The 57,671-nt window shown below is 46.0% G+C and carries 51 protein-coding genes and 1 riboswitch (2 of these 52 running past the window's edge); of the genes, 19 read left to right on the forward strand and 32 right to left on the reverse strand.

Annotated features, from left to right (window positions below):
* From AWH61_RS16225 to AWH61_RS16245, 5 genes are all read right to left on the reverse strand, one after another.
* A protein-coding gene (locus AWH61_RS16225; RefSeq protein WP_014947829.1) for a bifunctional acetyl-CoA hydrolase/transferase family protein/GNAT family N-acetyltransferase crosses the window boundary here: on the reverse strand, positions 1 to 632 show its 5' end (the start). 1,210 nt of this gene lie to the left of the window's left edge; the window shows 632 of its 1,842 coding nt (coding positions 1-632); it begins with the start codon at positions 630 to 632; its stop codon lies beyond the left edge, outside the window.
* Between the two features lie 113 nt (positions 633 to 745).
* Positions 746 to 1,243: an alpha/beta hydrolase gene (locus AWH61_RS16230; protein WP_014947828.1), complete on the reverse strand. Its 498-nt coding sequence runs from the start codon at positions 1,241 to 1,243 to the stop codon at positions 746 to 748.
* A 56-nt stretch (positions 1,244 to 1,299) separates the two neighbouring features.
* A complete protein-coding gene (locus AWH61_RS16235) occupies positions 1,300 to 4,398 on the reverse strand; it encodes an efflux RND transporter permease subunit (protein ID WP_014947827.1) in 3,099 nt (1,032 codons plus the stop codon).
* 21 nt (positions 4,399 to 4,419) lie between these two features.
* A complete protein-coding gene (locus AWH61_RS16240; RefSeq protein WP_014947826.1) occupies positions 4,420 to 5,565 on the reverse strand; it encodes an efflux RND transporter periplasmic adaptor subunit in 1,146 nt (381 codons plus the stop codon).
* A 316-nt stretch (positions 5,566 to 5,881) separates the two neighbouring features.
* Positions 5,882 to 6,574 (reverse strand): DNA-J related domain-containing protein, encoded by a 693-nt coding sequence (locus AWH61_RS16245; protein WP_075177641.1) that lies wholly within the window; start codon positions 6,572 to 6,574, stop codon positions 5,882 to 5,884.
* A 196-nt stretch (positions 6,575 to 6,770) separates the two neighbouring features.
* Here AWH61_RS16245 and AWH61_RS16250 point away from each other — a divergent pair, with 196 nt between their 5' ends.
* On the forward strand, positions 6,771 to 7,487 hold the full coding sequence (locus AWH61_RS16250) for a DUF1499 domain-containing protein (protein ID WP_014977950.1): 717 nt from the start codon (positions 6,771 to 6,773) through the stop codon (positions 7,485 to 7,487).
* Between the two features lie 74 nt (positions 7,488 to 7,561).
* On the opposite strand, the gene AWH61_RS16255 is transcribed toward AWH61_RS16250, so the two are convergent.
* Together AWH61_RS16255 and AWH61_RS16260 are read right to left on the reverse strand one after the other, a co-directional pair.
* Complete coding sequence (locus AWH61_RS16255) at positions 7,562 to 7,879, reverse strand: DMT family transporter (protein ID WP_014947823.1); 318 nt, start codon at positions 7,877 to 7,879, stop codon at positions 7,562 to 7,564.
* Between the two features lie 115 nt (positions 7,880 to 7,994).
* Positions 7,995 to 8,597: a LysE/ArgO family amino acid transporter gene (locus AWH61_RS16260; protein ID WP_014975330.1), complete on the reverse strand. Its 603-nt coding sequence runs from the start codon at positions 8,595 to 8,597 to the stop codon at positions 7,995 to 7,997.
* Between the two features lie 177 nt (positions 8,598 to 8,774).
* On the opposite strand from AWH61_RS16260, the gene AWH61_RS16265 reads away from it, so the two are divergent.
* Positions 8,775 to 9,659 carry an ArgP/LysG family DNA-binding transcriptional regulator gene (locus AWH61_RS16265; protein WP_039226907.1) on the forward strand — a complete coding sequence of 295 codons (885 nt, stop codon included), beginning with the start codon at positions 8,775 to 8,777 and terminating at the stop codon, positions 9,657 to 9,659.
* 41 nt (positions 9,660 to 9,700) lie between these two features.
* Here AWH61_RS16265 and AWH61_RS16270 read toward each other — a convergent pair whose 3' ends face one another.
* The 3 genes from AWH61_RS16270 to AWH61_RS16280 form a co-directional block, all read right to left on the reverse strand.
* Positions 9,701 to 11,248 carry a GGDEF domain-containing protein gene (locus AWH61_RS16270; protein WP_249922672.1) on the reverse strand — a complete coding sequence of 516 codons (1,548 nt, stop codon included), beginning with the start codon at positions 11,246 to 11,248 and terminating at the stop codon, positions 9,701 to 9,703.
* A 208-nt stretch (positions 11,249 to 11,456) separates the two neighbouring features.
* Positions 11,457 to 12,644: a diguanylate phosphodiesterase gene (locus AWH61_RS16275; protein WP_075177688.1), complete on the reverse strand. Its 1,188-nt coding sequence runs from the start codon at positions 12,642 to 12,644 to the stop codon at positions 11,457 to 11,459.
* Positions 12,645 to 12,794: 150 nt separating this feature from the next.
* Positions 12,795 to 13,103 carry a hypothetical protein gene (locus AWH61_RS16280; protein WP_014975326.1) on the reverse strand — a complete coding sequence of 103 codons (309 nt, stop codon included), beginning with the start codon at positions 13,101 to 13,103 and terminating at the stop codon, positions 12,795 to 12,797.
* Between the two features lie 224 nt (positions 13,104 to 13,327).
* Between AWH61_RS16280 and AWH61_RS16285 the strand changes: the two genes are divergently transcribed.
* The gene (locus AWH61_RS16285; RefSeq protein WP_014947817.1) at positions 13,328 to 13,795 is read left to right on the forward strand and encodes a hypothetical protein; all 468 of its coding nucleotides are present in this window, start codon (positions 13,328 to 13,330) and stop codon (positions 13,793 to 13,795) included.
* Positions 13,796 to 13,932: 137 nt separating this feature from the next.
* The gene (locus tag AWH61_RS16290; RefSeq protein ID WP_075177643.1) at positions 13,933 to 14,604 is read left to right on the forward strand and encodes an OmpW/AlkL family protein; all 672 of its coding nucleotides are present in this window, start codon (positions 13,933 to 13,935) and stop codon (positions 14,602 to 14,604) included.
* Between the two features lie 59 nt (positions 14,605 to 14,663).
* Here the strand turns inward: AWH61_RS16290 and AWH61_RS16295 are convergent, their stop codons facing one another.
* The 13 genes from AWH61_RS16295 to gmk all read right to left on the reverse strand — a co-directional run bounded on the left by AWH61_RS16295 (position 14,664) and on the right by gmk (position 28,660).
* Positions 14,664 to 15,845 carry a BaiN/RdsA family NAD(P)/FAD-dependent oxidoreductase gene (locus tag AWH61_RS16295; protein ID WP_075177644.1) on the reverse strand — a complete coding sequence of 394 codons (1,182 nt, stop codon included), beginning with the start codon at positions 15,843 to 15,845 and terminating at the stop codon, positions 14,664 to 14,666.
* A 2-nt stretch (positions 15,846 to 15,847) separates the two neighbouring features.
* Positions 15,848 to 16,879 carry an ABC transporter ATP-binding protein gene (locus AWH61_RS16300; protein WP_039226913.1) on the reverse strand — a complete coding sequence of 344 codons (1,032 nt, stop codon included), beginning with the start codon at positions 16,877 to 16,879 and terminating at the stop codon, positions 15,848 to 15,850.
* Positions 16,879 to 18,399, reverse strand: a complete 1,521-nt coding sequence (locus tag AWH61_RS16305; protein ID WP_014975321.1) for an ABC transporter permease — start codon at positions 18,397 to 18,399, stop codon at positions 16,879 to 16,881. Before AWH61_RS16305 ends, AWH61_RS16300 begins: the two co-directional genes overlap by 1 nt.
* Complete coding sequence (locus AWH61_RS16310) at positions 18,396 to 19,430, reverse strand: extracellular solute-binding protein (RefSeq protein WP_075177645.1); 1,035 nt, start codon at positions 19,428 to 19,430, stop codon at positions 18,396 to 18,398. The genes AWH61_RS16305 and AWH61_RS16310 overlap by 4 nt, the downstream gene beginning before the upstream one ends.
* A gap of 9 nt (positions 19,431 to 19,439) precedes the next feature.
* Entirely contained in the window at positions 19,440 to 20,249 is an 810-nt protein-coding gene (locus AWH61_RS16315; protein WP_014947811.1) for a hypothetical protein, read from the reverse strand.
* Between the two features lie 431 nt (positions 20,250 to 20,680).
* Positions 20,681 to 21,154, reverse strand: a complete 474-nt coding sequence (locus tag AWH61_RS16320) for a peroxiredoxin (RefSeq protein ID WP_014947810.1) — start codon at positions 21,152 to 21,154, stop codon at positions 20,681 to 20,683.
* 1 nt (position 21,155) lies between these two features.
* Positions 21,156 to 21,941, reverse strand: a complete 786-nt coding sequence (locus tag AWH61_RS16325; RefSeq protein WP_075177646.1) for a class I SAM-dependent methyltransferase — start codon at positions 21,939 to 21,941, stop codon at positions 21,156 to 21,158.
* A complete protein-coding gene (recG, locus tag AWH61_RS16330; RefSeq protein WP_075177647.1) occupies positions 21,934 to 24,006 on the reverse strand; it encodes an ATP-dependent DNA helicase RecG in 2,073 nt (690 codons plus the stop codon). Before recG ends, AWH61_RS16325 begins: the two co-directional genes overlap by 8 nt.
* Before the next feature lie 194 nt (positions 24,007 to 24,200).
* A complete protein-coding gene (trmH, locus tag AWH61_RS16335; protein WP_075177648.1) occupies positions 24,201 to 24,908 on the reverse strand; it encodes a tRNA (guanosine(18)-2'-O)-methyltransferase TrmH in 708 nt (235 codons plus the stop codon).
* Positions 24,909 to 24,911: 3 nt separating this feature from the next.
* Positions 24,912 to 25,298 carry a deaminase RidA gene (ridA, locus tag AWH61_RS16340; RefSeq protein ID WP_014975316.1) on the reverse strand — a complete coding sequence of 129 codons (387 nt, stop codon included), beginning with the start codon at positions 25,296 to 25,298 and terminating at the stop codon, positions 24,912 to 24,914.
* A 24-nt stretch (positions 25,299 to 25,322) separates the two neighbouring features.
* Entirely contained in the window at positions 25,323 to 27,434 is a 2,112-nt protein-coding gene (gene spoT / locus AWH61_RS16345; RefSeq protein WP_039226917.1) for a bifunctional GTP diphosphokinase/guanosine-3',5'-bis pyrophosphate 3'-pyrophosphohydrolase, read from the reverse strand.
* Between the two features lie 142 nt (positions 27,435 to 27,576).
* The gene (gene rpoZ / locus AWH61_RS16350; RefSeq protein ID WP_014947805.1) at positions 27,577 to 27,849 is read right to left on the reverse strand and encodes a DNA-directed RNA polymerase subunit omega; all 273 of its coding nucleotides are present in this window, start codon (positions 27,847 to 27,849) and stop codon (positions 27,577 to 27,579) included.
* A 169-nt stretch (positions 27,850 to 28,018) separates the two neighbouring features.
* A complete protein-coding gene (gmk, locus tag AWH61_RS16355; protein ID WP_014947804.1) occupies positions 28,019 to 28,660 on the reverse strand; it encodes a guanylate kinase in 642 nt (213 codons plus the stop codon).
* A 207-nt stretch (positions 28,661 to 28,867) separates the two neighbouring features.
* Between gmk and AWH61_RS16360 the strand changes: the two genes are divergently transcribed.
* Positions 28,868 to 29,539 carry an alpha/beta hydrolase gene (locus tag AWH61_RS16360; RefSeq protein ID WP_075177649.1) on the forward strand — a complete coding sequence of 224 codons (672 nt, stop codon included), beginning with the start codon at positions 28,868 to 28,870 and terminating at the stop codon, positions 29,537 to 29,539.
* A gap of 194 nt (positions 29,540 to 29,733) precedes the next feature.
* On the opposite strand, the gene AWH61_RS16365 is transcribed toward AWH61_RS16360, so the two are convergent.
* Entirely contained in the window at positions 29,734 to 30,795 is a 1,062-nt protein-coding gene (locus tag AWH61_RS16365) for a GGDEF domain-containing protein (RefSeq protein WP_049587575.1), read from the reverse strand.
* A 196-nt stretch (positions 30,796 to 30,991) separates the two neighbouring features.
* Here AWH61_RS16365 and hemC point away from each other — a divergent pair, with 196 nt between their 5' ends.
* From hemC to AWH61_RS16420, 11 genes are all read left to right on the forward strand, one after another.
* Positions 30,992 to 31,930, forward strand: a complete 939-nt coding sequence (hemC, locus tag AWH61_RS16370; RefSeq protein ID WP_014947801.1) for a hydroxymethylbilane synthase — start codon at positions 30,992 to 30,994, stop codon at positions 31,928 to 31,930.
* Between the two features lie 63 nt (positions 31,931 to 31,993).
* Positions 31,994 to 32,725, forward strand: a complete 732-nt coding sequence (locus AWH61_RS16375; protein WP_014947800.1) for a uroporphyrinogen-III synthase — start codon at positions 31,994 to 31,996, stop codon at positions 32,723 to 32,725.
* Positions 32,726 to 33,898: a uroporphyrinogen-III C-methyltransferase gene (locus AWH61_RS16380; RefSeq protein ID WP_039226926.1), complete on the forward strand. Its 1,173-nt coding sequence runs from the start codon at positions 32,726 to 32,728 to the stop codon at positions 33,896 to 33,898.
* Positions 33,895 to 35,070 (forward strand): heme biosynthesis HemY N-terminal domain-containing protein, encoded by a 1,176-nt coding sequence (locus AWH61_RS16385; RefSeq protein WP_075177650.1) that lies wholly within the window; start codon positions 33,895 to 33,897, stop codon positions 35,068 to 35,070. The genes AWH61_RS16380 and AWH61_RS16385 overlap by 4 nt, the downstream gene beginning before the upstream one ends.
* A gap of 111 nt (positions 35,071 to 35,181) precedes the next feature.
* Positions 35,182 to 35,293, forward strand: a riboswitch (TPP riboswitch).
* A 274-nt stretch (positions 35,294 to 35,567) separates the two neighbouring features.
* Positions 35,568 to 37,478, forward strand: coding sequence for a phosphomethylpyrimidine synthase ThiC (thiC, locus tag AWH61_RS16390; protein ID WP_075177651.1), 1,911 nt, complete (start codon positions 35,568 to 35,570; stop codon positions 37,476 to 37,478).
* Positions 37,475 to 39,076: a thiamine phosphate synthase gene (thiE, locus tag AWH61_RS16395; RefSeq protein WP_075177652.1), complete on the forward strand. Its 1,602-nt coding sequence runs from the start codon at positions 37,475 to 37,477 to the stop codon at positions 39,074 to 39,076. Before thiC ends, thiE begins: the two co-directional genes overlap by 4 nt.
* On the forward strand, positions 39,069 to 39,863 hold the full coding sequence (locus tag AWH61_RS16400; protein WP_075177653.1) for a HesA/MoeB/ThiF family protein: 795 nt from the start codon (positions 39,069 to 39,071) through the stop codon (positions 39,861 to 39,863). The genes thiE and AWH61_RS16400 overlap by 8 nt, the downstream gene beginning before the upstream one ends.
* The gene (thiS, locus tag AWH61_RS16405) at positions 39,860 to 40,069 is read left to right on the forward strand and encodes a sulfur carrier protein ThiS (RefSeq protein WP_014947794.1); all 210 of its coding nucleotides are present in this window, start codon (positions 39,860 to 39,862) and stop codon (positions 40,067 to 40,069) included. Before AWH61_RS16400 ends, thiS begins: the two co-directional genes overlap by 4 nt.
* A 1-nt stretch (position 40,070) precedes the next feature.
* Complete coding sequence (locus AWH61_RS16410; protein ID WP_075177654.1) at positions 40,071 to 40,841, forward strand: thiazole synthase; 771 nt, start codon at positions 40,071 to 40,073, stop codon at positions 40,839 to 40,841.
* Positions 40,838 to 41,971 (forward strand): 2-iminoacetate synthase ThiH, encoded by a 1,134-nt coding sequence (gene thiH, locus AWH61_RS16415; protein WP_075177655.1) that lies wholly within the window; start codon positions 40,838 to 40,840, stop codon positions 41,969 to 41,971. Before AWH61_RS16410 ends, thiH begins: the two co-directional genes overlap by 4 nt.
* A 229-nt stretch (positions 41,972 to 42,200) precedes the next feature.
* A complete protein-coding gene (locus AWH61_RS16420; protein WP_014947791.1) occupies positions 42,201 to 43,427 on the forward strand; it encodes a threonine/serine exporter family protein in 1,227 nt (408 codons plus the stop codon).
* Positions 43,428 to 43,526: 99 nt separating this feature from the next.
* On the opposite strand, the gene AWH61_RS16425 is transcribed toward AWH61_RS16420, so the two are convergent.
* The 4 genes from AWH61_RS16425 to AWH61_RS16440 all read right to left on the reverse strand — a co-directional run bounded on the left by AWH61_RS16425 (position 43,527) and on the right by AWH61_RS16440 (position 48,044).
* The gene (locus tag AWH61_RS16425) at positions 43,527 to 44,621 is read right to left on the reverse strand and encodes a YcjF family protein (RefSeq protein WP_075177656.1); all 1,095 of its coding nucleotides are present in this window, start codon (positions 44,619 to 44,621) and stop codon (positions 43,527 to 43,529) included.
* A gap of 2 nt (positions 44,622 to 44,623) precedes the next feature.
* Positions 44,624 to 46,009 (reverse strand): YcjX family protein, encoded by a 1,386-nt coding sequence (locus AWH61_RS16430; protein WP_075177657.1) that lies wholly within the window; start codon positions 46,007 to 46,009, stop codon positions 44,624 to 44,626.
* A gap of 212 nt (positions 46,010 to 46,221) precedes the next feature.
* Positions 46,222 to 46,983 carry an MBL fold metallo-hydrolase gene (locus tag AWH61_RS16435; protein WP_075177689.1) on the reverse strand — a complete coding sequence of 254 codons (762 nt, stop codon included), beginning with the start codon at positions 46,981 to 46,983 and terminating at the stop codon, positions 46,222 to 46,224.
* Positions 46,984 to 47,120: 137 nt separating this feature from the next.
* Positions 47,121 to 48,044 (reverse strand): LysR family transcriptional regulator, encoded by a 924-nt coding sequence (locus AWH61_RS16440; RefSeq protein ID WP_075177690.1) that lies wholly within the window; start codon positions 48,042 to 48,044, stop codon positions 47,121 to 47,123.
* A 213-nt stretch (positions 48,045 to 48,257) separates the two neighbouring features.
* Between AWH61_RS16440 and AWH61_RS16445 the strand changes: the two genes are divergently transcribed.
* The gene (locus AWH61_RS16445) at positions 48,258 to 49,478 is read left to right on the forward strand and encodes an acyl-CoA dehydrogenase family protein (protein WP_075177658.1); all 1,221 of its coding nucleotides are present in this window, start codon (positions 48,258 to 48,260) and stop codon (positions 49,476 to 49,478) included.
* Between the two features lie 146 nt (positions 49,479 to 49,624).
* Here AWH61_RS16445 and AWH61_RS16450 read toward each other — a convergent pair whose 3' ends face one another.
* Positions 49,625 to 50,149, reverse strand: coding sequence for a hypothetical protein (locus AWH61_RS16450; protein ID WP_075177659.1), 525 nt, complete (start codon positions 50,147 to 50,149; stop codon positions 49,625 to 49,627).
* A gap of 174 nt (positions 50,150 to 50,323) precedes the next feature.
* Positions 50,324 to 52,417 carry a TonB-dependent siderophore receptor gene (locus AWH61_RS16455; RefSeq protein ID WP_014947783.1) on the reverse strand — a complete coding sequence of 698 codons (2,094 nt, stop codon included), beginning with the start codon at positions 52,415 to 52,417 and terminating at the stop codon, positions 50,324 to 50,326.
* A gap of 520 nt (positions 52,418 to 52,937) precedes the next feature.
* Here AWH61_RS16455 and AWH61_RS16465 point away from each other — a divergent pair.
* Positions 52,938 to 54,776, forward strand: coding sequence for an NACHT domain-containing protein (locus tag AWH61_RS16465; protein WP_075177661.1), 1,839 nt, complete (start codon positions 52,938 to 52,940; stop codon positions 54,774 to 54,776).
* A gap of 416 nt (positions 54,777 to 55,192) precedes the next feature.
* Positions 55,193 to 55,441, forward strand: a complete 249-nt coding sequence (locus AWH61_RS16470) for a DUF2960 family protein (RefSeq protein ID WP_014947779.1) — start codon at positions 55,193 to 55,195, stop codon at positions 55,439 to 55,441.
* A 135-nt stretch (positions 55,442 to 55,576) separates the two neighbouring features.
* Here the strand turns inward: AWH61_RS16470 and AWH61_RS16475 are convergent, their stop codons facing one another.
* On the reverse strand, positions 55,577 to 56,206 hold the full coding sequence (locus tag AWH61_RS16475) for a hypothetical protein (protein WP_075177662.1): 630 nt from the start codon (positions 56,204 to 56,206) through the stop codon (positions 55,577 to 55,579).
* A gap of 139 nt (positions 56,207 to 56,345) precedes the next feature.
* Positions 56,346 to 57,671: the 3' portion of a BCCT family transporter gene (locus tag AWH61_RS16480; protein ID WP_075177663.1), read on the reverse strand. It continues 444 nt past the right edge of the window; 1,326 of the gene's 1,770 nt are visible here — the last part of the coding sequence; its start codon lies off the right edge, out of view; the stop codon is at positions 56,346 to 56,348.

A 57,671-nucleotide genomic window follows, 5' to 3' on the forward strand; every position in this document is an offset into this window, starting at 1 on the left:
ATACCAAATTGCAGCGTTGCACCATCATCCACCAGCATTGAAACATACTGACCAATTCGCTCTGCCACCGAATCGATAGGCGGCGGCGTTACTTCCACAAGCGGCTCTTCGGCTTCAATGCAGGCCGTTATTTCGCTGATATGAATATAAGAGTGCCCGGCGGTTCTTGGCACCTGAGGATTAATTTGAGCAATGACCTTTTTGCTTTGTCTAATTGCCGACATAGCAATATCCACAGCAGGACCTAGTGAGCAATAACCGAATTCATCGGGTGGGCTTACGTTAACCAGCGCAGCATCCAGTGCTAGTGTACCGTCGCTAAATAAGCTTGATATTTCAGACAGGAAAACGGGGGTATAGTCAGCGCGGCCCTCATCGACCGCCTTACGCATGGCTTCGCCACCAATGAAGAATGTATTCGCTTTAAAGAGGTTTTTATACTCTTCTTTCACCCAACGGGTGTCGCCTAAGGCCAGCATATGAACCAGCTCGATGTCGCTAAACCCTTCGCTGTTATCAATGAGATGCTGCACTAGTGCATGCGGCACCGAGGCATTTCCACCAACAAAGACACGGCAACCAGACTTTATCAGCGACGACCATTGTGGCGCTTGAGGTAAACTAAATGTCATTTCCATCTGCCCTGTTTTAAGCAATAACTCATCATGCCATAAAAACAGGCGCTTTCCCGCATTTGCGTAAGCGTGAACTATAAGCGATTGGTCGTAGGCTTACCGGTTCATCATTAGTATCGAAATTTTTCCAACCAATTTCTGAAAAACGGAGAAATAACAGATTTGCTGTTCGCGAGGCGATGGCCGTCATTAAGTAACAAGAGCTGAGCTTTTTGATGGCGCGCGTACTTTAAGCTATTTTCGATAGGCACGATATCGTCATTCCAGCCGTGCACTAGGCTCACGTAGCCGTCGTAGGGGAACCGTTGAATTTCGTAGTTTGGCAAATACAGTGCAGGAGCCATAAGAAATACGCCTCGTGCCGAGATTTGGCTTGCTGCGGCAAGTGACACATAGCCGCCCATGCTTGAGCCAACCAGAACAACATCATTGCACTTTTCAGCAATAAACTCTTTAAGTCGCGCTAGGCGAGCTTCCGGGCAGTCGAGATCTTGATAATCAATACTCTCGACGCCAAAACCCATATCGCTCGCTACATTTGAAAGCGTTGTTATTTTACTGCCCCATGGACCGCTTTCTTTGCCGTGAGAAAAAACAACGGTGGTCATTACCGATATCCCTATTCAAAAATGAAAAGTTTTTCCCACTCTAGCGCACTTGCTTGTTACTTGTCTTCCCTGTGAAAGAGTTTTTCTACTAGCACATAGAACATGGGCACGAAGAAAATCGCCAAGAAGGTAGCGGCGAACATACCACCCATAACCGCAATACCTATTGCATTTTGGCTGGCTGCGCCTGCTCCGCTAGCTAGTGCTAACGGTGTTACTCCCAAAATAAACGCCATTGACGTCATTAGAATTGGGCGGAAACGCTGAGAGGCTGCATTTGAAACCGCAGTCATTAAATCTTCGCCGTTTTCGTACTGTTCTTTTGCAAATTCGACAATAAGAATAGCGTTTTTCGCCGCCAAACCTACGGTAGTCAAAAACGCTACTTGCAGGTACACGTCGTTCGGCAAGTTGAAAATAAACGCAGCGGTTACCGAGCCAAGAATACCCAAAGGCACCACTAACATAACGGCGAATGGTACAGACCAGCTTTCGTACAGGGCCGCTAAGCACAAGAAAACAATCAAGATTGATAGTGCGTAAAGCATAGGCGCTTGCGAGCCTGCTTCCTGCTCTTCATAAGATAGGCCTGACCATTCGATTGCGAAGCCTGGCGGTAACTGCTCAACCAATTTCTGCATTTCAGCCATTGCTTCACCCGAAGAGATACCTTCAGCAGCACTACCTTGAATATTGACAGACGACACGCCGTTAAAACGCTCTAACTTCGGTGAGCCATAAACCCATTCAGTGGTCGAGAACGTGTTAAACGCCACCATCTCGCCGTCGCTGTTGCGAACAAACCACTTATCCAAGTCTTCAGGGGTCATGCGATGAGGCAAATCTGCCTGCATGTAAACACGCTTGATTCGACCTTTATCAATGAAGTCATTTACGTAGCTGGACCCCCACGCTATTTGAAGCGCGTTATTGATCTCACTTAAATTCAATCCAAGTGCCGACGCTTTCTCGCTATCAATATTGATTTTAAATTGAGGTACGTCACTTAAACCATTGGGGCGAACGCCAGCCAGCTTTGGATTCTGCGCTGCCATGCCCAACAGCTGATTACGCGCATTCATCAGCGCTTCGTGACCATTTCCACCACGGTCGACCAGCTGCATATCAAAGCCCGTTGCATTACCTAGTTCCATGATAGGCGGAGGCACTATGGGAAAGGCTGAAGCATCTTGAATTTGGCTAAACGCGCCAAAAGCTCGGTTCATCACTGCAAACGCAGAATTGTTTTCGTCTCTTACACTCCAGTCGTTGAAGTTTAAGAAAGCCATACCCGCGTTTTGCGCCTGACCCGCAAAGCTAAAGCCCACAACCGCGAACATGCCGTTAACCGCGTCTTGTTCTTGCTCAAGAATATAGTCTTCCACTTGCTTGATAGACTCGAGCGTACGGCCAGCTGTTGCACCAGGCGGTGTGCTTACCAACACCATCATACGCCCTTGGTCTTCATCTGGAAGAAACGCGCCAGGAAGCTGGCTGAAAATAAATGCCATACCACCTACCAGCAAACCATAAACAACGAAATAGCGCTTAAAGCGTTGCGCCATATGAGTTGTAGTCTTTTGATAGCGATCGCGGCCTTTGTTAAACGTGCGGTTAAACCAGCCAAAGAAGCCTTTGTTCTTGTCATGGTTTTCCGGATGCTTTTTCAATAACGTGGCGCACAAAGACGGTGAAAGGACAATGGCGACCAATACCGAAAATGCCATAGCCGACACGATAGTAACCGAGAACTGACGATAAATAGCGCCTGCTGAGCCGCTGAAGAACGCCATTGGGATAAATACCGTTGAAAGCACGGCCGCAATACCAACAAGTGCACCTGTGATTTGAGTCATCGACTTTTTAGTGGCTTCGGCAGGTGAGAGACCTTCCTCTTCCATAATACGTTCAACGTTTTCCACCACCACGATGGCATCATCTACGAGCAGGCCGATAGCAAGTACCATAGCAAACATGGTTAGCACGTTAATACTAAAGCCAAATGCCAGTAGCACAGCAAAGGTGCCGAGCAATACCACAGGTACCGCAATGGTAGGGATCAACGTTGCACGCCAATTTTGAAGGAACAGTAGCATCACCAAGAATACCAGTACTACCGCTTCAATAAGCGTATGTACTACCGACTCGATAGACAGCTCGATAAAAGGAGAACTATCAACCGGGTAAACCACTTTAACTGTATCTGGCAAATTCGAGCGCAGTTCTTCAACTCGGGCTTTTACTGCCTTAATGGTATCTAGTGCGTTTGCGCCAGAGGCAAGGCTTATCGCCATACCTGATGCAGGCTTGCGATCGTATCGAACAATAACGTCGTAGCTTTGCGCACCCAGTTCAACACGCGCAACGTCACGCACGCGAACCTGAGAACCATCGGTATTTACGCGAAGTACGATGTTTTCGAAATCTTCAACGGTTTGAAGGCGACTTTGAGCTTGAATAGTCGCGTTAATTTGCTGATTTTCTATTGCAGGCATGCCACCTAATTGACCAGCAGACACATCTGTATTTTGTACCTGAACGGCGCCTTGAACGTCAGTAGGTGTAAGATTGTAGCTGTACAGTTTATCTGGATCTAACCATATACGCATTGAACGCTGCGCACCGAATACCCGTACATTTCCCACTCCATTAACACGGGAAATCGGGTCGCGAAATTGAGAAACTAACAGGTCGCTCAGGTCATATTGCGTCATTGAGTCGTCTTCAGAATAGAAGCCAACTGCCAATGCAAATGCGCTATTTGCTTTAGTTACGGTTACCCCTTGTTGCTGTACCTGAGTAGGCAACAGTGGCAGTGCACCCTGCACCTTATTCTGAGTTTGTACTTGCGCAATATCAGGGTCAGCACCAGGCTCAAAAGTGAGCGTAATAGACATGCTGCTGTTCGAACTGCTTGCCGAGAAATAACGTAAATTATCAATTCCCGTCAGGCTTTGTTCTATCACCTGAGTAACCGAGTTCTCTACGGTTTCTGCAGATGCTCCAGGATACGTTGCTGAGATAGTCACCGAGGGCGGTGCCACCTTGGGATATTGTTCAATTGGGAGTGAGGTAATTGCCAACACTCCCGCCATCATTGTGATAATTGCCAGCACCCATGCAAACACGGGCCTGTCTATAAAGAAACGAGCCATATTACTTAAATCCCTTGTTTGCTATCGTGAGCCACGTGATGATGGTTGCCACTCCGACGGATTAACTTTCGCGCCAGGCTTCACCTTCTGATATCCAGTTACAATTACCTTTTCGCCTTCGCTCACACCGCTTAGGGCAACATATTGGTCTCGATAGATTTTGCCTATTTCCAAGGTACGACCTTCTACTTCGTTGTTCTGGTTAACAACATAAACTGAAAGCGAACCGTCTGGTTGGCGTGTCGTTGCGCGTTGAGGAACAAGCAGCGCATTTTCGCGTCCAGTAATGACGTGGCCTTTCACAAACAAGCCAGGCAGCAATACACCATCTGGATTTGGCATTTCAGCACGAAGTGTTACCGACCCAGTGGTCTCATCAACCGTTACCTCAGAAAATTTAACGCTGCCTGTTTGGTCGTAACGCTTGCCTGTTACTTCATCTACCGTTAATTCAACATCCATCGAACCTTGGTTTCTCATTGACTGACGAAGCGTAATAATTGACGCACCTGACTCCTGCATATCAATGAAAACTGGGTCAAGCTGTGTAATGGTTGCAAGTTGCTGAGATTGGTTCGTAGTAACAAGGGTACCTTCAGTAACAAAAGAGCGGCTAATACGCCCGCTGATTGGGGCGTACACTTTGGTGTAACCCATGTTAACCTTCGCTACGTCAACAGCAGCCTCAGCTACGCTGATTGCCGCTTGCGCTTGATCTTTCTGAGCAATTACGTCGTCATATTCTTGTTTGCTTACCGCGTTTTGCGCAACAAGGTCGTCATAGCGTCGCGCCTTTGCTTCCAACGTTTTAAGGTTCGCTTGAACACTTTTCAAATCGGCTTTTGCGCTATTTAACTGTGCTAGATAACGGGCTTCGTCAATTTGATAAAGCTGTTGTCCTTTTTCTACATGTGCGCCTTCTTCAAACAAGCGTTCCGTAATAACACCATCTACCTGAGGACGCACCTGAGATTGACGAGACGGGCTTACTCGGCCCGGTAACACCATTTCATGTACTACAGGTTCTTGTTTCAGTGTAACTACCGATACTGAGGGTGCAGGCATACCTTGCTGAGCACCTTGCTGTGCTTGCTCGCCTTCATTCGAACACCCAATAACGCCGACAAGGGTTATTAATGCTGCAGTAACATAAAAAATGCGACTCATAAATTTTCTATTTCCCAATAACTTTTTGTACAGAACACGGCCTTTGCTCTGCATATCCAATTTTAAAATTAAAGCTTATTGCTTCCGGTGCACCGAATTATCTAGCGCATTTCAAAGCCTGAAACTGCGATAATTGGTTTTGAAGTGGCATAGTTAAGCGATCATTGATACGGATCTACGCTCTTATAGGTCATATTGTGCGCATTTATAGATGATAATAAAAGTCAATGAAGTTGAAATTACTGAAGTTGTCGGTCAAATACCTGAGCGTGTATACGTTATACGAATAAAGCGAAATCACAGCGCACTTAACGTTCTATTTTAACGAATAATACCCCAGCAATAACTGGTAGGCGTGAATGACGTCTTGGGCTTCCTGTTGCGTTCCTCCCTTATCAGGGTGAACCAACTGCAGGGCTTTTTTATATACTCGTTTTAGTACCGACAAAGAAACATGTTCATCTTGGGGCAGGCCCAGAAGCGCGTGGGCATCAGAAATATCTTCCTGCTCAAAGGTGTGCGCGTTTCCTGAGGCCATGCGATGCCAAAACGCATTGAGCAGTGCATCTACACTTTTTCTGTCGGCCTTCTCAAAATTGCCCCAGTCTAAGTAGTATTCAGCTAAGGCATCAGCTTCGGTTATTGCTCCAACCTTATCTTGGCTTTCTTTATCATTGTCGCTGTGGGTACTATTTTTGTCGCTGTGGGCACTTTCTTGGTTTAGCTTAATATTAAGAGTATGAATGTCTAGCACGCCTTCGCCCTGCTCTATCCAACGACGTTTAAGTTGATAAAGGGCGTGAAACACAATGAAATGGGTTTTAAAGAGCATTAAAGGCTCTCGTAACGAAGCGTCATCAAAAAAGTGATATGGCGCTTTTTTCAAAATCTCAATGAGCTCATACTCGCTCACACCACGTTGAAAAAGCGGCTTTTTTGTCGATAACGTATCAACAAGTAGTTCGGCTTGAAGCACGTAAGCTTCGCTGGCATCAGGCTGATTTTGCAAAACTAATTACCTTGCTTTAAATAGGGTTCATCCAGGGCCTGCTGGTCTTTGATGTACGTTAAAGACCAACAGCCCTAGTGTACAAACATGTTAAATATTGGCCTAGTACCGATTTTATTGCTAGAAAGTAATCCAAAACGCAACGTTCACTGTTAAAGTAGCTTAGTAAAAATAAAATAATAACTTTGGAGTTCACTTGAAAGCACTCATTGCCCTTACCAGTATTGTCGGTTTTCTTATGGTGGTATTACCCGGCCCCCTTTATCAGTATGCCGGTGTGAGTTTAGGCACCGCATTTACTTCACTGCGATTTGGCGTGTATGTGGGCGGCGCAGCGTTGATACTCATTATTTTGCAGGTTTTGATTAACCGTAAAAACGTTAGCTGGGGAAGCACCTTTATCTGTGCCATTCTTGCCCTGGTTGCTGTAGGAATGCCGGTGAGCATGATGAGCAAAGCCAGCGCAGTTCCTCCGATCCATGACATTACTACCGATGTCACTAATCCGCCGGAGTTCGTTGCAATTGCTCCGCTACGCGAAGGTGCGCCTAACTCCATCGCTTACGAAGGCGGTGAAGTCACTAAGCAGCAACTAGAAGCTTACCCTGAAATTAAAACTCAACTGCTGCCACAACCTGCAAATGAGGTCTACATCGCTGCAGAAAAAGCCATAGAGGCGCTTGGATGGGAACGCGTTAACGAAGGCGCATTGCCGAACACCTTAGAAGCCACCGACACCACAGCGTGGTTTGGTTTTAAAGACGACGTAGTTATTCGTCTAACCGCTAAAAGCGATGACACACTGGTTGACATCCGCAGCAAATCACGAGTAGGGAAAAGTGATTTAGGCAAGAATGCTGAACGTATCGAAACCTTTATGGCAGAGCTTAGAAATCAACTTGGATATCACTAAAATCTGACCACCCGCTTAAAAAACAAAGCCCGTTCGCACTAAGCTAACGGGCTTTTTTGTAATTGGACCTAACTTTAGTGGGCCAACTTTAAGACAACGACTCCTGCAACAATAAGCGCTACGCCGAAATATCGTGCCAATGACGAGGGGTCGCCATAAAACATAACACCCACTAAAAATGTGCCCGCGGCGCCAATTCCTGTCCACACAGCGTACGCCGTACCAATTGGAATTTGTTTTTGCGCCATCCATAAACAAAAACCACTGGCAGCCATAAACCCAACCGCAAGTAAAATACCCATTACGCGGGTTTCCGCCTCTTGTGACATTTTTAGTCCAACAGGCCAACCAATTTCCAGAAGGCCCGCCACAATCAAATAAATCCAGCTCACCAGTCTATCCCTCTCTTCGCGCTCATCGTCAACTATCACAGATGCGTAGCGTACCGTCTTAAATCATAAAGCGTACTCGACGCGTCGTAATATTTTGCTATTTAGCGCTTTTGCCTTACAAACTCGCCAACTGAATACTTACCATACCTAATACCGCAGCATTAAGACGGTTAAACCAACGCCAGAAATTAGGGCGCTGCATATGGTGTGCAAAACGTGCGGTTAAGGTACTCAAACCTACGAACCAAACCACCGATGCACCAATAGCTCCACCCACAAACCACCATTTATTTTCTTGCCACTGACTCGCTAAGTTTCCCATCAATAATAAAGTGTCTAGGTAAAAGTGGGGGTTTAACCAAGTTACTGCCAACGCAATGAGCAGTGCTTTTTTGAACGACAGTTGCTTTTTCGCCATTTCTAAAACAAGCGCGTCGTTGGCCAAAGATGATTTTATTTTGTTAAAAGCAATCCACAGTAAGAACGCAACACCAGCCCACTTGGTGATAGACACCAGCATTGGGTATTCCTGCAATAGCAAGCCAAAGCCCATCGCTCCTAAGCTTATTGAGATAGCATCGCTTAGGATAAACAGCAGGACAAATAAGGTTGTCCACTGTCGCTTCATCGATTGCTCAATCAAAAAACTGTTTTGTGCGCCTACTGCAATAATTAGGGTACCGCCCATCACGAAACCACTTGTTGCTGCCGCCAACATGATAAATGCCTCTTAGTGTAAATAAGTTCAAACGCCGTAGCTGTAACGCGGTTTAAGGTTACATGCTGAATAATTGGCTTGATTTTATACACCTTGAAAGACTAAATTAAATTAATGATATTTGTTTTGAATAAGCAAAATTAATACTTATAACCTTCTTTTCACAGGTAGTCATTAATGTTGGATTACGACGCGCTTCGATGCTTTCATGAAGTGTTACGCTACGGCGGATTTGAAAAAGGTGCACAGGCCCTAAACCTCACCCAGTCGGCGGTATCGCAAAAAATAAAACGGCTAGAGCAGAGTGTCGGCGGCCCAGTGATGGTTCGCACCAAGCCGCTTCGCGCTACGCCACTGGGAAAAGAGCTGCTGGCGCATATTCAAAAAGTAAGCGTATTAGAAGAAGCGCTGAATATACAAAGTGGATTAGAAGCGTCGGCTGCACCTATAAGCGTTGCCGTGAATAACGATGTGCTGGCTACCTGGTTCTCGCAAGTAATGGCCGCGTTTAGTGATAAGCGTGCCAACCCGATTCATATTGTTAATGCGGATCAAACTCAAACCCGAGACATATTACAGCAAGGCCGTGTGATGGCTTGCATTAGCCAAACAGGTACACCCGTTACCGGTGGGCAATCTATAAGACTGGGAACCATGCGCTATCAACTTTATGCATCGCCTCGCTTCATTGAGCGATACCTGCATAAAGAAATATCCCCCCAGAGCGTGATGAGTACACCGGGTTTGCTGTACGACGAATACGATGTGACTTTGCTGACTGATTATCAACGAGAGTGTTTAAACATAGCCCCCTCTTTTACAACTTGTCATTGGTATCCATCGTCTCATGGCTTTGTCAAAATGGCGCTAGATGGCGTGGTGTGGGCTTTGCTACCCACGCTTCAAGTTGAACAAGAGGTTAACGAAGGCGATCTCGTTCCGTTATTTCCTCAAAAAGAGCTTGGTGTACCGTTATTTTGGCATTGGACAACCCTTGAATCGGCAGCGCTTGCCGACTTGACCAAAGCCGTAAAAAATATAGCGAAAGCGCAGCTTAAATGACCCTAATACACTGCGTGTGTGATACGTTGCTGGAAGGTTAATTAAGAAGACGCCAATTGAGCCGTCTTATGCTTCTCCTTAACGCTGTACATCAGTTTATCTGCTTTATTTAACAGAGTGGTGAGATCTTTGCAGCGTTCATTTGTGATGTATGTGCCTACGCTTGCCGTAACAGAAATAACAACGTTATCGGTTCTAATATCCCTTTCCAGAAGACTGGCTTCTATGCGCGCAGCCAAGCGCTCAGATTGTCCTTCACTGTAACAGTGGCTTAGCACCACAAATTCATCGCCGCCAAGGCGCCCTACTGCATCTTGGTCTCGGCATCGGCTCAGCAGAATTTTAGCAATAACCTGCAGCACTTTATCGCCGCAATGGTGCCCGTAATGATCATTAATCTCCTTGAAGTTATCAACGTCGATAAATAGCAAGGTCAAATATCCTCCTTCCTTGTTGAAGTTAGTAAGCAGGCTTTGTGCTATCCCCTCCCATCCACTGCGGTTTAGCACTTTACACAAGGAATCTGTAGACGCACGTTTGAATGCACTAAGCCTGTCGTCATCGAGCTTTTTTACCTTTCTCGACGTGGCAATAGCAAAAATAAACGCTTCAATAGTTATTCCCACAATAAGTCCGTAGCGGTACATAAACGCTGACACGTCTGAAAAAACCAATCGAAACATCATGGAAAACACCATGACAGCAATACCCATTAATACTAAGTTTGAGCAATGTACTTTGCGGTAGGCGGCATAAATACAGCTTGATAGCGTACAGGTCATTGTTATCAGCGTGATAAGACTTAGCGTACTATTTACTCTCATCGCATCAGAAGTGGACAGAATGATCTGCACAAATGAAAGTGCCAGTGCCGAACACGCCATTCCCAGAATAAACTGGCGCTGCCATACTTTTAGCAGTGCTTTGAAATCGAGTAGTTGATCAAGAAACTTTACCGCAGCAAATACCGTGATCCCTGCGAATAACAGATGCAGTTTAAAGTTCGAGAAAAAGGCGACATGGGGAAACGCAATGTTCAGTAACCCTTCTTGAAGCAAAAAGAAAATTGCCGCACTGAGCACATAGAAACTGTAGGAGTAAAAGCCGTAGTTGCGCATACTCGTTCCCAGCATTCCTACGTACAAGGTTAACGCTAAGCAAAAGCCGATGAACAAGCTTAATGTGAAGGTATGTATTGACGCCAACGTCTGAAAATCATTTAACGTAGCGATATTTAGCCTGACAGGTCGCTCTACCTGAGAGTTAATATCTAAAAATAGACGCTTATGGGTATTATCTATTGCATAGGACTCAAATGCGCCGGTTAACTTGGGGACTTTTTGCATCTCGCTGTCATACAGCTGATTATAAGAAAGGTAGTTTCTTGGGAAATAAAGAACGTGAGTCGCGTTGACATCGCAGCTTAACGAAAGTCGCTGTGCACCTTCTTTAAGTACGATAGACAGAGCACTATCGGTATCAGTATCAGAAGTACCATTTTCAGCATTAATGACGCACGCTGCATTGGCAAACGTGCCGAACGTCAGCAAAATCAACCCAAACAACAAGCGAACAAAATTACGCGACACTCCACATGCCATAGATTTGCTTCCTACTGGTACCGCAGCTAAATCCGTGTAGCAAAAATATCCCTGTACGGCTATTACACAAAGATGAGTTATGAGTATTTATATTCTGGTATAAAAACTCACACCCATTAAGCTTAGTTTAAAAATGTGAGAACGCTGAAAAATATCCTGCGGAATGACAAGAAATGTATATTTTTCCTATGCGGAGTTAGCTGCTAGCGCCGTCGAAGGAAAAATCAATACCACTAACACCATTTAATTTGGGCTTTGCGAACAAGAACCCCTGAAATCTTTGTACACCCGCATGCTGCAACCACAGCCACTCATCAATCGTTTCGACGCCTTCTACCACCAAGGGAATTCCCATAGAGTTGGCAAACTCGAGTACAGCCTCGGTTATTGCTTGTCGATGCCCGCTTTCGTGAATGCCTGTCGTTATTTTTCTATCTAATTTAATTTTGTCTGGTGTGAAGTCTGCGAGTAACGATAACCCTGCGTACCCTGCGCCGAAGTCATCTATAGCGACTCTCATGCCTCGTGAACGGATCTGCTCTATTGCTTGGTAAAATGTGTCACTTTCGCTGATTATTTCTGTTTCGGTAACTTCGATAACAAGCTGCTGTGGTTTCAATTTATTGCGTTTAACCAATTCGTGAAGGTAGTCTGCGACGTTGACGGTGGAGGTAATCGCTCCGGGGCATAAATTGATGGATAAAGACTGGTCTGAAGATAGCAACGCAGCGCCTTGCTTAATTGCTATAGCTTTGCTTTTCAGGTCAAAATCGTACTTTTCCGGCCCAACCAGCTCCTCCAAAATAGTCTCAGGATATCTCCCATCGTTACTTCTGATTAGGGCTTCAATTGAAGAGACACGAGATCTGTAGGTATCCACAATAGGCTGAAAGGCAAACTGAATGTCAGAGTTTTCGAAGGGTTTAACTGCTTTCTCTGACGTCGTAACGTTAGCTCTTACGTCTTTGCGCGCGTTATCACTTAAACAAGTTCGCCATTTCCCAGAAGCAAAGCTGTTGAGAAGCGCAAATATCCGGCTTTCCCGGCTAATATTAATATCCGGAGGTAACCAATAGCAGCGGCTTCCTTCTGCGACAGAAAGCGTTCTTAAATGCCAATCTCCAAAATCGCGTTTGTGAATGACCATTTCGGTCACTTTCATAATGTTGCTGTGACGACTGTCTGTTTTTATATGTTCGAAAAGCGCGTTTACCTTCTCACAATCTCCTTCAAGCACTTGAAAGAAGTATTCCCCATCAAACAAAAGAATACCTGTAATGTGGTTTTTCGCATTAAATGGCAGTGAATCGTTTGTTATTTTAAGAAGTTCATTTTCATCAATTTTTACCGTCGACTGACTTCTGTAAACTAACTGCTTAAGCACGGGTTGCCTCTTGTTAAACTTTGTTTTCATCCCTGCTTCGAACTAGCTGCAACCTCTTTTTACAGCTCTTTTATCATAGTGTGGGGCAAAGTATAGTCTTAGAAACGAGAATCTCGCAAAGTCGGTTTAGGTAACTTTGCTTAACTTAAATTAACGTCTTTCAATGGCGGGAATCTCAATATATGCATCGGGATCAGATTCTTTTAGCGCATTAAGTTTACGTTTTCTTGTCGCTCGCTCATCAATAGTTTCACCAAAAACCTGTACATGTAAGTCGGCAATCAGCGCCTTGCCCTGTTCATTGGTAATTATCCCTAGAAGCTCGCCAGCGTGCATAAACCCTTGTACCCGATATTTCTCAGCATCGACCTTTTTACCGTTTTTGCTGGCTGTATAAAGCGCGATAAGCTGTTCGGTACAAGCATCTAAAAAACGTACCTTCTGTTTCTCATCAATCATTATTTTATTCTTTCCTTCGGTGGCTTGTATTCAGACACCTTAGCGAGATTTTGATGTTATGGGTAGATGTAAGCTTAACTATGCGCCTAACGCTGACTAAGTTGGGCCAATTGATTACTTCAACTAAAGTTCATTGGTGAAATAGCCGTTTGATGCCTACGCTCTCATTAGTGCTAGAAAGAAACTTTCTAGGTAGTCACCGTTAAATTTATGTGAGCATCACTATGCGAGTTCAAATAGCGTTAGGCTTAGTTGCTGCCTTGGTATTTGCCCCCGTTGTTGTTGCAAAGGGAAATGCTCATCATTGGGAAACGTCACCCCATCATTTATCTGCATTGGTAGGTACCACTTACACAAAAGAGTGCGGAAACGCTTTTACACTAGGTATCGATTACGAATACCGTGTGAGCGATTTTTTAGGCGTAGGCTTTGTGGCTGAATACGCGTTTGAAGACTTAGACGCTTACACCTACCTGCTTGTTGCTGACCTGCACATTACCAATAATTTTATTGCACAAATAGGCCCCGGCGTTGAGTTCCACGGCAGCCATAAAATGGAGGTGGCCCGGTTAGGCTTTTTGTATGAGTTTGAAGTATCGGGGGTTACCATATCGCCGCAGCTTCATTACGACTATCACCGAAATCATAAAAGTGCAGTGGTTGCTGGTCTAGCAATTGGTATGTCGTTTTGATTACAGCGCAATACTGCGCCGTTTTTAGCTTTTTATATAACGAAGGCTTTTAATCTAACGTTAATCTTCTAGAAAGTTCTTTTTAAGTAAGTCTGTTTAGTCTTATCTGTGTTCAATTATCAGACTGAGAGACTACGATGAAAAACTTAGCTTTAGCACTAACCGCCCTTCCCTTTATTGCTTCAGCATCCAATGCAGTTGCATTTGAAAAAGGCGACATTCTCGTCCGAGGTGGCTTTGCCACGGTTGCACCTGATGAATCGTCTTCAAACATTAACGTGGGTGACGACTTGGGCTTTGGCCTGACCATTGATAACAACACGCAATTGGGCCTCACCGCGGCCTATTTCATCACGGATAGGGTTAACGTAGAAGTATTAGCCGCAACGCCGTTCACACATGACGTTAATTTCGCTATCGACAACCCATTAGGAACAGGTAACCAGTTAGGCGAAGTAACCCACCTTCCGCCCACAGTGACGGTTAACTATTACTTTAACGATCCATCAAGTGCTTTTCAGCCCTATGTGGGTGCGGGTTTAAACTATACGATTATTTATGACGAGCAATTTACGGGAGCTAATGAAGAGGCAGGGCTTAGTGACTTATCTCTTGATAACTCGTTTGGCTTAGCCGCACAAGTGGGAATAGACTATCAGTTAAGCGAAAGATGGTTTTTGAATGCCGCCGTTCGTTGGATAGACATAGACACAGAAGCAAGCTTCAACCTAGGTGATACCCGGGGCTCAGTGAGCGCTATTGAAATAGACCCCTTTGTCTATGCTATTTCGCTAGGTTACCGGTTTTAGTAACCGTTTAGTTCTTTGATTTCCGCAAAGTGTACGACAATTTGGAGCGTGGTGAGGTTCTAAACCACCTGCCCTGCTGCCCAACCACTGCTCCATGCCCACTGGAAGTTAAAGCCACCGAGCCAACCAGTTACGTCAACCACTTCGCCAATGAAGTACAGGCCTTCGACATTTTTCGCCATCATGGTTTTTGATGATAGGTCATTGGTATCAACACCGCCTATAGTAACCTCGGCGGTGCGATATCCTTCTGTGCCGTTTGGCTTTATTTGCCAAGTCTCTAGGGTGTCAGCAATGGCGTCGCACTCGCCGTGAGTCAGCTGTTTCACCGGCACGTTGCGCCAACTATGATACTCAACAAGGCTCTGTACCATACGCTTTGGAAATACTTTATTTAAACAGGTAGCAAGCAATGCGTCTGGCGTCTCTGTGCGTGCAGTTTGTAGAAGCGCCGTAGCATCGTCGTTAGGTAGCATGTTGATACTTAAGCTGTCACCCGCTTCCCAATAGCTGGAAATTTGGAGCATGGCAGGGCCGCTTAACCCTCGGTGGGTAAACAACATTGCCTCTTTAAACGTAGTGTCGTTGCAGCTGGCATATACATCAACTGCGATACCGCTAAGCTCTGCCAGTGTGTCTTTATCTTTATCGTGCAAGGTAAAGGGAACAAGTGCTGCACGAGTAGGTAATACGTTAAGACCAAATTGCTGCGCTATTTTGTAGCCGAATGGCGTGGCACCTAGCTTGGGCATGCTTAAACCGCCGGTAGCAATTACAAGGGATTCACATTCATACTCACCATCCGAGGTTGTAAGTGAGTACCCACTTTCATTCTTTTCTACACTTAGAATGTCGCAACGAGTGGTAATCGTCACATCCGCTTTGTTGCACTCATTTAGCAGTAAATCGACGATCTCTTTGGCGCTATCATCACAAAACAGTTGGCCTAAGGTTTTTTCATGGTAGGCAATGCCATACTCGGCAACCAAGCCAATAAAGTCCCATTGAGTATAGCGACTGAGTGCCGACTTACAAAAGTGAGGGTTTTGCGAAAGAAAGTTTTCCGGGCCTGCATACATGTTAGTGAAGTTACAGCGGCCACCGCCTGACATCAGGATTTTTCGGCCCACTTTTTTAGCGTGATCGAGCACTTCTACGCTGCGTCCGCGCGCGCCGGCCTGCGCCGCACAAAAAAGCCCTGCAGCTCCTGCACCAATAACAATTACATCGCGCTTGATCACAATTAACCTCTAGGAAAAACGGCCAATGGATGTGTGGTTATTAGCTGTACGAAAGCGCGAGTACCGGGCTTTATAGCATTTTCGTGGCTTACTCGTACTTTAAGCTCGTCGCCGCAATCCAAGACAACCGCGTAAAGCCGACTTTCGCCTTCGTAGCGTACCCATTCAACCGTACAGTTAGTTTCACTAAGTGTAGCATCTAAGCTTAAATCGTCAGGGCGTACCAACAAGTCTACGTTGCCGCTTGCACCTTGAAGCGGTGTGCCCGGCACATTACCAATATCGGTAACCACTGTTTTGTCTGTATTTGCTGCGCTGCTATCGAACGTCGCACTTAAGAAGCTCGCCTCGCCCATAAAACGCGCCACAAAACGGCTGGCAGGAGAAGAGTAACAGGCTTCAGGTGTGTCTAATTGCTCAAGCACACCTTTATTAAGTATACCCACTCTATCGCCAACGCTTAGCGCCTCTTCTTGATCGTGCGTTACCCAAATAGCAGGTACGCCTGCTTTTTTTAAGGCATCGCGAATTTCCCAGCGCAAGCTGTCTTTTAGCGCAGCATCAAGGTTTGAAAGGGGTTCGTCTAGCAATACAAAGGAAGGTTCGTGAGCTAGCGTTCTTGCTAGCGCAACGCGCTGCTTTTGACCGCCAGAAAGACGTGCAGGTTTTGCATCGCGGAAGTTATCTAGGCCTAATAATTGAAGCCAATGATCGGCCAGCTTAGTGTCTTTTAAACGAAAGCAAACGTTCTGCTGAACGGTAAGATGAGGAAACAACGCAAAGTCTTGAAACACCATACCTACGTTACGCTTTTCAGGCGGAACATGTTTGTTTGCTGTACTTTCCCATTCACCTAGGCTCATAGCCCCTTCTGAAATAGGAATAAGCCCAGCCAACGCTTGCAAAATGGTGGTTTTACCGCAGCCGGTTGGCCCCACCAGCATCAGGATTTCGTCTTGTCCAAGCTCAAGATTTAACTTGTCGACAACGCGGGTAGACCCATAATTCACAGACAAATTATTTACACTAAGCATTACGAACGATCATCCTCGGTAACGGTAAACTGGGCTTTTCTTTCGCCCGACAGCATGAGGATTAACCCCACACCTGATAATAAAACAAGTAAAAGCCCTGGCACGGCTGCGCGGCCAAAGTAACCCGCTTCGTAAACTCGCCACATATAGGTAGCTAAGGTTTCAAATCCTGTAGGTCCTAACATTAGCGTTGCAGGTAGTTCGCGCATGGCTTCTAAGAACACAAGCGCTGCGCCCGCTATCATACCACGAAGGGTTAACGGCAGCGTAATTCGCATAAATGCCTCACGCGGGCTAGCGCCCAGCACGCGAGCGGCTTTTACCAGACCTGAATCAATATTCTCAGCCGTACTTCTTACACTTCCCACAGCAAGTGGGATAAAGCGCAGTACATAAGCCATCACAAGCAGACTTAACGTTTGATAGAGCGCTGGCAACTGCAGGCCAACATAAACAAGGGCCGTCCCCATTACGATACCTGGAACCCCAAAGCCAAAATAAGTAATGCGCTCCATAAAACGTCCAGCTTTTCCGGCAATAGCGGCGTGAGCCACCGGAATGGCTAGCAATACAGCAACAATCGCTGCAATAAATGACGCATGAGCTGAGTTCCACGCATAGCTAAATTCAAAACCGCCGGCGCCTTCTCGCACTAACCACAGCGTAAAAATAGCAAGGGGAAGCACAATAGCCATAAATACCACCGGCATAGTAGCCAGCAACATTAGGTTTCGCTGCCAGCGAGCAGGAAACAACGATAAATGCTTACCTGGGCGCTCTTGAGCGCCACTAATACGACTTTCTATAAATAGAATAAGCCCAACAATAACCATTAGCTGAAGGCTCAGCATGGCGGCTTGACTAAGACCGAAGGCGTTATACTCAACAAAAATAACACGGGTGAAAGTGTCAAAGCCCATTATTGCAGGCGTACCAAAATCGGATAACGCATAAAGTGCAGCAAGGAGTGCCCCTGCGGCAACGCTATTCACAACACGCGGTAAAACCACTCGCCATAAGCTTGCGCCTAAGGTTAACCCTAACGTACGCGCCGCGTTAACTAAGCTTGCATCTAAACTCAGTAAGCTTGAACGGGTTGTCATCATGACAAATGGATAAGTATAAAGGCTCATGACCAGCGCAGAGCCCCAAAGGCCGCTGATAGGTGGCGTGCTAATTCCCAGTACGTTTTCAATTTCGCCACCTGTGCCAAATGAAAAGTACATCGCAAATGCGCCAATGTAGCTTGGTAGTGCTAATGGCGCGGCAAGTAAAATGAGCCAAAACCGCTTAAATGGCATCTGCACATAAGCGGTTAAAAAGGCAAGCGGTACTCCGATAAGTACAGAGCCAATAATGGTAAGCACCACCAATGACACCGTGTTCGCTAGTACCCTTAAGTTATGGGTATCAAAAAGTTGCGCACTATCTTGAGCTAGAGAAAACAAAACGCCGACGGGCAATAAAGCCATCAGCGCGATAAGAAGTGCCAGTGGATACGACTTTGGCCAATTTGTCACAGTACGCCAACTTCCCTCATAAGATTAAGTGTAGGGCGTAAGTCAGCCAGTTTACGAAGGTCCATTTCAGGCGGTGACAGCGTGCTTAGGTCAGCTAAGCCTTGCGGCTGTTCAACCCCTTGAACCAGAGGTATTTCGTAGGCTTCGCGAGCAAGATAAGACTGAACTTCGTGCGAAAGCAGGTAACGAATAAAGTTAACCGGCAAGTCGCCGTCGCTCAATGCCACAATACCAGACGCATTTACTAGGCAACCTGCGTCGCTTTTACTGTACGCAAGCGCTACGCTTGCATTTGGCTTACCTGATTTAAGGCGAAGGGTATAGTAGTGATTCGCAAAGCCAATATCGACTTCACCACGTTCAACGCCCATCACTACACCAAGTTCACCTGCGTACTTTTTCGAGTGCTTATTAATGCCTTTAAGCCATGATTTAGTGGCTTTATCGCCCTCTAAAATGCGCATTGCCGTGACAAAAGACTGAAACGATGAGTAGGCTGGCGCCCAGCCAATTTTTAAATCGCTGTCGGCTAACGCCATCACGCTTTCAGGGATTTGCTCCGGTTTAACACGCTCAGTGTTATAAGGCAGTGTACGCACACGACCTGTTACCGGTGACCAGCTCGGGTACTGAAAATCTTCACGCAGCTGCGCAGTAAGGTCGTCTGGCAACGGCTTAGCCGCGCCAGCATCAGTTACCATGCCAATCGAGCCCGTGTCTACGGCCCAGAAAAGGTCAGCGCGTTTAACGCCTGCCTTAGTCTCAGCTACGATGGTGTTGGCCAATGCCGCAGAGCCGCCGCGTCTTATTTTAAGATTAAGCTTTGGGTTGCGCTTTTCAATGGCCTTTAGAACATTCTCGTACAAGCCACCTTCACCACGACCTAAGTAAAGTGTGAGATCACCTTCTAATTTAGGCAATGACTCAACTGACACACTGCCTGTTTGTGTCATAGCGTGAGCAAAACTAAACGGCAAACCAGATAATGCACCGGCCGCTGCTAAGCCTTGTAAGAATGTTCTACGTTGCATACACCTTCCTTAAAATACGTCTTTACGACTTTGTTCTACTTCAACCAAAAGTGCGCGAGCGCGGTCAAGTTTGGCCTGCATAGACTCTACGACCTTACGAACTGAATCAACGCCAGTGTCTTTTGAGATAGCTTGTGGAAGCGTTACGTTAAAGTCTTTCTCCAAGTCTTCAACCAAAGCTGCGTTTTTCGCAATCAAATCACCTTCCACACCTTCAAATCGTTGAAGGTAAGTATCGTGAACGAGTGTAGTTGCTACTTCGTGAAGCTGTTCCGCGTACTTAGCAACAACACGATCAAGACGTGTTTTAATATCGTCGATAACTTCAGGGCCTGTGGTAGGTTCTTTTTCGGTGGTCTGAACCTTGTTCACTAAGCCTTTCTTTTGATACTGGGACGCAAGTTTAACTGCGCCTAACGCCTGCCACAAGGCATGATTTAGCTTCTCTTGCTCTACGCGCACGTCTGCAACAGGCTTGCCTTCATCAATGGCGACTTTCACACCATAAATACCTTGCCAAATAGAGGCGTAAATAGGCACATACTGGGTTTCAATAGCAGAGTGAAAATCCACCTCTTCCCAATACTCAATCAGTGCATCGGTCTTAAGCGATTTATCTTTTGCTTCATACGCATCAACAACACTGCCAAACTTGCTTTCTAACCAATGTACCTCTTCCGTATATTCGCCGATGTGCGCGTGAAGATTGTTCACGTGATCGCCAATGGCACCGTTAGCAAGCGCCTGAGAAGATAGCATCGAGAAAGTGACCGCAGAAGCCAGTACCAAAGCACTCATTTTTTTCAGTGTTGTTGTCATAATTATTCCTAAAACGTTTGTCTTTTCGCGCAAATGATACTTATTATCATTAAGCAAGTAAAGGTAACTGAACGAGCCCACATGCTAAGTAACGTAGTGTGTTAGCCCTTATTTTTTCTGCACTTTCGACACAGAATACTACATGTTAGTTCATTAACCTTCACTGAACGTACTGATATTCAACGCTATTTACAGAGCGCCAGATCATACATAGGTTACATTTTAATGAAAATGGCGACCAAGTATACGCTTAACTAAAGAATACCAAGCTGCATAGATAGTTGCCCACTCAGAAGCTTGCCAGACCTTCTCGAAGGGCGAGTAATTAACTATGCGGACTGGTATGAACGAACCTTCACAAACATCTAAACGAAAAAAGCCCGCAACCTTAGTTGCGGGCTCTTGAGATTATTAACGCCGTATTTTCGGTGTTACAGACTATCTAACATGGTTTGCGCATCGCTGACGTCGAAACGACCTGGGTCTTCAACGTTTAGCTTTTTCACTTCGCCATCTTCCACGAGCATGGAATAACGTAACGAACGCAAGCCGCCGAAATTGCCCGTGCTCATGTCTAAGCCAATTTGCTTGGTAAAGAAACCATTGCCGTCTGCCAGCATTATGATCTCTTCAGCGTTGCTCGCTTTGCCCCATGCATCCATAACAAATGCATCGTTCACGCTTAAGCAAATAATACTATCAATACCTTTGGCTTTAAGCTTATCGGCAAGCGCTACATAGCCCGGTAAGTGGGCTTGAGAACAGGTCGGTGTAAATGCACCGGGTACCGCAAACAATACAACGCGTTTATCCGAAAACAGTTCGTTCGTTCCTGGGTTGGTTATTTCGCCGTTTTCTAAAAGGCTAAAATCTACTTCAGGCAAAGTGCCCCCAACTTGTATCATGCTACTCTCCTAGATTTTTTTGACACAAATACACATCAAATCTGTGCTTTTTGCTTTCAATAGCCATTGATGCTTTTATTCCTGCCAGCACGTCTGCACTGTTTGGGCGTTTCACCACTACCCGGTGCGTGGCTAGCTCTAGTGCTGGCGGTAACAGCGCATCTGCGTCTGGGTCATGACCAAGCAGTTGCTGAAACAGCCGCATTTCCTTTTTCACCAAGGCTGACTTCTTTTTGTGTGGGAACATGGGGTCTAAGTAAATAGCGTTCACATTCTCACCAGTGAAGTATTGCATTACCTCAGCACTATTTCCATGTTGAAGCGACATTTTAGCTGCAAGTTCCGGAAAACTAAGCGCTAATCTGCGAATACCATCTTCAAGCAAGGCGGCAACCACGGGCGATCGCTCTATCATAGTGACCTTGCAGCCAACGCTTACCAATACAAAGGCATCACGACCTAGCCCAGGCGTTGCATCCACTACGTGCCATGCTTCATTGCCTTTAAGACCAATGGCCTTAACAATGGGCTCTTTGCGCCCACCGCCGTGCTGCTTGCGATACAAACTAGCCGGCGAAGCAAAATCAACCTCTACCGGATTCACTTTTTTCTCACCAGCGTCGGCAAGTCCAAGCACGCCGTTTTGTACCTGCAAATACAGGCCTTCGCTAGGCTTTTCACTACTGCTAACAACAGGAAAACCCCACTTTTCGCTGATTGCACTAATTAATGCAGCGTCATCCCTATTGGCGTCATCACAAATAATTAAAGGCACATGATTAAGCATGACCGTACTGTTCCTTATGCCCTATCCATCTATTAATGATGGCTTGAGCGTGAGAGGGGTATTTGTCCCAAAGGGTATAGGCAATTTCCTGAACCTCAGGGATAAGAGCGGCGTCGCGTACTAGGTCTGCTATTTTAAGCTCGGCCATTCCCGTTTGCTTAGTACCCATAAATTCACCCGGGCCACGAATTTCCAAATCGCGCTGGGCAATATAAAACCCGTCGTTAGATTCGCGCAATACGCCAAGGCGCTGAGTGGCGGTTTTCGATAGTGGGCTCTGGTACATAAGTACACACTGACTTTCTACTGCACCACGCCCCACTCGGCCTCTAAGTTGGTGAAGCTGCGCTAAACCTAGTCGTTCAGGGTTTTCAATGATCATGATGCTGGCATTAGGTACGTCTACACCAACTTCAATAACGGTAGTCGCTACCAATAAATCCAGCTTTCCGTCTTTAAAGTCGGCCATAACCTGCGCTTTTTCAGCAGGCTTTAAACGCCCGTGTACCAAACCAACGTGTAGGTCTGGCAGCGCAGTACGAAGGGTAACCGCAGCGTCTTCTGCTGCCTGACACTCCAACACTTCCGACTCATCAATGAGCGTACACACCCAATAGGCTTGGCGGCCGTTTTCTTTACAGGCCTGACGTACGCGCTCTATCACATCGGCGCGGCGTGTATCGGGTAATACCACGGTTTGCACCGGTGTTCTGCCTGGTGGCAACTCATCAATAACCGAGGTGTCTAAATCGGCATAGGCTGTCATGGCCAACGTTCTTGGAATAGGCGTCGCCGTCATAATTAGCTGATGAGGGTAACGACCTTGCTGTTCGCCTTTATCGCGCAGGGCCAATCGTTGATGTACGCCAAAGCGGTGTTGTTCATCTACAATAACCAGCGCTAGCTGCTGGTAATTTACGCTTTCCTGGAAGATGGCGTGAGTACCCACCAACATTTGAATATCGCCAGCTTCTAAGCGGGCTAATACTTCATTGCGGGCTTTGCCTTTCAGCTTGCCGGCAAGCCAACCTACTTCAATACCTAAAGGTTCTAGCCAGCCACGAAAGTTATTGGCATGCTGTTCAGCCAACAGCTCAGTAGGTGCCATTAATGCTACCTGATGCCCTGCACCAATGGCTGATAGCGCGGCCAGTGCCGCAACTAAGGTTTTGCCCGACCCTACATCGCCTTGTACAAGGCGCATCATTGGCCGCGCGTGCTGCATATCTTTTTGAATATCTTCCACTACCCGAGCCTGTGCCCCCGTTGGTGAGAATGGCAGTTGAGCGAGCATTTTATCGATAAGCGGCTGATTCACCTTAATAGGAATACCAGGCTGCGCGTCAGATAACTTACGTACTTTCAACACACTTAGGTGGTGTGACAATAACTCTTCCAGAATTAACCGATACTGAGCAGGGTGCAGCCCTTCTTCCATTTCGTGTACGTCTACATCGGGTGGTGGGCGATGCACCAAATGAAGCGCCTCATTAAGGCTAATTTGGTCATCGTAAATGCCGTCGGGCAGTAAGTCGGCCAACGCGCCTTTATCTAGTAGTTTTAAGGCCTGATCAGTTAAATTGCGAAGGGTTAACTGCTTAACACCGTCTGTGGTGGGGTAAACTGGCGTTAGTGATTCTTCAGTGGGTGGCGCGTCTTCATCCACTAATTTAAATTCGGGATGCATCATTTCAATGCCCCACTTTCCAGTACGTACTTCTCCGAAACACCGCACCGTGTTTCCTGGCGTCATAATAGACCGCTGCACTGCACCAAAGTGGAAAAAGCGTAAGGTTATGGTCCCCGTACCGTCGCTAAGCTTTACCACTAGCATGCGTTTTTTGCCGTACTGAATGTCGGCGCTCATAACCTCGCCCTGCACGCTTACATGGGTAAACGGGCGGCACTCTGCCACGCTATAAATACGGGTTCTGTCTTCGTAGCGGTGAGGAAGATGAAACAGAATATCTTGAAGGGTAAACAAACCTATTTTGTTAAGCTTTTCTGCCACCTTTGCGCCTACGCCTTTAAGCGCAGTAATGGGTGTAGTGGCCAGTGCTTGCATCAAGCGATATCCTTCTTTTGGAACATTAACTATTTAACCTTTGAATTGGCACAAGCTGGTGTTATTCAACGTGTTATAGGAAAAGAAGTGTAAAGGATTGTTGAGGGGTTGGCGAGTACGCTTTAGGCCAGTTTTTTACACTGGCCCCTATACAAGTAAGAGCAAAACTAAAAGTGCAACCAATAGGTTAGGCCCTAGTCGGCCTCTAGCGCGTTTGCCTCTGCTTTTGTGATCTGCATTTCTTTCCACCAGCTATCGTCGGCATCCACTTCACCAATGGCGTTAATAGCAGGCAAAGGCAAACCTTTGCGTTGGCAAAGTTTATACAAACGCGGGTAACCATTTTGAAAGGCCAATGCTTGGCACTCTGCTTCTGGTAACTGCTGGGTGTTATACATACCTGCAATAGTACGTTGGCGCTGGGCTTCGTAAAGTACTAGCGCTGCGGCTACCGATACGTTCAACGACTGCACCATGCCCATCATAGGAATAACAATGTCATGGTCGGCAACGGCTTTCGCCTCATCAGAGGCACCGTATTTCTCTTGACCAAACAAAATAGCCGTTGGCTTGGTGTAATCAATATCACGAAAATCGACAGCGGTATCAGATAAGTGGGTTACCAGTACCTGCATGCCTTGGCCTTTTAGTTCAGACATCGCGTCGTTGATATTATCGTGATTGGTTTGACGCACCCATTGTTGGCTGCCCATAGCAGTGCCGCGACGAAACTGATATTTCTTTTCCCACACGGTGTGAACGCGATGAATACCCACTGCATCACAGGTTCTCACTACTGCAGATACGTTATGCGGCTTGTGTACATTTTCAAGGCAAACCGTAAGATCTGTTTGCCTTCTTTCCAGCACTTGTCTTATACGCTGGTAACGCTCAGGTGACATGGCTTACTCCGGCAGTTCCATTACACCATCAATTTCAATTTGTGCACCTTTAGGCAATGCCGACACCTGAACGGCTGCGCGTGCTGGGTAAGGCTTGGTGAAGTAACGGCTCATAATTTCATTAACCGTTGCAAAGTGACCTAGGTCGATAAGGAAGATGTTCACCTTCACTAAGTCGTTTGTAGTGCCGCCCGCAGCGTCACACACAGCTTTAATGTTCTCAAAAACTTGTACAGCTTGCGCTTCAAAGTCGTCAGAAACCATTTCCATAGTTTCAGCAACAAGAGGAATTTGCCCTGAAAGATAAACGGTAGTGCCTGCTTTAACCGCTTGGCTGTAAGTACCAATAGCAGCAGGTGCCTTATCGGTCTGAATAATAGACTTAGACATAGTAGTTCCTAAATAGTGTAGTAATTAGTGTCGTGATTGACTATGACGAGACACTCTTTGAACTTCCGGCATGGTACGTATTTTCTTCATTACGCGAGCCAAGTGCACACGGTTGTGCGTGGTAAGTTCAAGGTCAATAAAGTAGATATTACTCTCTTTCTCTTCAGTTTGCAGACCAATGATATTGGAATCGCACCCTGAAATGGTGTTCGTTAAAGTTGCCAGTGTGCCCTGATGATTAAACAACTCTATACGCAGTGACGCTTTAAATTCGCCTTGCGGGTTGTCGTCCCACTGCATGGGCAGCACGCGCTGAGGTTCTTCTCGCGTTAGCTTGCGAATATTGTTACACCCAATTTGGTGAATAGTCATGCCGCGACCTGGGCTTAAAACCGCAACAATTTCATCGTCTGGAATAGGATGGCAACAACGAGAATAGTGAACAAGCAGGCCTTCTGTGCCGCGAATAGCCACATTACCTTTCTTATCTGATAAATCTGTTGTGCTTTCACCCAATAAACGGCGCGCTACAATTGCGCTTAGCTCGTTACCAAGCCCGATATCTACTAGCAAATCGTCAAAATTAGCATGCTTAGTTTCGGCCACCACACGTTCGATATCTTCGTTTGGAATATCGTCTAATTTCACGCTGCCTAACGCATGGCGAAGTAGACGGTTACCCATGTTGACCGCTTCTTGAGAGTGCTGTTTACGCAGATACTGACGAATACGGGTTCGCGCGCGAGCGCTCACCACAAAGTTTAGCCAATTTGCATTAGGCTTCGCTTTCGGCGAGGTAATAATTTCCACGGTTTGACCGTTTTCAAGCGGCTTACTTAAGCTGAAGTTTCTGCGCTCAACGCGCACACCTACGCAGGTATTACCTACATCAGAATGCACGGCATAAGCGAAGTCAACGGCGGTTGCGCCCATTGGCAACTCGATAATACGTCCGTCTGGTGTAAATACGTAAATTTCATCAGGGAACAGATCGGTTTTTACCGATTCGATGAATTCAAAGGATGAGCTGGCCGATTGCTGAAGCTCAAGTAAGCTTTGCATCCACTTGCGCGCTCTAAGCTGTGCAGTGGTGCCATTATCGCCAGGCTCTTTGTATAGCCAGTGCGCCGCCACCCCTTTGTCTGCCATTTGGTCCATTTCCTGGGTTCGAATTTGAATTTCCACAGGAATGCCGTGCGGGCCAATTAATGACGTATGCAACGACTGATAGCCGTTGGTTCGAGGGATAGCGATATAATCTTTAAAACGGTTTTCAATAGGCTTGTACAGCCCATGCATAGCACCGAGGGCGCGATAACAGTTATCTACCGATTGAACAACGATGCGAAACGCATAAATATCCATTACCTCATTGAACATAAGTTCTTTGTTTTTCATTTTGCGGTAAATGGAATACAAATGTTTTTCGCGACCCAATACATTCGACTCAATTTGGTAGGCGTCTAAACGAGTGTTCAGCTCTTCGCGAATATTTTCGATAATCTCTTTACGATTACCGCGGGCCTGGCGCACAGCAGACTTTAGTGCGCGATGACGCATAGGGTACATGGCCTGAAAACCCAAATCTTCAAGCTCATTTTTAATGTCGTGAATACCCAAGCGGTGGGCGATTGGCGCGTAGATTTCTAGCGTTTCTAGCGCAATGCGGCGGCGCTTGTCTGGTCGTAATGACCCGAGCGTGCGCATGTTGTGCGTGCGATCAGCAAGCTTGATAAGAATAACCCTGATGTCTTGCACCATGGCCATCATCATTTTACGGAAGTTCTCCGCCTGCGCTTCCTGTTTAGTGCTAAACGCGAGTTTATCTAGCTTACTAACACCTTCTACCAGTTCAGCAACGGTATCGCCAAAAGCTTCGGCTAAGTCTTCTTTGCTGTAATGGGTATCTTCAATAACGTCGTGAAGGAGTGCCGCCATGATCGTTTCGTGATCAAGGTGCATGTCAGCCAAAATACCGGCAACTGCAACTGGGTGAGTAATGTACGGATCGCCGCTTGAACGCATTTGTCCGTCATGCGCTTCTTGCGCAAGCACAAAAGATTCTTGTACCAACTGAACGCGGTCGGCTGGTAAGTACTCTAAAACTTTCTGCTTTAAACCTTCAAACAAATACACAGTGAAGCGTGACCCTTATCTAACGTTACAACCCTAAGAATACGTTTAATTGTGCAAGAAGCCAATACGCCAAAAGTAAAGCGCCAGTGCTTTTTTCAAAGCACTGGCGCTAAAATACCGATAAAACCGTTAAAAAGAGGTTTTATTGATCAGATAGGATGTTTGCTACTGATGCAAATTCAGCATGTTCTTGCTGCTCTTGAGCTTGAAGTTCTGCTTGTTCAAGCGTAGCAGCCGTTACCAAACCTTCTTCAATTTCACGAAGTGCTGTAACAGTTGGCTTATCGTTTTGAACGTCAACCATAGGATCTTTGCCTTCAGTGGCAATTTGACGTGCACGGCGTGCAGCAACAAGCACTAGGTCAAAGCGGTTACCAATTTTATCTACGGCATCTTCTACAGTTACGCGAGCCATGTATTTCTCCGAAAATTAGGTTGAGCAAGTTATTCAAAAAACGGCCGCGTAGTATACACATATACGTGGCGCGATCCTAGCGTTTTGTTTGAATTTGAAGCAGTCAGATCATGCAATTTATGCAGCGATCGTTCGATGCTAAAGCAAAACACGTATTGTTAAGTTAAGCTTACGCGCTACCGAGCAATTCGTCCAATAGCACTTGATGGCGCATTTGTTGTTTTCCTGTGCGAAGTCGCTGTGCTGTCACGATGGCTTCCAAATCATTTAACGCAGTCGCAAAGTCGTCGTTGATAATTACGCTATCGAATTCATTGAAATGAGACATTTCAGCTACGGCTTGCGCCATACGCCCTGCAATGACTTCTTCACTGTCTTGACCGCGATTATTTAAACGCTGCTCTAGCACGTCGAGTGAAGGCGGAAGAATGAAAATACCGCATGTGTCTGGCATAAGCTTTTTGACTTGGCGCGCGCCCTGCCAATCGATATCTAAAAATACGTCAATGCCACGGTGCAAAGTTTGTTCAATTGTCACGCGGGATGTGCCGTAATAATTGCCAAATACTTCTGCGTATTCAAAAAACACACCCTGTTCAATCAGCGCTTCAAACTGCTCTCGGCTCACAAAATGGTAGTGCACGCCGTCGACTTCACCCGGACGAGGTTGACGTGTTGTATGAGATACAGACACCTGCATTGGCGTAGCTGTATTGCTTTCATACTTTTCCATTAGCGCCTTTATAAGGCTTGATTTTCCTGCTCCAGAAGGAGCTGCAAGAATGAATAAGTTGCCGAGTAGTGAAGCCATAGGGTATTAAAATTCTTTCAAAATGTGGTGATTTCAAGTGGCAATGATAGCATATTAAGCGGTTGTGCCGTACCTTTCATTGCATAGTGAAAACTTGGATCACTCTACCAAGCTTATGCCGATGGGTTACCACAGCAAAAATTAATGGGGTCAGAGTACTTTTTCTGGCCCTAAATGTACTCTGACCCCAAAACTAGGAAATAAAGCATGACTCAGCAACTTCTGCCGTGCGTAGGGATAAACCCATCCACTACGCCTGATGCCTGCGTTATCTGGCTTCACGGTCTTGGCGATTCAGGCCATGGTTTTGCGCCTATTGTGCCCAAGCTAAAACTGCCCGAATCAATGGCGGTTAAATTTCTCTTTCCTCACGCTCCAGAACGCCCTGTGACTATCAATGGCGGCATGAGAATGCGCGCTTGGTACGATATCAAATCGTTAGATTTTGAAAGCCGTGCGGACTTAGAGGGTGTAAAAGAGTCGGCTGCTCAGGTAGAAGCGCTTATCGAAGCACAAATTGAAAGTGGCATTCCTAGCGAACGTATTGTACTTGCAGGATTTTCTCAAGGCGGTGTTATTGCTCTGCACTTAGCACCTAGATATGCCAATAAATTTGCAGGTGTTATCGCTCTATCTACTTATATGTGCGAGCCATCACTTCTTGGAAGCGAATCAAAAGACACAAACCGCGAAACGCCAATTATGATGGCACATGGTGAGCAAGACGAAGTGGTGCCGGTATTTATGGGCAATGCTGCGTTCAAAACGCTGAGCGAAAGTGGCTTTAATGCCACGTGGCAGACTTACACCATGCAGCACAATGTTTGTATGCAAGAGCTTAACGACATAAGTGCTTGGCTTCAAAAAGTTCTAGGGTAATGCCTTAAGAGCCTGTTGGCCCTTGCTGCAAATTACGTTCATATAATAAAGCTCAACAGGCCCTAGTATTTGAACAAAAGAGAAAGCTGGTGAAGCAACAAAAGCCAGCTTTCTTCTTAGCGTAAGTGGGTACACGTCTATCGATTGCAAAGTTGCGCCTTCCGTCTTTTCTTTATTTCACGTTTATTCCAAAACTATTCGACGACTCTGTTGCGCCCCGCATTTTTAGCTTTGTAAAGGTTGTCATCGGCCTGCTTCAAACAAGCGTGCAAGTTTGTATCAGTAAGCGCTGTGGCTACACCAAAGCTTGCGGTTATCGAGTGATTAACATCACCTTCTACAAACGGGTTAGCTTCAACCACCTTCCTCATTTTTTCTGCTAATTTTACCGCTTGGCTCAACGTCGCATGAGGGAATAAGACCAAAAACTCTTCACCACCGGTTCTTGCCACCACGTCAGTAGTTCTTACTGCTTCTTTCATTAGGCGAGTGATATGTATAAGCACTTCGTCACCAATATCGTGGCCATAGGTATCGTTGATTGTTTTGAAATGGTCAATATCTACCACCACCGCACTTAAAGGGAAATGAGCACCGGGATCTTGCATTGCGCGTTCAAAAAAAACAGCTTCAAGGAATCGCCGGTTAGGAAGTTTTGTAAGCGGATCGGTATTAGCCTGACGCATGCGCTCTAGATTTTCACGCAGCATTTCTTTTCTGCTTTGATGCCAGAAATTTTCACCTATAAAGGCGACGCAAATGAAACAGAACGTAGCGATTAGGAAGCGGGAAACATGCTCTGCTGGGTACTCAGCCACTATTTTTTCTTGATTGTAGAGCATAAAAATAGCGATACCCATGGTTACTGCTACGTAAACCATGGCGGGCTTGAAACGCACAACAACTATCTGAATAAAAAGCAGGGGAAAAATAAAATAAAGCCCAGTGTTATTGAGCCCGCCGGTATAAACCAAGCCGTTTATGGTAAATGCTACCACTAAACCTGCTAGATAATAAAAGACATCGACGCGAGGGAACATATGGGATAACGCCACATTGGCGTACACAAAAGCGGCTGACCCCGCCAGCGTTCCAACGAGCAATGGGTTGTTTGTACCCATGTTAATCCACGCCATAAACGCCATAATTGTGCCACCAACATAGGATATGAAATAAAGCGTTAAGCGCCTTCGTTTTGCTTCCGCTTCATCTTGCTGAGCACTTCTAAGTAATTGACGCAACGACGAACTGTCCATAAAAAGACTTATCTCCGCATTTAAAACTAATTAACCATTATTCCTTTCAGCATAGACTGAATGTTCAATAATAACCAAGGAGAAAACTGTGCCTAATTTCAAACATTAATACAGAAAATGCGTATACTACGGGGTATATCGTATGACGTTATGTGATACATCGTTTTAGTTTCTTTTTATATAGTTTGGAATAGCCATGAGTCACCTCAACACTACCCGCACCGTTCGAATTGCTACTAGAAAAAGTGCTTTAGCGCTTTGGCAAGCAGAGTATGTGAAGGCAAAATTGTTGGAGCATTATCCGTCAATGACCGTTGAGCTTGTGCCTATGAGTACGCAGGGCGACAAAATTTTAGATACACCTCTGGCGAAAATTGGTGGTAAAGGACTTTTCATAAAAGAGCTTGAAATTGCCATGCTTGAAGGCCGTGCCGATATAGCCGTGCACTCTATGAAAGACGTACCGGTCGAATTTCCTGAAGGTTTTGGCCTTCACGCTATTTGTGAGCGAGAAAACCCGTTCGACGCCTTTGTTTCAAATAACCACGACAGTTTAGATGCCCTGCCCCAGGGCGCAGTAGTAGGTACGTCTAGCCTTCGCAGACAGTGCCAAATTCGCAAGTATCGCCCTGACCTTATCATCAAGGACCTGCGCGGAAACGTGAATACTCGTCTAGCCAAGCTAGACGCAGGTGAGTACGACGCCATTATCTTAGCTTCTGCTGGCCTGATTCGCCTTGAAATGGAATCTCGTATTCGCATGCCGTTACCCGCTGATATTTCGCTACCCGCCGTTGGACAAGGTGCCGTAGGTATTGAGTGCCGTAACGACGATGAAGAGCTAATTAAGTTGCTACAGGCGCTGAACCATACAGACACTAATACACGTGTTACCGCAGAACGCGCCATGAACGAGAGATTGGAAGGCGGCTGCCAAGTACCTATTGGTAGCTTTGCCACGCTTGATGGCGATGTGCTGACACTAACCGGTATGGTTGGTAAGCCAGATGGTTCAGAACTGCTCTTTGCTTCTGCTACAGCGTCGCGAGAAAAAGCCGCAGATATCGGTGTTGAAGTAGCGGAATCCCTTCTTGAGCAAGGTGCCGGTGAAATCTTAAAGGCGCTTTATAACTAAGTTATAGTTTGTCGAATGCGTGCAGGTTTACGCAGTAAAATAAAAGGATGAAAATTCGATAGTATGTTGCTGTTTACACGCCCACTGCCAAAGTTAAAAGCAAGCGCTTCTGCCTTTGAAAAAGCCGGAATTGACGCGGTAGGCGTTGCCACGTCTAACATCATTGATATTTCGTCTGAAAGAAAAGCTGCTGCAGAATTTTTAGCGTCAAATGCAGTAAACGCAATTGTTGTTACCAGCGTATATGCTGTAGACACCGTTATTGAAGGCTTACGTGAAACGGCTAACGAATTACCATTGATCATAGCTGTGGGCGATGCCACTGCACGAAAATTACAAGCGGGACTTCAGGCGTTTTCATCGGCGCAGGTTGCTATTCCCGAAGCCCATACATCCGAAGGTATACTGGCAATGCACCAACTTAATGAGGCAAACTGTCAGCATGTCGTTATCATTAAGGGTGAAGGTGGGCGCGACGCCATAGCCACTGGATTAGACGAAAAAGGTATTTTAGTTAATAGCTTTTGCGTTTATAAGAGAGAGCAACTTACAAGCCCAATTTACACAAAACGGTGGAAAATGGGCGAAGTTAGCGGCATTATCGCTACAAGCGAAGCAATGGCACTGCAACTAATTGCGCAATTTGGCCAAGCACTTAAATCTATTAAATGGTTAACAGTGAGCGATCGAATTGCCAAAACCCTCACTAGCCAAGGCATTAAAGAGGTAGCGGTTTGTCAGCGAGCCACCGATCAGGCACTCATCGCCTGGGTAAAGGATAACTGGGAGTATTGAATGGCCAACAACAATGAAAGTAGCCCACAAAAAGAGGAACTCGTGAAAGTGGAAGCTGAAAAAGACGTTATCGAATCTTCTGCCACGCACAGTGAATCAACATCGTCGGGTGCTGCTAAAAAGAAATCGTCGGGAAATGGTCTACTGTGGTTTGTTGTAATCATCCTTTTCCTTATTGTGCTTGGTATGGCTGGCGCAGGTTACTGGTATTACATGCAGCAACAGTCGGCAAGCAAGGACTCTGAATCTGCACTTCAAACGACGACCTCTCAGCTAAACACTATTGAGCGTGAGCGCGCTGGTCTTGTTGCCTCTATCGACAAAGTAGCTCGTACCAACCAGACGTTAGAAAGCACGGTAGCCGAGTTAAAAGCGCAAAACGAAAAGCTGACGCTGCAAGCTGAATCGACCCTTGAACAACTAAATAATATGGAAGGTCGCCGCCCGGCAGACTGGCTCATTGCTGAAGCTGATTACTTAGTTCGCATGGCAGGCAGAAAGCTTTGGTTAGAAAACGACGTACGCACAGCAATTTTGCTGCTAGTTAACGCAGATAAACGCTTAAAGTCGTTGGCCGATCCGTCGGTACTTCCGGTTCGCGCAAACCTTGCAGAAGATATTCAAACCTTACAACAGCTTAACCCTGTATCACAAAGTTCCGTCGCCCTCGCGCTTACGGGTATGATTGCTCAAATTGACAAACTGCCACTTGATACCTTCGAAAAACCAGAAGACGCCAATGCAGAAGACACGACCTTATCGGAGTCAGCTGACGACTGGCAGGAGAACCTTGCGAAGGTGTGGCGTTCGTTGGTGAACGATTTTCTTACGGTGAAAACTATTGAAGGCCCGGTTGAGCCAGTGCTTTCACTAGAAGCCCAGTTCCTAGCAAAAGAGCAGCTTCGTCTACAGCTTATGCACGCGCAAACCGCCGCGCTTCAGGGCGATGCAGGGCTTTACAGCCAGTCGCTTCAATACGCTCAAACGTTAATTATTGAAAAGTTCGACACCGAAAAAAGCCAAGTAACGGGCTTTGTAGATGCACTACAAAACCTCATTGCTACCGATGTATCGCGCCCAATACCTACAGAGCTAGCGTCACAAAAACCGCTAGAGCGTCTATTGGATAGCCGCGTTAAACAGGTGTTCGGACAAGGAGCAAGTGCACTATGAAATGGTTAGCTATTGCCCTTGCGGTATTAGCCGCATTCGTTGTTGCACTAATTGTTGGCCCGATGTTGTTAGGCGATAAGGGCTACGTACTAATATCACTGGGTAACACCGCTGTTGAAATGACGGTGATTAGCTTTTGTATTTTAGTGATAGGTGCCATCATTGCCTGGTACGTACTGTCTCGACTGGTATTGTGGGCGTTGAGCCTGATCACAGGTTCACATAAATGGTTCGGCACTTTAGGTGAGCGCAAACGTAAGCGTGCGTTTTACGACGGCTTACACGCAATGGCTGCAGGTGATTTTGATACAGCTCAAAAGGCGCTAAGCAAAACCACCAACGGCGATTTCGAAGGCGTTAACTATTTGGCGTCAGCGCAAATTGCTTTTGCCAATAACGATTTAGCCAAAGCCCGTTATTTCCTTGTTCAGGCAACTGACTTTCCAAAAGCGAAAGTAGCCGCAACGGTCATGCACGCGCGTATTGATATGGCTGAAGAAAAATACGATGCGGCACTAGAGAAACTTAACGAACTTGACGAGCAAGAGCGTGAAAACAAGCAAGTTGTGCAGTTAAAAGCGCAAATTCTTGCCAAGCTAGGTAAATGGCAAGTACTTCAAGAAAATTTGTCAGGCTGGCGTAAAGCATTGCCCAAAGCAGACTACACTACATGGAGCCAGCGTATTGCCAAAGGTAAGTTTGCGGAAATTGCCAGTAAGCAAGGCGCTGTCGAGCTTAAATCATATTGGGAAACCCTACCCCGCAAGCTTCGTCACGACGATGCTTACCGCGCGGCTTACATTCAACAGTTGCTTGACCAAGGTATGCATGCCGACGCACAGAATTTGCTAGTTGAATGGCAAAAACGTGGCCCGAATAGCGCCCTGTTTCCGCTGTTCACGCAGCTTAATATTCCTGATGCATCGCCATCACTACGACTGCTTGAAAGCTGGATAAAGCAAGACGAAGAAAACGTGTCGCTATACTCCACGCTAGGCCAAGTTGCATTTAACTCAGGCGATGATGTGTTGGCGGAAAAAGCCCTGCTTAAAGCCACTAAAATGAAGTCGCGCAAAGAAGACTTATTGCTGCTGTCTGCAATTAGCGAACGCAAGCACGACACAGCCACTGCACTTCAGCTTTACAAGGAAGGTCAGCAGCTAGCCAGCTAGATGAATATTCATTTAGCTTTCTGGTAGTACTTGTATTACCCGTAAAATTGAAGATATAGTAAAAAGGAATTCTCAATTCGGGTTGTTTCAACAACAACCCGAATTGACTTAAACAACTTGTCGGAGTGCTTCACTGGTAACCCAGTAAGCTGAGACCGCGAAAGTGGGATCCGTAGAACCTGATCAGGCTAATACCTGCGAAGGGAACAAGAAAATACAATGTGCACAATGTTAAACCGTGGTTTAGCGTTGTGAAGCGAAGTTGTTTTGCTGTTGATGATACAGACACACCCATGACGGTGCTGCTCGTCACTCAAGGTAAACTGTTCAAGTTTATCCCCAAGTCAACATCAACGGAGTAAAGGGCTGTAATCACCAAAACCTTTACCAACAATCTCGCTAGAGTAACGGGACTATCCCCTTCTACACTCACACTTTGTATTCTCCTTCACTCCTGACAAGCATTTTTAGAACCTAAATTTACAAGGTAAAATGCTATGTCGAACAGACGCGAACAGCGCCAACAAGCACAACAATTCATTAATGAACTTGCGGGCGAAGCTTACCCAAATTCAACACGCCACTACGAGTGTGGCAGCCGTGACGATATTCGTGTGGCCATGCGCCTTATTCACCAACACGACAGTTTAGTGGGTGGCACCGAAGAAAACCCTACCTTAGAGCCAAACCCGCCCATTCCTGTGTACGACACCTCTGGCCCTTATGGCGACCCGCTAGAAAACATAGATGTACACAAAGGTTTAATCCCACTTCGCCAAAAGTGGATTGAAGAGCGCAGCGATACTATTGAGTTAGAGGGCGTTTCATCAAGCTTTGCGAAAGAGCGTGAAAACGACATTTTTACCGAAGATTTCCGCTTTATTCGCAGCCGCAAACCACTAAAAGCAAAAGCAGGCAAAAACGTTACCCAGCTTCACTACGCAAGACAGGGGATTATTACCCCTGAAATGGAATACATTGCCATTCGCGAGAATATGGGTCGCCAAGCCATTAAAGATGCCGAACTGACGCAGCAGCACAAAGGCGAACACTTTGGTGCGAATTTACCCGATACCATCACGCCTGAATTTGTACGCCAGGAAGTGGCCGCAGGCCGCGCCATTATTCCATGCAACATCAATCACCCCGAGTTGGAACCAATGATTATAGGGCGTAACTTTCTAGTAAAGATTAACGCAAACATTGGTAATTCAGCAGTCACCTCGTCTATTGAAGAAGAGGTAGAAAAGCTGGTGTGGTCAACGCGCTGGGGCGCCGATACCATCATGGATTTATCTACCGGCAGAAATATTCACGAAACTCGAGAGTGGCTGCTGCGAAACAGTCCTGTTCCTCTTGGCACCGTCCCCATCTATCAAGCGCTAGAAAAAGTAAACGGTGTAGCCGAAGATTTAACGTGGGAGATGTTTAAAGACACCCTAATTGAGCAAGCTGAACAAGGCGTAGACTACTTCACCATTCACGCTGGCGTGCTGCTTGAGTACGTACACCTTACCGCAAAGCGGGTAACCGGCATTGTATCGCGCGGCGGTTCGATAATGGCAAAGTGGTGCTTAAGCCATCACCAGCAAAGCTTTCTGTATGAGCACTTTCACGATATTTGCGAAATTTGCGCTAAGTACGATGTGGCGCTGTCGCTAGGTGATGGCCTGCGCCCTGGTAGCGTAGCTGACGCTAACGACGACGCGCAATTCTCTGAATTACGTACCCTTGGTGAGCTGACGAAAATTGCATGGGAGTACGATGTTCAGGTAATGATTGAAGGCCCGGGACATGTGCCAATGCATATGATTAAAGCGAACATGGAAGAGCAGCTTAAGCATTGCCACGAAGCGCCGTTTTATACCCTTGGCCCCCTCACCACCGATATCGCTCCTGGCTACGATCACTTCACTTCAGGTATAGGTGCCGCCATGATTGGTTGGTATGGCTGCGCAATGCTGTGCTATGTAACACCTAAAGAGCATTTAGGCCTACCTAACAAAGAAGACGTTAAACAGGGGCTGATCACCTACAAAATTGCAGCCCACGCTGCCGACTTGGCAAAAGGACACCCAGGTGCACAAATTCGCGACAACGCCATGTCGAAAGCTCGCTTTGAATTCAGATGGGAAGACCAGTTCAATTTAGCTCTCGACCCGCATACTGCGCGCGCTTATCACGATGAAACCTTGCCGCAGGCGTCTGGCAAAGTTGCGCATTTCTGCTCTATGTGCGGCCCTAAATTTTGCAGCATGAAAATTTCTCAGGAAGTGCGCGATGTGGCTAAACAAGCAGAGCAGCAAGAGTTTGAGAAAGAAAAAGGCATGAAAGAGATGGCCCAGGCATTCAATCAGTCTGGCGCAGAGCTTTATCACACTGCAGATAGCAAGGTAGAGCTACCATGATGGCGAAAGCGTCCATAAGCCCTGCATCCAACAACCTCACCACTGCACTTCCTGTAGTGTGGTGTGTGGGAGGTGTTGACTGTAGCGGTGGTGCGGGCGTTACCCGCGACGCCATTACATTGGCCGATCTGAACATCCATGCTTGTGTGCTCACTACACAACTTACCGTGCAGTCCAACTCAATCATGCTTAGTAAGGAAAGCATGTGCGCGTCGGCATTAAATCAGCAGTGGCAGGTGCTGTTTGAAGATACCCCGCCACGCGCTATTAAAATTGGCGCTATTGCTAATGATGAGCAAGCGTTGTTGTTGTGTGCACGTATTCAAAAAACATCTAACCCTCGCCCCTTCGTTGTATGGGACCCTGTACTGTCTACCTCGTCAGGTGGCGTGCTGAGTGAGTTAAGCGAAAGCGTAGTTGACGAACTGTTGAATACGGTAGATATCGTTACGCCAAATATCGATGAGCTTGCGTGGCTCACCCATTTGCCAGTTGTTGATGAAGCGAGCTTGCTAACTGCAATCAATCGGCTAAGGGGTAAAGGCGCAAAGAGCGTTTACGTTAAGGGCGGTCACGCCCACTGGCAAAAAAATGTAAGCGATATTTTTGTTTGTGCCTCTCACACTCTTCGTTTTAGCCAGCCGAAATACACTAACGGCAACCTTCGCGGCACAGGCTGTATGTTAGCCAGCGCATTAGCGGCATTCATTGTGCACGACTACTGCATTGAAGACGCACTTACGCTTGCTAATGCTTACGTCAGCGAAGTTCGCAACCATACACTACCAAAGCAATGCGCAGCGGCTAACGCAAACGCCATAAGTAACGAATTAACCGCCTACTTTGCACGAACCAACGGCTTTCCCGCAAAACCAGAGAGCTTTCCGCTGGTGACCTTTCATCAACGTGGCGCCACTGCCAATGAAAAAGAGCGGGATAAGGATACCCTTCTTGAAGCCTCGTCTTGTAAAGAAAGCCACTTTCCTGCACTTACTCATACTCATTTAGGCATCTATCCTGTAGTGGATAGTGTGCAATGGATAGCCCGCCTCTGGCCAACGGGCGTAAAAATAATGCAGCTACGGGTTAAACAAGGCTCCCAAGAAGACATTCGTCAGCAAATAAAAGAGGCAATAGAATTGGTGAAACACACCGACTGCCAATTATTCATTAATGACTATTGGGAGCTGGCCATAGAACTCGGAGCTTACGGTGTGCACTTGGGGCAAGAGGATATCGACACCGCAAACCTAAGCGCCATCCGTAGTGCGGGTTTACGGCTTGGAATATCAACGCACGGCTTCGCTGAAATTCAACGTGTTCGCGCTTTAAACCCGTCTTACATTGCCCTTGGTCATATCTTCCCCACCAATACCAAAGACATGCCTTCGAAGCCTCAAGGTGTAGCACGTTTAGAAAAGTATGTGCAGCTTTGCGATGGCATTCCCACCGTTGCTATTGGTGGCATTAACTTATCGCGCATAGGCGATGTAGCTAAAACCGGCGTTAACGGCATTGCTGTGGTAAGTGCAATCACTCAGGCAGCACACCCGCTAAAAGCCTACCAAGCATTGGTTGAGGAGGCTGGGTTTGCTTAGTCATTCAGCTACTCATTCACTTAGTCACTCAGTGGGCCAGCAGTTAGCGCATCAGGATATACGTCGCTACAGCAGACAACTTTTACTCGATTGCATTGATCACAACGGACAGCTTAATTTGGCGGGTGCACACGCTGTTATCGTTGGTTTAGGTGGATTAGGCAGCTTAACCGCCCGCTATTTAGCAGGCGCAGGCGTGGGCAACATTACACTTATAGATGGTGACACCGTCGACATCAGTAATTTGCAGCGCCAGATAAGCTACAACGAAATGCACCTAGGAGAGCTAAAAGCCAAGTCGCTTTACAATGAACTGCGTAAAGTGAACTCGCATTTAAACATACAGTTTAAAAGCTTATTTGCTGATAGTAACAACTTACCAACGTTAATTGCATCAGCCACCTGCGTGCTGGACTGCACCGACAACGTGACGGTACGAAGACAGATAAACCTAGCGTCGTTTCGTGCCTCTATTCCACTTTTTATTGCCGCAGCCAGTGGGCTTACCTGGCAAGCGCTGAACTTGCCTCAAAACTCAGCCACCTGCGGTTGCTATGAGTGTTTAGTGAATAATGTTGCCGTACGCGAAGATTGCGTTAGCAAAGGTGTACTAGGCCCAGTAGTAGGCATGGCAGCGTGCCACCAAGCTACCCAAGCCTTGTTATTTCTGGCAAGAGGTTTCGATGCCGATATTAAATGGGGCCACTACGTAAACGCCCATGCAGGCCAAGGTACGCTTCAAAGTTTCAAGCTTCCCCCCTCTTCTTCTTGTGAGGTATGCCAATGACCCAAATTAATATCAACGTGAACAATCAACCAATGAGCGTGATTTCTCCTATATCACTTAGTGAATTAATTGCTCTTAAACAATTGAAAGACGAAGGCACCGCCGTTGCCAAAAATGCCGCCATTATCAGCAAGAATGAATGGCCAACAACCTACTTAAGTAACAACGATACCGTGGATATCTTCACCCTAGTGGCAGGAGGCTAAAATGCTAACACTCGCAAATCACACCTTCCCTTCCCGCCTGTTAACTGGCACTGGCAAATTTAGTAACCCGGACACCATGAAAAGCGCGGTACACGCAGCCAAGAGCAGCATGGTGACCTTGGCAATGAAGCGTGTCGCCAGCCATAGCTCACAAGATGAAACGCTTTCGGCATTAAAAGCATTGGGCGTTACTCTTTTGCCGAACACGTCGGGAGCGAAGAACGCAAAAGAAGCCATATTCGCCGCCGAACTTGCATACGAAGCATTAGGTAGCCCTTGGGTGAAGCTGGAAATTCACCCAGACCAACGCTACTTGTTGCCCGACCCCATCGAAACCCTGCTTGCCGCAGAGGCACTGGTTAAAAAAGGGTTTCACGTTTTGCCTTACTGCGGAGCAGACCCCGTTTTATGTAAACGCTTAGAAGAGGTAGGCTGCGCTGCCGTTATGCCATTGGGCGCGCCTATTGGCAGTAATCAGGGATTACAAACCAAACCCTTTTTGCAAATTATTGTTGAGCAAGTGTCGATACCCGTCATTGTAGATGCAGGCATTGGTAAGCCAAGCGAAGCTATGGCGGCCATGGAGCTGGGAGTAGACGCGGTACTGGTAAATACGGCCATCGCCACGGCTAAGGACCCAGTTGCTATGGCAGCAGCTTTCGCAAGCGCCGTAGAAACGGGGCGAAAAGCCTTTGAAGCTGGACTTGGTGCTACCAGCAGTTTTGCCCAAGCCTCTAGCCCGCTTACCGCCTTTTTGGAGCCGGCGGTATGAAGGTAGCGCAGGCATTAATGCAGCAAGACTTGTCGCATGTGGCTATGTCGATAAACAGCAAAACAGCGGGCGACGTAGAACGAGCGTTAGGTAAAGATACACTTTCTTTAGACGACTTCATGGCGCTGATCTCTCCCGCTGGCGCTAAGTACTTAGAAGCCATGGCCTATCGCGCTAAAGCAATTACTCGCCATCGCTTTGGCAATACCATGCAGCTGTTTGTACCTTTGTATTTATCAAACTTGTGTGCCAACGAATGTACCTACTGCGGCTTTACCATGAGCAACAAAATAAAGCGCAAAACCCTGTCTATAAGCGAAGTGTTGACCGAAATTGAAGCCATCAAAGATTTAGGCTTTTCACAGGTATTGCTGGTTACTGGCGAACATGAAACCAAAGTGGGGATGGAATATTTTGAGCAAACACTAAGCGCCATTCGCGAAAAGGTGAGCTACCTTTTGATGGAGGTACAACCCTTGAAGCGTGAGCAATATGAAACCTTGAAGCACCTGGGCTTAGACGCGGTGTTAGTGTATCAAGAAACCTACTCACCGCAGCATTACGCTAATTACCACACTCGAGGTAAAAAACAGGACTTCCTATGGCGCTTAGAAGCCAGCGATCGCATAGGGAAAGCCGGCATTGATAAAATAGGCATTGGCGCACTACTTGGTTTAGGCGACTGGCGGGTTGATAGCGCCATGACCGCCCTTCACGGCAAGTTAATACAGCAACACTACTGGCAAAGCCGTGTATCCATTGCTTTTCCGCGCCTTCGTAGCTGTGAAGGTAACAGCACAGGGGGCAATGCCCACACCAACAGTAAACTCCCTAACGAGCGAGATTTGCTGCAGCTAATATGCGCCCACCGCATCTTTAACCCACAAGCAGAACTCTCGCTGTCTACCCGAGAGTCGGCAGTATTTCGGGATGGTGTAATGCCGCTTGGCATAACGTCTATGAGTGCAGCCTCGCAAACACAGCCTGGCGGTTACAGCGCCCCATCGAAGGCACTAAATCAATTCGATATTGACGATAACCGATCTGTATCAGATGTCGTGAGCGCACTTTCAATGAAAGGACTGGAACCCGTATGGAAAGACTGGATGCCGTTTACAGAACGTGTTTAAGCGCAAGAATACCTGTATTTTTCGTTTGAAAACTCGCGCTAAAAGAGCGCACTTTTAATGGATTAATCGATTAGTTTTTGTAAGGGAAAATAAGAGAAAATTTGTTTTGCTTTCGTGCAAAACCCTCCGTACAATCCGCCCAAATTTTAGCCAGACACTTTAACTATGCGTCTGGCTTTTTTGTCTCATTTATCTCATATTAGATTTATCAAAACTAAAGGGCAGTGCGTTGGATACCGTTGAATTTATTCAAATTCGTAGATTTATAGTGAAGCTAGGCAAAATGCTGCACAAGTATGGTACCCCTGCGTTCCGTCTTGAAGCTTACCTAGGTGAAGTCGCTAAATATTTAGGCGTACACGCTTCATTTATTTCAACGCCAACTTCACTGACTTTTGTTATCTGGAGTGACCGTCACGAAGACGAATATAACCACGCTGCGCGTTTGCTTCCAGGCGAGCTAGACATGAACGCGTTGTCGCTCACCGATGAACTGGCCAGCGAACTGCTGTCGGGCAAATTAACCTTAAGTGAAGCTGACAAGCGCTTAAATGAAATAGATGCCATGGGCAGCCCTTATGGTAAATGGGTGACAGGCGTTGCCTTCGCTATGGCCACCGGCGCGTTTGCTATGCTAATGGGTGCAAGCTGGAGTGAAATTGGCTGGTCGGGTGCTCTGGGTATTGTGGCTTATCTTTGGACCTTATGGGCACAGCAGTCTAAACGCGTAAACTTGATGCTAGAGCCTGTCACCGCGTTCGTTGGCGGCATTCTTGCCTGTGCTATTGGTCAATACGTTGACCCTGGCATTAACATTCCGCTGGTTGTGCTTTCATCGGTCATTGTATTTGTACCCGGACTAGCGCTGACAATGGGCCTTGCCGAGCTTTCATCGCGAAACATGGTGTCGGGCACGGCTCGTACTATGGACGCCATCATGCAGCTGTTTAAGCTGTATTTCGGTGCTTTCTTAGGTGTGTCAGTGGGCTTCAGTGCGTTTGGTGAAAACGTGTATACCCCTGCAGAATCGCTGCCTTACTGGGCTACTTGGCTAGCGGTATTCTTGCTGTGTATAGCCCTAGTTGCGATATTCAGAACGCGTATTAAACACATTCCATGGGCATTGGCAGCAGCATTTATTGCCTACAGTGCTACCGCATGGAGCTCTGACTACATGAGCCCTGGGCTAGGTGCATTCGTGGGTGCATTTGCATTAGGCATTTTTGCTAATGCGTTCACCCGCATTGCTAACCAACCCGCGACCATTGTGGCTATGCACGGACTTATAGTGCTGGTGCCGGGGTCTAAGACCTATATTGGCTTGAACTCGTTTATGACGGGCCAAGACTTTGTGAAGGCAGACCATTTGGGACAGGAAGTATTTCTTATCTTTATGTCGCTAGTGGCGGGATTAATCTTTGCTAACGTGGTGGTGCCCACTAAAAAGGCGCTATAACGTAAATACAGTAACCTAAGGGTTTCACGCTAGAGCGCGGCTGGTGCCACTAGGGCTGCGCAAAATAACTAGCGCAGCCTAACAAGCAGGCAAGACGCGCTATTTAAGCAACTTGATCAACGCTCTCCCTAAACGGGCGTTGAGCGCGCCCGCAGCAATCGCTTCAGCAGAATTTTCCATAAACTTCGCCGACAAGCTGCCGCCAATTTGATTGGCAACTTCGTCGGTAGCTAAGTCAAACACGCCTTGCGCCGCAATGTTTTGCGCCAACACTTTAAGTAACTTCCAGTTCCCTGCTGTACTTGGCCTTAGTCCATACACGCGGGCCATTCGACGAATGGTACGAAAGCTAATCCATACCACAGCAAAAGTTTGAATAAGATTATTTGGGCTTATAAACGCAAGGCTTCCGGCGGTCACCGATTCTTTATTCAGCACCTTGTGCGCCTTTTCTTGAATCGGTTTTAGTACCGTGTCTTCGTACAGGCCTAATCGTTCTGGGCCTGTCATGTCGTCTTGAAGCTGCTGCTTATAACGGTCGAAACAATGCGCTGCGTAAGACCCTCGCGAAAAGCGTTTGCCGTGCTGGCTTAGCACGCGATCAATTTTCTGTGGCGATGCTTCTGTTCCCGCTAAGGGCTCTTTCTGCGCTGAAGGCTCTGTCCCATTGCTAGCCAGCAAATCTCGGATAACGCTTGCATCTTCCATCGCCGTATTTACTTGCTTGTAGCCTCTCCACTCTTTAAAACTCAAAAAGCTAAAGCAGCTAACAAACCCAACTAATAGCGCGCCTAGTACACCTGTACCGATGGGGTGCTCGGAAACGTTTGCCGCAAGGGTGGTATAAGCTTCAAATACGAAAAATCCAATTAATGAAACCACGCCAAACCCTAATGTTGCCGCACCTAACGACAGGCCACCTTTTTTTGTATCCACTTCCCATACATCCTCGGTAACTTGTTGCGGAAGTTTGGTTTCAGGCTGCGCTATGTCTAAGGTTTGTGTTTTAACTTTAGTTTTGTACTGTGGTTTTGTTACCGCATCACTTTCACTGTCATTGTTGGGTTTACCATAGCCAGTCGCCGTGTTGCGCTGCGCTTCCTCACCGACATCGCCGTAAATTGCATCGCTTCTAAGCGTAGACTGGCTTGTTTGTTTTGGGCTTTCGTCAAATGTATAAGGTTTATCGCTCATTCTTACTCTCCTTTGCCCAGTAAAAACTGAAGCAATCTATCTACGCCCTTACCCGCTAAAATACGCGCCTTAAAATCGCTAGGTACACTCACATCAGGTACTGGAAAGTGGCTACCCTCTTCCATCTCTTTCAAAGTGCTGGGAATAGGTTCGAACGTAGATTCTACATAGCGGCCATCAGTGTCTTTGTAACGAATAGCATCATCATTACTACCTTCATCGGTTACTTGCATGCTAGACACTAAAAAATGCTCGAATTGTATGGGTTTACCGTCAAACCGTGCTCTCGCCCCTTCGGTAATTTGGGTAAGTAAATTAAGTAAGTTAGCGCGCTGACTTACAGGCACTAAATCAGACTTAGTGGCCACAAACGCCACTCTGCCTATTTGTTCTTTTTTCAGCACATTGCGTGAAAACCACGTGCTTTGCCCGTACACAAAGGTGTCGGCCAGATGACTCAGAGTTTCTTTTAACTGATACAAATGCTGTCTGCTGTGGTTAAGCCCTTCAAACAAATCGACTAGAATAATCTGCTTGTCTGTTTCTTTGAAAATGGACTGCTTCAGCGGCGTTAACCACCCACTTTGGAATTTAGCAAAGTGCTTGTCGAATATTTTAAACCAAGGATGTGATACATCGCTGGTGATGCTAGACGGAAGCGGCGTAAAACCAAAGGCCTGCCAATCGAAGTCGCTCGATTCCAATAAAAAACTGCCCGGCTGAAGAAGAGATATGCCGTTGGCCTTCGCTTCTACTAAATAATCGCGATAGGCATTAACCAGCAGCTGAATACGCTGTTCGGTTGGCTCTTGCTCAAAATCAAACTGATTAACAAACGCTTTCCACTGGTTGGCAAAATACTGCTGCGGCCCACTGCTAAGCTGAGCCCACGCAGAGTCTGACCAATGAGCATAGGTTTTACTTAGCATGGGAATGTCGGTCACCCATTCTCCAGGGTAATCGATAAACTCAAACACCACATCGCTATGAGGCAGTACATGACGCTTCAATGAGGCGGTTTCTTTTAAACGCACCACCAGCTTAAAACCGAATGCTTCTTCGGTGGCTTTAGGCCATTGGCCGTTTTCAAGATCAGCAATGTTCTGTATATGCGGGAACGGTTTGTAGCCTTCAATGGGCTCTATGCGCATATCAAGCACTTGGGATGGCGGCAAATAACGTAGCAAAGGCAAACACGCATAGCCCTCTTCACTACGGCTTTTCAGCATAGTGATAAGGCTGGTGAACAGCATAGATTTACCGCTTCGACTTAGCCCAGTAATGGTGAATCTGTGAGTTTCTTTGTTAAACACACTGCTAAGTTTGTCGCCAGTTAGCGACGCCATTGCCCGAGTCTTGTCAAAAAGCGTAGCGATATTTTTTTGCATTATTTTGTTTGTATTCTGCCTTTGCAGTTCCTATTCCCTTAAACCTAAACCTTTAAAAATAATACCCAGAGAGTGCGGCCTATACATTATTGTCCTCTCGTTATTATAGATATGCCTATAGGATTAATGTGGTTATTAAGGGGGAAAAGCAAGGGCAGTGCCAGCTAAACACGCCGCTTCGTAAATAAGTAGCGCTAACGACGGCTAATAAACTAATGCTCGCGAGTCTTATTGAATAGCTTTTTCTTTATGCGATTTTTACTGGAATGCCAGTGATTCTTAGGTTTGCGCGGCGCGTTTTCAATAACGTGTTCAAAATCGATATCCGACTTTTTGGTGGGCGGAACGTGAGCACAAAAGAATGTATCAATATGTGACTGGGCCAGCTTCTTTAAGCTTTCGCGGTATTGGTTTGGGTGACATAACGGATATGGCGGTACTAGTTCACCTTTCACCTGTACCAATACATCGGCAATGTAAGCCTGCTGCGTGGGAATGTGCTTTAGCGTTAAATCGTGGTCGGTATGGCCCGGCGTGTACATAACCTGCCAATCAGGAAAACCGGGCAGTAACTGATTGTCGGCGAGCGTCATGTCTGGCGCTAGTATTGGGTTGTACCAAATGGGCATTCTTGGCTTGCCAATACGATTGGCCACCCACCAGGTTAGCAACAAATCTATGCCGTGAGCAGTACGCCCAGCAAACCCAGAATACCAATTAATGGCTTTGGGATGAGATGCCACCTGCGCACCAGTACGTTCACGTAGTTTAATGGCGCCTCCGGCGTGATCTGGGTGCATATGTGTAACCACAATCAGCTTTAAGTCACTTAACGGACGACCTAAGGTTTGCGTAATATATCGACACACGTTGTCTACATCGGCGCGGCTACAGCCATCAAGCAATAGCAACCCCTTGCTGTCTTCAACAAGATAAATATGCTGTATGTAGCCTGCAAGTGTGTGAATATTCATTACTGCTTCCTTTTCACCAAAACACGCGCCAACCGCGGTATCTGACATACCTCATGTACGCTAGCACTAACCCCCGCTAATCGCTGGCAAAGTGTGAGCTGCGTGATAATGCCTATAGCGCTGAATCCTATCAGAACCTATCTGGTAAGACCAGATTCAGCGAACAAGTGTAGCATTAAATTGCGTAACCACATTAGCCCGGGCTCGCCTTCCTGCTGGCTATGCCAGTAAAGGTGTGTTTCCAACGCGGGAAGCTGATACGGCAGTTTGGTGCTAATCAGGTTATCATCGCTTACCGCATCAGCCACAGAGCCTGGCAAAGTTAACAAAGCGTTAGTGCTAGCCACCACATCTGCCGCGGCGCGATAGTTTTGGCAACGCCATAATGAAGGACGGCTTATACCTAGTTGCTGCAGCGCAATTTCTTCTACCGACGCCCCTTTTGCTCGGTTCGACACCGTTATATGGCGTGCCGCCACATACTTTTTCTTATCTATATTTTGTGCCAACGGGTTTTGCTTATTCATAAGCACCTTGTAGGTGTCGCGGCGCAATAGTGAGTGAGAGATGGGCGCAGCAACAGCGCGACCAATATCAATAACAAGGTGGAGGTTTCGATTTGTTAAGTCTGCCAGCATTGTATCTCGATGTAAGCGAGTGCTTACTATTTCGACATTAGGTGCTTGTTTTTCAAGGGTTGAAAGCAGGACAGGTAAAACGCCTAATTCAAGAGACTCTTGCATGGCAATAACAAAGCGCTGATGGCTGTGTAACGGGTCGAAGTCGGCAAACTCCCCCAATGCTTTTCGAATATCGCTTAAGGCTTTTAGAATAGCGGGCGCTAACCGTTCGCAGGCCGCAGTAGGCAACATGCTTTGTTTTTCTTTAACAAAAAGTGGGTCGCCCAAAATATCCCTAAACCTGCGCATGGCATGGCTAACGGCCGATGGCGTAATGTGAAGCGCTTCAGCTACGCGGGTCATATTCCTATGCTGCCAAAGCGCTTCAAAAACCTTGAGCAGGTTTAGATCCAACTTCTCGAATTGTCTGTTTTCGAACATTGCCAATACCATGAATGAGATTCACACCATTTAAGGATTATATTTCATTTCATTCATTTAACAACTTTCTCTACTATGCGTTTAACGAACAGTTATCGCACGCTTTAGAGACAGTCCCTACATTTTAACTTGCGGCGACCCAAGTGCGAGATGCGAAGCAAATACTCTCTATATCTAATTAGTACAATTTCAACGAATGTAAAAAGGTGCCCTATGGATTTTTCACATAACGACAAAACCAAAGCCTTACTAGAGAAGCTCGATAATTTTATAGCCGAGCATATAGCGCCAATTGAAGATGAAGTTTACGACTTTCACCATAAAGAGAATAATCACGGCGACTGGAAAAGCTGGAAGCTGCACCCTGGAACTGAAGCGCTTAAAGCTAAAGCGCGCGAAGCAGGGTTAGCCAATCTGTTTTTGCCCGATGCCGAGCTAGGCCAGGGCCTTACCACACTTGAATATGCGCCTATGGCAGAGCGCATGGGAAAATACCTCTTTGCACCAGAGATTTTTAACTGTAATGCGCCTGATACCGGCAATATGGAAGTGCTGTATCACTTCGGCAACGACGCCCAAAAAGAGAAATGGCTTAAACCATTGCTTGCAGGTGAAATACGCTCAGTGTTTGGTATGACAGAGCCTGATGTTGCTTCGTCTGACGCCACCAATATGGCCGCCACCATTATTGAAGATGGCGATGACGTAGTCATTAACGGTAAAAAGTGGTGGTCGACAGGGTTAGGCCATCCTAATGCTGCTATAACTATATTCATGGGCTTATCTAATCCTGATAACGACAAGCACAGTCGCCACAGTATGGTCGTAGTGCCGCTTGATACACCGGGAATTACCATTAAGCGCATGCTAGATGCCTACGGCGATTACGATGCGCCTTACGGCCACGGGGAGATGCATTTCGATAATGTGCGCGTGAGCAAAGACAACCTAATTATGGGTTTAGGCAAAGGCTTTGCTATTGCACAAGGGCGCTTGGGCCCGGGCCGTATTCACCACTGCATGCGCGCTATCGGCATGGCAGAAAAAGCGCTAGAGCTTGCTCTTAAACGCGGTCACGAACGAGTTGCGTTTGGTAAACCAATCATACGCTTAGGTGGCAACTTAGAACGCGTAGCCGATGCTCGCATGGCTATTGAGCAAGCGCGTTTGCTCACGCTCCACGCCGCTTGGAAAATTGACAACTTAGGCGTAAAGCACGCTATGACCGAAATCTCAGCCATTAAAGTGGTGGTGCCGAATATGCTACAAAGCGTGGTGGATATGGCACTACAAATTCACGGCGGTGCGGGTATGTGTAGCGACTTCCCACTGGCGCGATTTGCCGCTGGCGCAAGAGCCCTTCGGTTAGCTGATGGCCCTGACGAAGTGCATAAAGGCATGGTGTCACGACTAGAGCTTAAGAAGTATCAGTAGTCATAATTGAAAAGAAAAATGCTGCGTTATGAGGTCAATTCATAACGCCGCATTTTTATTGCCTAATTTTTATCGCTTTAACTTGAGCCGTGATGCTTAGCCCTTTCACCACTTTTCATTTCTTAGCAACGACAACACTGACTAAATCAGTTTTCTTCAGATACTGCTTGCTGCTGCATGCGCTGATGAATGTCATCTAGTCTTGTAAAACTCTGATACAGTTCCGGATGAGTAGCAATTAATGCAGCAACATGCTCAAAAGCCTCTTCTCTTGTATCTTGAGTCAACAAACGCAAATGTTCATCGCTGGGTAACCGGTTTATATCAATGCCACTTTGAGAAGGCGTTTGCTCAAGCATAGACCTAAAATCGCTCACATAACGGGGCTCGCAATTCTTACTGGCAACCTGACTACCAACAGGCTTGTGATATCTGCAGATCATGTCGGACTTTGCGGTTTCGCTTATGCTTTTAAAAAGCGATAAAAACGCAAAACGTTGTTTATCAAACGCATGCTTTAGCTGGGGTATAGATTTCTGGTTTAGCGATTCTGCAGTGTTATAACTAGGTTGACTGGTATGAGCCGACAGTTGGCAGCACCAACCAAGGCTCGCAGCGAAAAGCGCGAACTGGAGGGTTTGGTTAAACGCACAGCTTAAATGCTTAGTCACTTGAAACTCCGTCTTCTTAGTGTTTAGTAACAGTAGCAAGTGGTTTAATTTTAATCAATTGATAAACGTTGGCGGCTTCTCTTCACTAACCTCTTAGCCACACATAATAGATATATCGCAAAAACAAAAAATGCGGCCTAAGCCGCATTTTTATTATTCATGTTTTGGTTCATATTAGAACGTATATGATGCACTCAACTGAGCGTTGATCCCCGCACCGTAGTAACCAACCGTATGTAGGCTGTTAATGTACTTCTTGTCGAAGATATTATTGATGTTCATGCGAACGGTGAAATCTTCTGTAAACGCATGTGAAGCATAAACGTTGCCTAAGAAGTAAGCGCCCTGCTTAACATTGTAGTCAACGTTGCTAATTTCAGACTGCCATCTACCACCAAAACCTACTTCAATTTCTGGCGCTTGCGGTACGGTGTAGCCTAGTTGGAACGTCACTACATCACGTGGTGCCCATAAGTTAGCGTCGTTACCTTGCTCGTCTTCTACATCAATGTTGGTGTAAGACGCGTTAATGCGTAGATCATCAGTTAACTGACCCGCTAGCTCAATTTCAAAACCGTCAGACTCTACCGATACGCCTTTGTAGTAGTACTGAAGGGTTTCAGGGTTAGTACCTGCATATGCTGCCAAGTTATCTTGTTCAGCGGTGAAGTAAGCGAAAGTTGTTAGTAGTCTGTCGTCGAACCACTGTGCCTTGAAGCCCGCTTCAAAGTTCTTACCTTTAGTTGGGTCAAGGTATTGGCCGTTTACGTCATACTGTTCTTGTGGCTGGTACACGTCAGAGTAGCTCACGTACGCATTAACATCTTCTGTTACCGCGTAAGTCGCACCAACATAAGGGCTGGCTTCGCTTTCTGAGTTATCTATAACCGCGCCTGCGTTTTGGCCCGTACGCTCGAAGTCGATCGCGTTAAAACCAGCAATGATGTGCATTGCGTCTGTTACGCTGAATCGAGCAGAGCCGAAGTAACGCGTTAGTGTTTGCTCAATATTTGAGTACTCAGACACACCTAACCACTCTGGCTCAGCAATCGCATCCAAGCCGTATGGGAATGCTGGTGTTGGGCCGTATGCAGGAGTAGTAGCGTAGTCAAACGCATGAACAAAAGACACGTCGTCGCTAGTAGCGTGACTTACACCAAAGTTAACTTCATGGCTGCGACCAAACAGCTCGAAATCACCGAATACACGGCCTTCTAACAGGTGAGAGTCAATTTCAGAATCGTAGCGACCTGGCCAGCCAACTAAGCCAAGGCCAGTCTCTTTATCAATGGCACCGTAAGCATAAAACAGCTTACTTTCATCTTCGTAACCACGGAAGTTATAGCTAAGTAGCAATTGCCAATCGTTGTCGAACTCATAGTCTAGTTCAACAAAGGCGTTAGTGGTTTCAGTATCCCACTTGGTCCATTCTTGTGTAGTGGTGTCATTAATATCCCACTCAGCTTGCGTACCGTCGGTATAGTTGAATACTAGCCCGCCCCACGTGTTGCCGTCGGTATTGGCATCTTGGTATGACAAACCGAAGGTTATCGTAGCGTTATCCGTTAGCTGACCGTCAATAACGCCGTATACAAAGCCGCGATCGTTTTCTAAACCATCTAGGTGAGACTCTTTATCTTCAAAGCTACCTACTACACGCGCCGCCCAGCTGCCGTCTTCTGTAAGCAGCATAGAGTAGTCGCCTTGAACACGCTTGAAGTTGTAAGAGCCAATGCTTGCACCCACTTCGCCGCCTTCTTCGTTAGTCGGACGCTTGCGCACATAGTTGATGGTGCCTGACGCGTTACCTACACCAGTAAGCAGGCCGTTCGCACCACGAATAACTTCAATTTCTTCGTAGCCGTAAGCTTCAACCGATCCGGTAACAATACCCCAGTCGTTAGGCAGGCCTACACCATCAATTTGGGTGTTTTTAATTTCAAAACCACGTGCGGTGTAGTTAGTACGGTTAGTTTCCCACTCTTCTACGTTAATACCTGGTGCTAGCTTTAGTGCGTCATTAATGTTGAACGCACCGAACGACTGCATAAGGTCTTCAGAAAGAATACTGATAGACTGAGGCGTTTCACTGATTTCCATGGTTAAGCCAGTTGCACCGCGGCTAACACGGTTTTGGCGAACACCTACAATACGAATTTTTTCTACGTCTGCTTCTTTAACTTCTACTGTATCGCTTTGAGTTGTTTGCGCATTTACCGACAAAGCAAACGCGATAGGCGTTAGTGCAAATAAACTGCTTAGTTTCATGGTTTTCTCTGTTATTTGGTTATAAAGGGTTAAGAACTTTACGGCGGGGGAGTATAAGATAAATTAAAGCTAATTTAAATGATAATTATTGCTATTTAAGTTTTTAAAAGAGATTTTACAAAATGGTAAAGGTCGTCTTTCCAATACACTTGAGCGGATAAAGGCAAGTGGGCAGAGTTTGTAAAACTTATGGGTGGCGTGTCTTGTGAGCTCAATGACCAAGCTATTCGCCCTCTTTACAAAGAAAAGCTTGATACAGAAACAGGTGAACTTAAACAAAGTTACTTTGATGGAATGGTTTCAATCTCGCTTCGAGGAATAAAGTTAGGTGAAAAAAAAGTGATTACCAGAGTTCACGAATGGCGCTTAGAAAATCGTTGCACTAGAGCCGCACGGCGGCTCAAATGCTTTTACTTGGAGTTCTGTAAATAAGTGTACGGACTAATCTTTATAGACTCGAAGAATGCAAATTCCTATACTGAGAAAAAATTAGACTTCGCTTCAAAATGGATACTTTGATATGGACTTAACCGCCGCACCTTTGTTTCGACAGCTTTTTAATGACATATACAATCTGGTTAAAAAGAAAGCCTCTCTAGCTCGAAAATTGCGTAATTTGAACGTAGATAGCGTGTTTATCAAGGCACACAATGTAGAACAAGTAAAAACTATCTGGCAAGTAGACAAGGAAGTAAACTTACATGAATTCTATTACCCTACAAAGATTCTAGTTAATACTAGAAAAATATTAGTTTCTGGATTAGAAACATTTCCCGAAAATGCCAAAATTGTTCTTCAGGGTACCGCAGGACAAGGGAAGTCGATCCTTCTTAGATACCTTACAAGCTCAGAGCTAAAAAAAGCGAAATCATTCCCATTATTCATCGAGTTAAGAAAAATTAGTGACAAAAAAGATTTAAAAACGCTGATTATGGATGGGCTAAATGAACTTGGACTCAGTGCAGACGCTGAAGAACTCGAGTTGATTCTCGCTACAAATAAGTTCGTGTTAATCCTTGATGCTTTTGACGAAATACAAGAAAGACACGTTTCAGATGTAGTAACTCAATTAGAAAGCTGGTGCGCAAAATATCACAATCTACGTATTATTATCTCCAGCCGTCCAAATTCTGAAGCGCAGAAAATATCGTATATGAAGGTTTTCAACATTGCTCAATTAGAAACTAGTGATTTTGAAAACTTATTGAGCAAATTTTTCGCAGGTTCTGAAACCAAAGTAAACGAAGTCCTGAAAGCTATACACAGTAGTGACACCCAAGTATCAAGTGTACTTAAAACGCCCTTATTATTGACTTTATTAGTGATTATTTATAAATCTTACAACCAGATCCCTCAAAATTTAGCGGAGTTCTATTCTAAGTTGTTTGAGATATTATGCTTTAGGCATGATTCTACTAAACCAGGGTTTAATAGAGAATTTGCAACTGAGCTAACAGAGTCTGAGCTTTCTAAGCTGTTTGATGCATTCTGCTTCTTTTGCATGAAGTCTCATAAAAACTCCTTAGATAGAGAGCTAGCGATCAGTTTAATAGGAGAGGCGAAAAAGCTGACCAACTTCAACGATGTCAAAACGGACTACTTCCTCAAAGATATAACTAGAGTTACGTGTTTGATGGTTGAAGAAGGATTTGAGTATCACTTCATTCATAAGAGTATTAGAGAATTTCATTCGGCGCACTTCATGAAAGAGCACGGAACGGAAGCTTTGCGACAATCATTCTATTCGCATGCAATCGAACACTCTTCAAATTATTTACAAGAACTTTCTTTTCTTTCCAGTATCGATGAATTTAATTACAAGAAACTGTTTTTGATTCCCTACATTAAAAATTTATTCGATAGCATTTTCTTTAACCCCAGCACAAACACACTCGACGCCGATGTTTCAAAAGTACTTGATCTAATTTATCTCAATATCGTGGGTAATACCTTTGAAGAAAGCGAGAAAAACGATAACGAAAACGAAAACGAAAACGACTACATCATAGCCATAAAGACCCCCGATGCTAAATTTGGTAAAGACTATATTTTTAGATTTTTCGATGGATTAGCTGGCTTCATTTTTAAAGCAATAGATGGAATCAATGAAAAATATAAGGTACTCGAATTAATTTTCGAGAACTCTGCGACATCCGAAAAAGAAGTTAGAGAACGTATAGCTGAGAATGAAAATATTTATATAGAATCCACTTTCCTTTTGCGCAATCTTAACCTGGAAAGCAATTTTCGAAACAAAGTGGAGTCAAAACTTAGTGAAATAGGTCTTATTCTTCAAGAAGCTGAAGATTTTGTTGCTAAAACAGAAGAAAACTTTTCTTCAATTTCATTCTTAGATTAATGATAAACAACAATTCCAATATGCTACACATTTGCTACATATTTCAAAAAAGAGATTCTTAGAAAAACAGATTAAGGCTGCAGCCCTTTAAAAATGGCACACCCGGCGCGAATCGAACACGCGCCCCTTGCCTCCGGAGTGAAAAGCCATTGCTCAGCTTTTCATGGGTTAACTCTCAATCGCCCTATCAAGACTTTCATCATTGTCGAAATAAAGCTGGCTCAGCCGGCTTTTCTTTATTTGGTATGTCGCACTGGCAAGGCTAGCGCTTCTTTAAAGCTACTAAATTCTTCATCGGACACCTCGCGCTATGGTTTTGCCACCCGCTTTTTTAATACGGGTAATTATTAGCGCTAATTGAGTTTATAATACCGGTTAAACAGTTTTTGAATTACATCGACCAACTTGAGTAGAACATGGCCCATAAAGTACGTTATAAGTTTAAAGGTGTGGCAAAAGAGATAAATTTTTCTTACAGCCGCCATCAAAATATGCATGAAGCCGTGGCCGAAGCTGAGGGAATAGACCTTTCCCAGTTCCTGCAAACTGAACAGCAACTTGCCGCTATCAGTAAAGACAAAAAAACCGTAAGAAACTTCAGAGATACCGAATTTGCAAAAATGGGGTTTTCTGATTTGTACTTTTTAAAAAACGGTCAAGAATGATGGTTCCGCCCTTTCAACACATTCTAGACCTTTGAACTACTTTGCTTTTGGGGATTAACGGCCAAGTCTTAAAAATGGAGGGCTCGATAGTGTTCGAACCTCTGACTCCGAAGTGCAAAGCCACCAATCAGCGCTTTATGGGTTACCCTCAACCAACCCATGAAAAGCCTCAATCGCCCTATCAAAGCTTTCATCATTATCGAAATAAAGCTGACTTAGCCGGCTTTTCTTTATTTGGTATGTCGCACTGGCAAAAGCTAGTGCTTCTCTAAAGCTGCTAAACTCTTCATTGAATACAGTGAATACCTCGCGCTGAGGTTTTGCCACCCGCGCAATACTCCCATTCACTTCATAATCGAACCCTGCAAATTGAAGACGAGAAAGGGTTTCTTTCCCCAAACGCATGCCGCCTTTTAGGCTTATTTGAAATGCCGCGTCCATTTCTTCAATCTCTTCCATGCTCCAGTGGTTAAATACCCGAATGGCCTTTTTGTACTTTTCCGCCAACCGCTTTTTTAACACGGTTATTCTGGGTTCTAGCGTGGCGTTGTTTTCATTTTTTAAAAGTTCAGTGCATTCGTTGCATGCAGGCACGGAAATAAAGTCGGCCTGTAGATGTCCGTCTTGCCAGTCGTGAATGAATTTTATGGGTGGAATAAAGTCTTGCCGTGCAGCTTCGCAGCCGCAGTAAATGCAGCGATTAAAATCAGCCGAATGTACCGCGTTTAGTGGCTGATAGAATTTCTGATAATTCTTAACTGACATTCTGCTACATGCGTAAAGTTGAAAGGGTGCAAACGGTGATTACAGTACCACAGTCGCTTTTTTAGGGTACGCTAATTGTGCTCAGCTAATACAAACGCCGCCCTTGTGCGGCGTTTGTTTCATTCAGTTACGATAAAAGCTACAACCGCGACGGTCTGCTGTGCGGGTCGCCCTCAACGTGGCCTTTTGGCGGTCTTTGTTTAGGCTTTGCGGCAATAGGCGTTTCGCCATCACGCTCTTCTCCTTCTTCATCAATATCCCATGTGCCTTCTTCGCTCCACGGGTCGTCGTCGGGGAATTCCCCTATATTGATTTCTTTTACCGAGTAATCGGGCTGATAACGCATGTCGTAATTGGCCGCCCGCACTATGGCAATACATAACATTAAGGCCACAGCTAATAGCGGAACGCCCCCTATTATCGACGCCGTTTGAAGCGTTTCTAACCCACCAACAAACATAAGCACTATCGGCATAAACGATAGCGCGAATGCCCAGAACAAACGATTCCAGCGCAATGGCTCTTCGTCTACTTCTTTTTGCACTACAGCTGCCAGAATGTAAGAAATGGAGTCGAAGGTAGTTGCGGTAAAGATTAGCGCTAACAAGGTGAATACAAAAATGACTATGTAGTCCAATGGCAGCGTGTGTAGCATGGCGAAAATCGCGGCCGTAGGGCTTTCTTGGTTAAGAATACTCACCACATCTAGTTCACCCGAAAGTTGCAAATACAAGCCATAATTCCCCATTACCATGAAGAATAAAAAGCAGCCCATGGTGCCGAAGAACATGGAGCCCGCCACCATAGTGCGAATGGTGCGCCCCCTTGAAATGCGCGCGATAAAAAGCCCTACGCTTGGTGCAAATACCAGCCACCATGCCCAGTAGAATATGGTCCAGTCTTGAGGGAAATGCGTGTTTTGAAAGCCATTAAATTCGGCAAAAGGCTCTAGCCAGGTAGCCATTTTAATAATGTTGCTAAGTACTCGGCCCAAAGCATCTAGGCCGGTATTGGCCATAAACAACGTAGGTCCCACAACAAATATAAATAATAGCAACCCTATGGCCAGCCAAAAGTTAATGTCTGACAGCAGCTTAATGCCCTTCTTTAAGCCTACATACGCGCTGTAGCCAAAGATAGCAGTACAGGTTACTAGCACCAGAACTTGGGTGGTAAGCGATTTAGGCACGCCGAATAGTTCGTGCACCCCTTCATTTATCATGGGCGCTGCCAAACCTAACGTGGTCGCCCCGCCGCCTAACATTCCGAAGATAAAGCTGACATCGATAATTTTACCCAGCCAGCCGTGAGCCATTTTCTCGCCAATAACCGGCATAAGGGCTTCAGATATTTTAAGTACGCTGTGATTGCGCACGTAGTAGAAGTACGCAATAGGTACGGCGGGAATGAGGTAAATTGCCCAGGCAAGCGGGCCCCAGTGGAAAATACCGTAGGCTGCTGCCCA

This window comes from Alteromonas sp. W12 (assembly GCF_001924945.1).
Classification (GTDB): Bacteria; Pseudomonadota; Gammaproteobacteria; order Enterobacterales; family Alteromonadaceae; genus Alteromonas; species Alteromonas macleodii.

Excerpts from the sequence above, each read along its gene's own strand:
- AWH61_RS16435 (WP_075177689.1), bottom strand. The coding sequence starts at position 46,983 with ATGAATATTCACACACTTGCAGGCTACATACAGCATATTTATCTTGTT.
- AWH61_RS16230 (WP_014947828.1), bottom strand. The coding sequence starts at position 1,243 with ATGACCACCGTTGTTTTTTCTCACGGCAAAGAAAGCGGTCCATGGGGC.
- thiS (WP_014947794.1), top strand. The coding sequence starts at position 39,860 with ATGACCCAAATTAATATCAACGTGAACAATCAACCAATGAGCGTGATT.
- AWH61_RS16430 (WP_075177657.1), bottom strand. The coding sequence starts at position 46,009 with ATGCAAAAAAATATCGCTACGCTTTTTGACAAGACTCGGGCAATGGCG.
- AWH61_RS16365 (WP_049587575.1), bottom strand. The coding sequence starts at position 30,795 with ATGGACAGTTCGTCGTTGCGTCAATTACTTAGAAGTGCTCAGCAAGAT.
- AWH61_RS16280 (WP_014975326.1), bottom strand. The coding sequence starts at position 13,103 with ATGATTGATGAGAAACAGAAGGTACGTTTTTTAGATGCTTGTACCGAA.
- AWH61_RS16300 (WP_039226913.1), bottom strand. The coding sequence starts at position 16,879 with ATGCTTAGTGTAAATAATTTGTCTGTGAATTATGGGTCTACCCGCGTT.
- AWH61_RS16315 (WP_014947811.1), bottom strand. The coding sequence starts at position 20,249 with ATGACAACAACACTGAAAAAAATGAGTGCTTTGGTACTGGCTTCTGCG.
- AWH61_RS16290 (WP_075177643.1), top strand. The coding sequence starts at position 13,933 with ATGAAAAACTTAGCTTTAGCACTAACCGCCCTTCCCTTTATTGCTTCA.
- recG (WP_075177647.1), bottom strand. The coding sequence starts at position 24,006 with ATGCAAGCACTGGCCACTACACCCATTACTGCGCTTAAAGGCGTAGGC.
- AWH61_RS16285 (WP_014947817.1), top strand. The coding sequence starts at position 13,328 with ATGCGAGTTCAAATAGCGTTAGGCTTAGTTGCTGCCTTGGTATTTGCC.
- hemC (WP_014947801.1), top strand. The coding sequence starts at position 30,992 with ATGAGTCACCTCAACACTACCCGCACCGTTCGAATTGCTACTAGAAAA.
- thiE (WP_075177652.1), top strand. The coding sequence starts at position 37,475 with ATGATGGCGAAAGCGTCCATAAGCCCTGCATCCAACAACCTCACCACT.
- ridA (WP_014975316.1), bottom strand. The coding sequence starts at position 25,298 with ATGTCTAAGTCTATTATTCAGACCGATAAGGCACCTGCTGCTATTGGT.
- AWH61_RS16445 (WP_075177658.1), top strand. The coding sequence starts at position 48,258 with ATGGATTTTTCACATAACGACAAAACCAAAGCCTTACTAGAGAAGCTC.
- thiH (WP_075177655.1), top strand. The coding sequence starts at position 40,838 with ATGAAGGTAGCGCAGGCATTAATGCAGCAAGACTTGTCGCATGTGGCT.
- AWH61_RS16310 (WP_075177645.1), bottom strand. The coding sequence starts at position 19,430 with ATGCAACGTAGAACATTCTTACAAGGCTTAGCAGCGGCCGGTGCATTA.
- AWH61_RS16475 (WP_075177662.1), bottom strand. The coding sequence starts at position 56,206 with ATGTCAGTTAAGAATTATCAGAAATTCTATCAGCCACTAAACGCGGTA.
- AWH61_RS16325 (WP_075177646.1), bottom strand. The coding sequence starts at position 21,941 with ATGCTTAATCATGTGCCTTTAATTATTTGTGATGACGCCAATAGGGAT.
- AWH61_RS16360 (WP_075177649.1), top strand. The coding sequence starts at position 28,868 with ATGACTCAGCAACTTCTGCCGTGCGTAGGGATAAACCCATCCACTACG.
- AWH61_RS16235 (WP_014947827.1), bottom strand. The coding sequence starts at position 4,398 with ATGGCTCGTTTCTTTATAGACAGGCCCGTGTTTGCATGGGTGCTGGCA.
- trmH (WP_075177648.1), bottom strand. The coding sequence starts at position 24,908 with ATGTCACCTGAGCGTTACCAGCGTATAAGACAAGTGCTGGAAAGAAGG.
- AWH61_RS16240 (WP_014947826.1), bottom strand. The coding sequence starts at position 5,565 with ATGAGTCGCATTTTTTATGTTACTGCAGCATTAATAACCCTTGTCGGC.
- AWH61_RS16320 (WP_014947810.1), bottom strand. The coding sequence starts at position 21,154 with ATGATACAAGTTGGGGGCACTTTGCCTGAAGTAGATTTTAGCCTTTTA.
- thiC (WP_075177651.1), top strand. The coding sequence starts at position 35,568 with ATGTCGAACAGACGCGAACAGCGCCAACAAGCACAACAATTCATTAAT.
- rpoZ (WP_014947805.1), bottom strand. The coding sequence starts at position 27,849 with ATGGCTCGCGTAACTGTAGAAGATGCCGTAGATAAAATTGGTAACCGC.
- AWH61_RS16470 (WP_014947779.1), top strand. The coding sequence starts at position 55,193 with ATGGCCCATAAAGTACGTTATAAGTTTAAAGGTGTGGCAAAAGAGATA.
- gmk (WP_014947804.1), bottom strand. The coding sequence starts at position 28,660 with ATGGCTTCACTACTCGGCAACTTATTCATTCTTGCAGCTCCTTCTGGA.
- AWH61_RS16455 (WP_014947783.1), bottom strand. The coding sequence starts at position 52,417 with ATGAAACTAAGCAGTTTATTTGCACTAACGCCTATCGCGTTTGCTTTG.
- AWH61_RS16260 (WP_014975330.1), bottom strand. The coding sequence starts at position 8,597 with ATGTTGGCGGCAGCAACAAGTGGTTTCGTGATGGGCGGTACCCTAATT.
- AWH61_RS16385 (WP_075177650.1), top strand. The coding sequence starts at position 33,895 with ATGAAATGGTTAGCTATTGCCCTTGCGGTATTAGCCGCATTCGTTGTT.
- AWH61_RS16265 (WP_039226907.1), top strand. The coding sequence starts at position 8,775 with ATGTTGGATTACGACGCGCTTCGATGCTTTCATGAAGTGTTACGCTAC.
- AWH61_RS16465 (WP_075177661.1), top strand. The coding sequence starts at position 52,938 with ATGGACTTAACCGCCGCACCTTTGTTTCGACAGCTTTTTAATGACATA.
- AWH61_RS16380 (WP_039226926.1), top strand. The coding sequence starts at position 32,726 with ATGGCCAACAACAATGAAAGTAGCCCACAAAAAGAGGAACTCGTGAAA.
- AWH61_RS16425 (WP_075177656.1), bottom strand. The coding sequence starts at position 44,621 with ATGAGCGATAAACCTTATACATTTGACGAAAGCCCAAAACAAACAAGC.
- AWH61_RS16375 (WP_014947800.1), top strand. The coding sequence starts at position 31,994 with ATGTTGCTGTTTACACGCCCACTGCCAAAGTTAAAAGCAAGCGCTTCT.
- AWH61_RS16410 (WP_075177654.1), top strand. The coding sequence starts at position 40,071 with ATGCTAACACTCGCAAATCACACCTTCCCTTCCCGCCTGTTAACTGGC.
- AWH61_RS16440 (WP_075177690.1), bottom strand. The coding sequence starts at position 48,044 with ATGTTCGAAAACAGACAATTCGAGAAGTTGGATCTAAACCTGCTCAAG.